This is a genomic window from Thalassospira australica (genome assembly GCF_000763295.1).
Lineage (GTDB): Bacteria > Pseudomonadota > Alphaproteobacteria > Rhodospirillales > Thalassospiraceae > Thalassospira > Thalassospira australica.
The window spans coordinates 115,343-173,013 of the sequence record NZ_JRJE01000009.1; the positions used below are offsets into that span (position 1 = coordinate 115,343).

Here is a 57,671-nt window from a genome sequence, read left to right on the forward strand (position 1 = left end):
TGTCCAGCTTCACGCGAAACATCGCATTGGGCAGAAGTTCAACGACAGTGCCCTGAAACTCGATAACGTCTTCTTTAGCCATGTGACTCCTAGCTTTCGTATTGCAATATCAAAATACCGGTGGGGCGCAAACTGCTCTGAACCGCGCAAAAGGTCAAGTCCTTTCACGTCAAGGGCGCGGCGTTCCAGCACTGCGCAAATGGTATGGCATCAATTTTCACCCTGTCAGCCCACCAAAACAGCCCAAAATCCACAGGGCCCGACCCGTCCTTTTCGAAAAGCTCAATACGCCCTATTGTTTGGCAAAATGGGACAAGCCCCTAGTACACCTGAAGAAAGATACCTTGATGCCCACCAAATCACCCCATATCCGCCTCGCCCGGAAACAGGATGCCAACGCACTCCATGCCATGGCTATGGAAATTGGAAAGGCCACCGGGTGCGCGGACAAGCTTGTAAGCACGCCCGATGATCTTGCACGCGACGGTTTCGGGGACGCACCAGCTTTTGAAGCCATGATCGCAACCCAAGACGAAACACCCGTTGCAATGTGCATCTTCTTTCCCAGTTATTCGACCTTTCGCGGACGTGCCGGGCTTTATATTCAGGACCTTTATGTCGCCCCGTCCCATCGCGGGGGCGGATTTGCCCGACACCTTGTTTCAGTGGTCGCCCGACATGCTCAGCAAACCGGGAAAGCTTATATCCGACTGTCGGTAGATGCTGAAAACATGGTGGGTCAGCGGTTCTATGAAAAACTTGGCATGCGCCACGCTGACGATGAAAAGATTTATGTTCTGGATGGTGATGCGTTCGACAATCTTGCCAAAACCAGCGATCCATAGCAGGACACGCCTACAGGCTTGGCCCACCTTCCGCAGGGAAGCGCGCCAGAATGCGTTTTTTGATCTGATCGCGCACCTGCCGATAGGCCTCAAGGCGGGTTTCACGCGAACCTTCGACAATGGTTGCATCAAAAGTATTCCAGAACTCCACATCACAGGCCATAGTGCGGGTCATTTCGACCGCACGGTGCTGGGCTTCTGGTGACATGGTGATAATCAGATCAAAGAACCCGTCTTCAAGCTGATCAAAGGTTTTGGAATTGTATGAGGAAATATCAAGACCGATTTCCTCCATCACGGCAACGGCGAAACCATCAAGGTCACCAGCACGCACCCCGCAACTTTCAACATAGATGCGGGCCCCGTGATAGTGACGCATCAGGGCAGCAGCCATCACCGAACGCACGGCATTATAGCTGCAGGCAAAAAGAACCGAGCCGGGAAGTTCTTCTGCCACTGTGCCTTAACCCCGGATGTGAAGGACACAAATCAGCGTAAACAGGCGACGCGCGGTATTTTCATCAATCGTCACCTTGTCGGTCAGAAGTTCACGTAACTGTTCTGACCCTTCATTGTGAAGACCGCGCCGGGCCATATCGATGGTTTCGATCTGTGCTGCACTCGCCTTTTTGATGGCGTCGTAATAGCTTTCACAGATCATGAAATAGTCTTTGACGATTCGACGAAACGGAGACAACGGTACAGGAATGGTTGTCAGGTTTTCGGTATCGTCGTCACCACGCACATCCATGTAAATGCGGTTGTCTTCAATCCGCATATGCACAGAATACGGGCCTTCAAAACCACCAGCAGGTTCGAAATGGTTTTCTTCCAGCAGGTCATAGATTGCCACCGCCTGCTCGTGTTCGACCTCAGGACGGCGCCGCACCTTGTACTTTTCGTCAAGATAGATACCGGCAATACATTGGTTTTCTGCCATGGCTCTCTCCCTGCGGCCCCCTTACACGCTGCGCTGCAATAGCTTACATCTGGTTTGACCGGATCGCTACCGAAAGTCCATGCGCCTGCAAACCTTCGCTTTCCGCAAGGGCGATGGCCGCTGGTCCGATCTTTGCCAGACTTTCGGGTGTGCACTTGATCAGCGAAGACCGCTTGACGAAGTCCAACACCCCAAGACCCGACGAAAACCGTGCCGAACGGGCGGTCGGCAATACGTGGTTCGGCCCGGCAACATAATCGCCAATGGCTTCTGGTGTGTACCTTCCCAGGAAAATCGCGCCGGCGTGATGAATGTCTTCAGCCAGTGCGTCCGGGTCGTCCACCGCCAATTCAAGATGTTCCGGTGCGATCCGATCCACAAGGGCCGGAGCCTGCGACAGATTTTCGACCAAAACAATTGCACCAAAGTCGCGCCAGCTTGCACTGGCAATCTCGGCACGCGGCAGTGTTTCAAGATGGGTATCGATCGCGTCCTGCACCTTATCGGCAAATACAGCATCATCAGTGATCAGGATCGATTGTGCGACCGGGTCATGTTCGGCCTGCGACAAAAGATCGGCCGCAACCCAACTGGGATCGTTGGTGCCATCTGCGACGACCAGAATTTCCGATGGGCCCGCAATCATATCAATGCCGACTTGCCCGAAAACGCGGCGCTTTGCCGCCGCGACAAAGGCATTGCCCGGACCGACGATCTTATCAACCGGCTTGATGGTTTCCGTGCCATAGGCAAGGGCTGCAATCGCCTGCGCCCCGCCAATACGATAAATCTCGTCAACCCCGGCAATCCGGGCCGCGGCCAGAACCAGCGGGTTCATTTTGTTGTCAGGGGTCGGCACCACCATGACAAGACGCTCCACACCGGCGACCTTGGCCGGGATCGCGTTCATCAGAACCGATGACGGATAGGATGCAAGCCCGCCGGGCACATAAAGCCCAGCAGCCGATACCGCGCGCCAACGCCAGCCAAGCTCGACACCGCTTTCATCGGTATAACGTTCATCGGCAGGCATCTGTTTTTCGTGATAGGCGCGAATACGATCTGCCGCAAGTTCCAGTGACTTCAACAAATCCGGCGCAATATCCTCAAGCGCAGCATCAACTTCAGTGGCGGTGACGGCCATTGTGGATGCCTCGATGTTCAGGCGGTCAAACCGGTTGGTGTAATCACACACCGCTGCATCGCCGCGCGCGCGGACATCAGCAATGATGTTTGCGACAGCCGCATCAACATCAGCATCTGATTCACGTTTCATGCCCAGAAGTTTGACAAAGTCTTCCTCAAAGCCAGCGTCAGTATTGGAAAGCTTAAGCGGCATTGAGCACCTCGGAAAAACGGTCGATCCAGGGCTGAATATCAGTTGGGCGGGTTTTAAGCGCCGCACGATTGACAATCAGGCGCGAGGTGACATCAGCAACATGTTCAATTTCACGCAGACCATTGGCCTTAAGGGTATTGCCTGTCGACACCAGGTCAACGATACGCCGGCACAGGCCAAGGGTCGGTGCCAGTTCCATCGCCCCGTTCAGTTTGATGCATTCCGCCTGCACACCGCGTTTGGCAAAATGCGTTCGGGTAATGTTGGGGTATTTGGTTGCAACCCGAACATGTGACCAGCGCGACGGATCATCACCATCAATCATTTCTTCGGGTTCGGCCACGGCAATTCGGCAATGCCCGATATCAAGATCAAGCGGTGCATAGATGTCAGGGTAGTCAAACTCCATCAGGACATCATTGCCACAAACGCCAATATGAGCAGCACCAAAGGCGACAAAGGTTGCAACATCAAAGCTGCGCACACGAATGATATCAATATGCGGATGGTTGGTGGCAAACCGAAGGGCACGGGATTTCGGATCATCAAAGGCCGCTTCCGGCTCGATCCCGGCGGATCGGACCAGGGGCATCACCTCGTCAAGAATGCGCCCCTTCGGCAGGGCCAGCACCAGCTTTTCGTCACTCATAAATCAGTCGCCTTACGCGTTTTTCAGTTGTCCGGGAGGCCGTTCACTCAGGCCGGAACCCGAACACGTTCGATTTTAGCCCCGCAGGAGCTAAGTTTTTCTTCAAGCCGTTCATAGCCACGGTCAAGATGATAGACACGGTTAATAACCGTCTCGCCCTCGGCTGCCAAGCCCGCAAGCACCATCGAAACCGATGCCCGCAGATCTGTTGCCATAACTTCCGCACCCGAAAGTTTTGCGCTTCCGCGCACGATGGCAGAACGACCGTGGACATTTACATCAGCCCCCATGCGGCTCAGTTCAGGGACATGCATGAAACGGTTTTCAAAGATCGTTTCCGTGATCATGGACGCACCATTGGCGACCGACATCAGCGCCATGAATTGCGCCTGCATATCGGTCGGGAAACCCGGATAAGGTTCGGTCATCACATCAACGCCCTTAAGCGTTGCACGATTACCGCGCACAATCATACCGTTCTCGGTTTCTTCGACTTCAACGCCCGCAGCACGCATCGCATCAACCAGACTGTCGATTAGCTCAACGCGCGTGCCCGTTAATTCAATGTCTCCCCCGGTAATCGCAGCAGCAATGGCATAGGTACCCGTTTCAATTCGATCAGGAACAACAGAGTATTCCGCACCATGCAAGCGGGGTTTCCCCGTAACTTTCAGGGTATCAGTGCCAATACCTTCGATCTCGGCCCCCATGGCAACAAGGCAATGGGCAAGGTCGGATACTTCGGGTTCACGTGCGGCATTCCCAATCGTCACCACACCATCAGCAAGGGATGCGGCCATCAGTGCATTTTCCGTCGCACCGACCGAAACCTGTGGGAACAGGACATGCCCACCTTTAAGACCTTCTGGCGCACGGGCTTCAATGTAACCTTCGGTCAGATGGATTTCAGCGCCCATGGCTTCGAGTGCCTTGAGGTGCAGGTCCACCGGACGGTTCCCGATCGCGCAGCCCCCAGGCAAGGACACACGTGCAACGCCACAGCGCGCAACAATCGGGCCCAACACCAGAACCGATGCGCGCATCTTGCGCACCAGATCATAGGGGGCGGTCGTCGATGTGATTTCCTTGGCTGTCATTTCAAGAACGCGGCCAGTATGCCCACCATTGGGCGCATGCCCGTTCAGATGCAACGCCACACCATGCTGAGCCAAAAGATTGGCCATCGATGTGATATCTGCCAGATGCGGCAAATTCGAAAGGGTCAGCGTTTCATCTGTCAACAAAGCTGCAGCCATCAAAGGCAAAGCCGCATTTTTGGCGCCACCAATTGCAATTTTTCCCTGCAACCGGCGACCACCGGAAATCTTGATCTTGTCCATTCAGTCCTCTTTATGCTGCGCGCGTTGGCACAGCGAACGCGTGTCTTGGTGTTTCACCACCAGATTTGTGCCATCCCTTTATCACAGGCGCGGCAATGTGACACCTTTTTGGCCCATATATTTCCCTGCACGATCCGCATAGGAGGTATCGCATTCACTTTCCGCCTTGAGGAAGATGAACTGACAGGCGCCTTCGTTGGCGTAGATGCGTGCCGGAAGTGGGGTTGTGTTTGAAAATTCCAGCGTCACGTGCCCTTCCCATTCCGGCTCCAGCGGCGTGACATTGACGATAATACCGCAACGGGCATAGGTCGATTTACCAAGGCAGATCACCAGCGTGTCGCGCGGGATGCGGAAATATTCCACCGTGCGGGCCAGGGCAAAACTATTGGGTGGGATCACACAAACATCGGTTTTGCGATTGACGAACCCGTCATCAGAAAATTCCTTGGGATCGACGATGGCCGAGTCCACATTGGTGAAAATCTTGAACTCATCGGCAACGCGGGCATCATAGCCATAGGAACTGACACCATAGGAAATCACATCATCACGCTTGAAACCGTCAACGAACGGCTCAATCATGGCTTTTTCCTGCGCCATCTGGCGTATCCAGTGATCTGGTCTTACCGACATTATGTCACCCTTGTTTTTGTAAAAATCCCAGCCGCGTTCAGCACCCTTGGTTTTACCCGCCTGAGCGCCCCGAGATCAAACAAAACGATGCCGATGCCTGACATTGACAGCCGCTGAGAACACGCATGGCAAATTAGGCCTCAGACTTTCCGTCCTTTTTCGCATCCGTCTGACCGGTTTTGCGTGAACGTTGCTGCTGCTTGCGCTTTGCCAGATTGGCGCGCAGCGCTTCTGCTTCGCGTTTCTGGCGTTCCTTATTTACGGCCGGGCGAACATCGGATTTTTTGGCTGTCATGATCCAACGGATGTTTTCTGGTTTGAATGCTTGGCCTGTTATAAAACAGCATGCGAAAAATTACAGCCGATCTTGGCGAAAACAGGGCAAAAAGCCATGATATGACAACAATCGAAAAACTTCGCATATTTCAGGCTTGACCGATTGCTGATCCGTGGCCTATAACCCGCCCGCACCGCAAGGGCTCATGCTGCTGTAGCTCAGGGGTAGAGCACTCCCTTGGTAAGGGAGAGGCCGGGAGTTCAAATCTCCCCAGCAGCACCATTGCCCACCGGTCAGCCTGTATAACGGGCTGCTGTAGCTCAGGGGTAGAGCACTCCCTTGGTAAGGGAGAGGCCGGGAGTTCAAATCTCCCCAGCAGCACCATCTTCCAATTTGTTCCCCTTTTACAGGCTCAAACGATTACTGCGCTACAGTAGGTAGTTGATGGTAAAGAACCGTATTCCGTAGAGTGCGCTAACCATTATCCCAATAACGGACAGCGGAATAAGGACCGTTGGGCAGCCAATCGCCCACGAGTAAATCTCCCGGCCGCCATTCAAAAGCACAAGGCCAAAGCCCTTACGTCGATCGAGTAGCTCAATAGCCATGGCACCGAACAGGGTTCCGACCAGCATTGCTGTGACAGCCAAACCTCCTGACATCCCCGGCGATCTCCCCTCAACAAAGAAAAAATACAAAAACACCAAGAAACCAGCGAGAACGGCATCTGAATGCGACTGTTCAAAGCTACCCCGCAGCTTCCCCAACAACCCAACCGTCGCAATGGCGATCAAAGAACTCACAATGATCGCTTCGAAGCCCCACAAATCGAGCAAGCCATGATAGCCCCATAGTGATGGCACCAACATTCCCAAAATCCATGCCAGAAGGGCTATAAAAAGAAGAAAAACAGCATTGTAGACCACTGAACAAACGTACGCGGTTAAGCTGTAAGAAAAATCGCCAGATCTTGTCGGGACGCTACCTTTATGCTGGAACTGGAGTGCAGCGGAAAAACTGGCGAACGCGAAAACAAAAAACAATGCTTCTGAAATTATCGCCCCCAAAAGAACCACCGGCAGCATTAGATAAACCAACGCATAACACGCCTTTTTGTGGTTTTCGCGTCGACTGAAGCCTTGGAACTCAAGTATCCGAGCTAGCAAAAGAGGAAGGGACAAGCCCCCCAGCAGGATGAACAAAAACCCAATATGCTCCAACTCGAGTCTGTCGCCTATGAGACCTATCAGAACTACCAAGAAAACGAATGATTGCTTTCTCCAATAGAGATTTTGGCTATTCACGGGGCGGAAAATCGTGTGCGACAAACTTGCCTTCATCGAGACCCATGCAAGGGCACGTCTTTTGAATTTGTACCCAAATTCGATTTGGTCTGCTCGCCACGCCAGCAAGCATATCGGGAACATGACAAAGAAGATTACAGGCAATGGAGACCACGCTCCTTCGCTGTTCAACCAATAAGCCGAGACATACAACGCCACATTCCAGTCATCTCCCCCAAGGAAAACTTCTGCACCGATGGGCGCAGCCAAACAAAGAGCAATGAGCAGGAGCATTCTTTTTGCGTAAAGTCTTCGCGCCAGCAGTGTGAAAACGCAGGTGAAAACGATTGAAAGCCATAACCACGAGGGGTCCACTTCATTCGCAGAAGAAGGAAAATCCTGCGTCAGTTGACACCAAAGCAATGCTGAAACAATTAAGCCAACAAAACCATATGTCGCATCTCGTCGGGTGGGCTGAGCTGAAAACGAATAAACCCAGAAGCCCAGGACCAACGAAAAGGCGAAACCGAAAACACTGACGGTTACCGAATGTGAGCGCCCCGGAAAAACATCCATCCAATTAATGTTGAATGCATGTAATACACCAAGACCCTCAATAACGGCACAGATGGTCCAAAAAATCGACAACCCGGCAAAGACACATGAAGTGAATTTGTGGACCGGCTTACCAAGCCATGACGATACATCGTCTGTATGTGAACTCTTTTTCGAACGCATCCCGGACACCTGCAATCTGAAGTTGACCAGATAATCGAAGACAAGCTGAGAACCTGCAACGAAAAAGTGGCCAGCCGGAAACTATGAGCTCACAAGTAGAGTTGGAAATCTCCGGGCAGATTATCCGTAGAAACTGCGATACCATTCAACGAAATTACCGATACCGGTTTCGATCGAGGTCGCCGGCTTGAAGCCAACAGCATCGGTCAGCGCATCGACATCGGCATAGGTTGCCGGAACATCGCCATCCTGCATCGGCAGCATGTTTTTCTCTGCCGTTTTGCCAAATGCCTTTTCGATCGTTTCGATCATGTACATCAATTCGACCGGATTGTTGTTACCGATGTTAAAGACCCGATACGGTGCCGAGCTTGTTGCAGGATCAGGCTTTGCCGAATTCCAATTCGGGTTCGGCTCTGCAACCGTTGAAATGCAGCGATAAACACCTTCGACAATGTCATCAATATAGGTGAAATCGCGACGCATCTTGCCTTCATTGAAGACGTTAATTGGTTTTCCTTCGAGGATCGCCTTGGTGAACAGGAACAATGCCATGTCCGGACGTCCCCATGGGCCATAAACCGTAAAGAACCGAAGGCCCGTGGTCGGCAGGCGATAGAGATGGCTATATGTATGTGCCATCAATTCGTTGGCCTTTTTCGACGCTGCATACAGACTGATCGGATGATCGACATTGTGATGCACCGAAAACGGCATCTCGGTATTCATACCATAAACCGAGCTGCTGGATGCATAGACCAAATGCTTCACGCCATTGTGGCGGCATCCCTCAAGGATGTTGGTAAAGCCCACAAGGTTGGCATCAATATATGCATGCGGATTCTCGATCGAGTAGCGAACCCCCGCCTGTGCGGCCAAATTGACGACATAGGTCGGTTTTTCAGTCGCGAACAGATCGGCAATTCCAGCGCGGTTTTCAAGGTCCATGCGAATGAACTTGTAACCGGGCTTGCCTTCCAGCCGTGCGAGGCGGGCTTCTTTCAGGTTGACGTCGTAATAATCATTGACGTTATCAAGTCCGACAACGGTAGCCCCCTGCTCCAGCAATTTCAGGCAGAGGTGGGAACCGATAAAGCCGGCAGCGCCGGTAACCAGGACCTTTTCATTGGCCGGAATGATGAAGTCGAGCATACGCGTCTAAATTCCTGATAGAAATGAACTGGCTTCCTTAGCGGCACCAGAGAAAATTCGGCCATTTTGATACCAGCAAGGTCCGCGTTGCGCAAGCGGTCAAGTACACCCCTGTATCATGGAATACGCGCTTAACGAGCACCACATCGGAATACAAGACTCAGACAGGTTTTTCTGGTAGTCTAATGACTATTATAAGTTTGTTTTCGAAGCCGGATCACGAAAAGACAAATGATTGCAGCAGGTCAAACCATCGCGAACCCCAAAGGGGGTGGTTTGGGCGTTATCCTGAATGTTCGGGAAATCGCCGAAACCGCCGACGGGCGCGTTTTGGCCGAATATGAAGCAATCGAGGTCCAACAACAGAACCAGAATGCGACCGCACATTCACCCTATGCTGTTGCTGGCGCAGATTCCGACGGTGTGCGCACCCGTATTGTTGACCCGCGCACCCTGACCGAGGCGCAAGCCGTTGCCGGTGGTGTCAGTCGGGCCGAATATCGCGAAGCACGCGAATCCAATACAGAGGAAAACAACAGTCAAGGCGGTCGCTCTGTCGGTCAGGATCTTGATCCGGCAGAAGAAGCTGTGGTCAATCGATTACGTGCCCGGGACTCAGCGGTACGGCAGGAAGAGGAAGCACACGCAGCCGCAGCTGGACCTTATGGCTCCGCACCGCAATATACCTATCAGATCGGTCCGGATGGCAATGCCTATGCTATTGGGGGACATGTCGATGTGAGCGTATCTGTATCCGGCAGTGCTGCTGACCGTGATCGCGCTCTGGCGACCCTTCAGAATGCGGCGCTGGCACCCAATGCGCCATCTGGCGCAGACATGGCAGCATTCCGTGAGGCAAGCTTGCAACGTGCAACTGCCAGTGACGCTGAAACCTCTCGTCTAACAGTAGAATCCGCAACAAATCAGACACAATCACGCGACGCAATACAGCAAAGCATTTCGATTACAGCGTGATTTAGTGCCACTTGGTTCCCCATTCACCCCTGACATACTATTCAACGTGCAACAAAATACCCACCCAATCATCTATATACCTATTCAAATGGATAGATTCCGCCGCCAAAAGCTATCCTGCCGTTTGACAGCAAGCCGGTTTTGTTGAATGCTGCGCTCGCGTCCGGGGGGGACGCTTAGATTGAAAATATCAGAATCGCCAAACCGTCTTGATTGCGCGGTTCGTTTTCCAAAGACACTGGTCCCAATCAATAGTGCGCTTTGGACAAAAACAGGTACGGCATAAAAATGAACATCCTGCTAGCAGATGATCACGACCTCGTTAGAGACGGGATCACTTCCTTCCTAAAACTCGCAGCGCCGGAAGTAGAAGTCGCGCAGGCGAAAGACTTCGCAGAAGCACTTGCCGTCGTCGACGGAGAAACCACCGTCGAACTGACAATTCTCGACCTGAACATGCCGGGTATGAACGGGCTGTCAGGGCTTACTGTCATGCGCCAAAAACACCCGGAGATCCCTGTTGTCATTCTTTCGGGTTCGGTTAAGCGTAGCGACGTTCTGAATGCACTTGAACATGGCGCTTCGGGGTATCTGCCCAAAACCTTGTCAGGAAAGTCTCTTATCAATGCCTTGCGCTTGATTCTGTCTGGCGAGAAATACATTCCGTCTGCGTTGCTTGAAGATGATGGCACTCAAATCCGCCCGGGCGAGATTGATCTTGACGGGTTGGCACCTGACAACCCGCTGCGTCAGCTCACCAATCGTGAGCGCGAAGTGCTTGGTCTTCTGACCAAAGGTCTCTCCAACAAGGAGATCGCAAAGCAGCTTACCGTGCGTGAAATTACCGTAAAGGTCCACCTGACGGGGATTTTCAAAAAACTGGGCGCGGCCAATAGAACGCAGGCCGTCAAAATTGCAATGCAATTGGGATGGGAAGCCTAAACGCTGCCATCCAAAAGAAATGTTCAAAAAAGCCTGGCAAACCGCCGGGCTTTTTTCTTGTCTGGGCAGGTTCTGCTCTCAGCTTTATCAAAATAAAGAATTGCCGCCGCGCTGAAACTAACCGCTAAAGACGTCTGAGAGTTCATCCAAAGTCGCAAGCAGCTCTTTTAGATTGAGAGGCTTAGACATCACCATAACCGGCGCATCAGCCCCGTCGTCATCCATATCCGGCCATTCGGCATCACCCGGATGCCCCGTCATCACAAGCACAGGCAAAGCCGGGTTCCGGTCACGCAGTTCCTTGACCAAGGTATTTCCGTCCATCTGTGGCATGCGGATGTCAGTAATCAAAATATCGGGTTGAACAATCCCGGCAATCGCCAAAGCGTCTTCACCATTGCTTGCCGCTGACACATTAAAACCCTGCGCCTCTAGATAGCCGGCAATAATTTCAGTTGCATCAAGTTCATCGTCAACGACCAAGACACGTACATTCTCCCGTGCAGGACGGCCGAAAGGAGCATCGGAAAGCCAGCCATCCTCCAACGCCCCATCGGACAGATCGTCTTCCTCGGTCACGACGAGGTCCGCCAGCGGCAACGTAATCTCAAAGCAGGCACCATCGCCTTCGTTACGGACATCAATTTTGCCGCCCATTGCCTCGATGATCCCAAAACTGACCGAAAGCCCAAGACCGGTCCCCTTTCCGACATCCTTGGTCGTGAAAAACGGATGGAATAAAAGATCAATCGCGGCTTCAGGCACTCCACCACCGTTATCATTTACCGCAAGCTTAAGCATCTTGCGGTCCTCATCGACCAATGCACTTACCCGTATAAGGCCACCAATGCTTCCCGCGTCGTCGCCAATTTCATTAATGGCGTCACGCGCATTGCTCAGCAAATTGACCAGAACCTGCTCAAGCTGCACCTGACGGCCATTCACAAAGCAAAGATGCCGGGGTGGAACAACGTCAATCACGATACCGGACAAGCGGCAATCATGCTCAATCATGTCAACGGCACGTTCGACAGCCTTCATCACAGCAAAAGGCCGGAAGTCATCGTCATCGGGGCGGCTATAGATTTGCAAATGTTTGATGATCTCGGACATGCGCTCAGTCTGGCTGCTGATAAGCGAGAGCCGTTCACGCTGAAAGGCGGGTTTGACCTCATCAAGGTCGTACTGCAATGCGCAGGTATCAGCCGACATCCGGATAACATTGAGCGGCTGGTTCATTTCATGAGCGACAGATGCAGCCATTTCACCCAGTGTTGCAAGCTTGGAGGTTTGAACCAGTTGACGTTCGACTTTGCGTTTTTCCGTGACATCTTCTGCCAGCATCAGCATGGCGGGGGCCCCCTCGTGGGTGAAGGCAATTGCTGATACTTCAAGCTCGACATTGTCCCCTGCGGGGCGCTGACATATCACCGTAAAATCTGAGCGCCCCGTATAGCCTTTTTGGTATCTGGATATGTACTCTTCGAGTGTTTCACGACTTGTCGGATGCACCATTTCCATAAAGGACCGACCAACCAGTTCACCGCAATCTTCAGCCCCCAGAATGGTCAATCCCTGCTGGTTCATGTAAACGATTTCTTCGCCGCTCAGGACAGAGATCAGTTCAGGAGCAAGTTCCACAAGCTTGCGATAGCGCTCTTCACTTTCCTTAAGTGCGCGTTCGGCACGAGATCGCTCTATCGCGTAGCGGATTGAGCGACGAATGGTCCGCCCATCGGGAAACTCTTTGGTCAGATAGTCTTCAGCACCATGTTGAAGGGCTTCAAAGGCAAGTTCTTCGTCCTTGTGCCCTGTCAAAACAACGACGGGTGCGGTGTTTAGACACCCGCGCACCCGACTGATGGTGTCGACACCGGATGAGTCCGGCAAGGTCAAATCAAGCAACACGACATCGAACACGCATTCAGGGCCATCACCATTCAAAATAGCCATCGCAGATGTCAGGTCACTGCAATGTTCGATATCAAACGGTTCACCTGTTTCTTCCAGCAGCGTTCGGACAAGAAATGCATCCCCGGGATTGTCTTCTACCAGAAGAATTCGAAACCGCTGCTGAGACATCGTTGTCATTTCCAATTGTCAGATGAACGCGTTTTCAAATTTGGCCAAGATCCTAAGCATTCTTGATTGAAACTCATTGTTTCTGCCTAGCTTTGCCAATCCTAGCAATCCTGAACGTCCACAAGCAAACGCCCCTGAACCTGCCCTTTCAGTATTTTCTGCCCCCAAGGCAGAATGTCGGAAAGCGCAACTTTGGTTGTCGCCGAAACAAGTTGTTCTTTTGGCAGTTCGCCAGCCAGACGTTTCCAAGCATCAACACGTGTTTCATACGGACACATCACTGAATCAATGCCAATCAGCCGAACGCCACGCAATAGAAACGGAATAACCGTGCCTGGCAAATCTGGTCCACCGGCAAGGCCACAGGCAGCAACAGTGCCACGGTATTTCATTTCTGAAAGCACATGGGCAAGCGTGCTGCTTCCAACACTATCAATTGCCCCCACCCAACGCTCTTTCAAAAGCGGTTTGCTTGTATCAGTCAGTTCGTTCCGATCAATGATCGTACTGGCCCCAAGGTCACGCAGATAGGCATGTGTTTCCGCACGCCCGGTCGATGCTGCCACCCGATAGCCAAGCGACGAGAGGATTGAAACCGCTACAGAACCAACCCCGCCGGCAGCCCCGGTAACAAGCACTTCACCATCCTGATCAGGTGATACACCCTGCGCTTCAAGCGCCATCACCGCCAACATCGAGGTAAAACCTGCCGTACCGATTGCCATAGCCTGTGACGCATCAAGACCATCAGGCAGTGGCACAAGCCAGTCTGCCTTAACGCGCGCAAGCTGGCCATAGCCCCCCCAATGCGCCTCGCCAACACGCCAGCCGGTCAAGACAACCTCATCGCCCGGCTTGTACCGGTCATCGCTTGATGAGACGACTTCACCGGAAAAATCAACCCCGGGCACATGCGGATAGGTGCGAACAAGGCGCCCTAAACCATTCAGGACCATTCCGTCCTTGTAGTTCAGAGTTGACCATTTAACCCGAACCAGAACGTCACCTTCTGGCAGGTCATCGGTGGTCAAATCCTTGAATTCTGCTGATACGCTTTTATCTTCTTGGTTCAGGACCAGTGCGCGGAATGTTTCGCTCATGGGTATTCTCCCGGTTGATACGGTTTGAATTTCCAGACTATGGCCCCATCAACGGCGCGTCAAATCCACCCATAACAAACAAATGGTTGAGGGGCAGGATACAGGCTAATCGCCAACTTGCGGAACGACTACTGGATTCAGTGAATTTTCTCCACCGCTCATCAAGGCAATAACGATGACGGCAACGATCAAAATACCAAGATACAAATATACTCGCTGTGTCTTTTTTTTGCTGGTCTCATCAGCTGGAACAATAACATCTTCTTGCACCTTCTTTGGCAAGCTTCGGTAAGAAAGCCAGCCAAGAAGAGGAACAATCACAAGATCATCCAGCCACCCGAACCCGACAATCACATCAGGGAGCAAGTCGACCGGGCTGATCAGATAAACCAACCCGGCAATAAGAATTAACTTTGACTTTAGCGCAACATCACCGCGCATCAAAGTCCGCAACAGGTTCGGCACGATCATCCAGGCAGATGTTTTTGGCAGTCCCATTGCATCTTCCCTCATAGCGATTGATTGACTTGGCGTCAGGGTGCCAATGCTTCGAAAACATCTTTTCCCGGCGCATGACCAAGAACATTGACCTGATGCCAAAGAGCAAAGAAAAGAAGATGCCAGCACGCCGCCCCTTCGCGTTTACCTGGCGTATTAAACAGTCTTTCCACTCGAACCGGGTCTGCGATCTCAAGCACACCTGCCTGCTGCGCAACCAGAGGCCCAAGTCGCTTGCCCTGCGCTGCAATCCACTCCGCAACCGGTACAGTAAATCCACGCTTTCTGGCAAAGGGCTGCGCCATTGGCAAACACCGCTCCAGCCAACTGCGCAACAGGAACTTTCCTACTCCTTTGCGGACCTTAAGACGATCCGGCAACTGAAAGGCAAATTCTGCGACCATCGGATCAAGGAAAGGTGTACGCCCTTCAAGACCATGCGCCATCAACATGCGATCAAGTTTTAGCAGCAGATCATTTGGCAACCAATCAGAACAATCCACAGCCTGTGCTACAGAAAGGCGAGAGCGTTTTCCACGGTTTTCACGGCTTTCGGACGCCGCAATGCCATCACGCCATCCTTCAAGAACGCCTGGCCGCAACACGTCAATCTTGTCAAATGTCCCTTTCGAGCGCATCACGCGCCCCCCCAGCAGCAACGGACGCATGACTGAGCGATATCGTCCATATCCACCGAACAATTCATCGCCCCCTTCACCAGAAAGCACGACCTTGAAGTCACGGGCAGCTTCCTGTGCAAGCTTGTAGGTCGGAAGGATAGCATAGTCTGCTGCCGGGTCATCCATCCGTGCTGCGACTTCAGGCAGCAGCGTCCAGAAATCCTGTTCAGAGAACATGACTTCGATGTGGTTTGCATCACATGCCTTGGCGACCTCGCGGGCAAGAGCACGTTCATCATGAACCGAAGAAGCTTCAAACGCCGCAGTATAGGCCGTTACCGGCCGCTCATTCAGGCGTTGCATCATCCCAAGCAGTGATGCGCTGTCGACCCCACCTGACAGGAACATTGCGTAATCCACATCAGATCGTTGATGAAGACGCACCGATTCCTCAAAAATGCGGTCCCACTCATTCAAAGCATTTTCAAGCCGGTTACCTGTCGCTCCGCGTTCGGACAGAACTTGTCGGCGGCGACGTTCAACAATTCGACCGTTCCTCAGAACAATGGTCTCGCCGGGCAGTAAACGTTTAATCCCGTCAAGGATCATGTCAGTACCGGTGGTAAACTGTACCTGTAACAATTCCGCCCGTGCATCTTCCCGCACATTGCGACCGACCAACCCGGCCGCAACAAGCGCCTGTGCCTCGGACGCAAAAGCGAAGTATTCCGGTGTTTCGACGTAATAAACCTGTTTGATACCAAATGGATCACGGCATAAGACAACCTGATTGTCGACAACATCGTGGATGGCGAACGCATACATGCCACGCAAGTGATCAAAACCGTCCACGCCGTCTCTTGCAAAAATGCGTAAAGCAGTCTCACTATCAGAACCGGTCGTAAATCCCGCCTTGCACAGGTTCTCCCGAAGTTCGAGGTAGTTGTAGATTTCGCCATTGGCGACCAAGGCACTTCCATTCTCGTGGAAAAGTGGTTGATCCCCGGTATCAAGATCTATGATGGCAAGCCGCGTTTGAACAAAGCCGACAGGTCCTTTTATATAACGCCCATCTCCATCCGGTCCTCGATGCCCCAACGCGTCGCGTAAACGATCTAACAACGCCACGTCAACGCCGGTTCCGTCACGTGCAATAATGCCAGCAATACCCGACATGAGCCCTCGTAATTTCGATTAGTGGCGGTTTCCCGAAAGCTTGGAATAAAGATTTTCAGTCTTTTCCAGCATTTTATCGTACACGAATTCCTGTGAAGCAAAGTCGAATGCGCTTTCGCACTGCTTGCGCCAACCTTCAATGTCGCAGGCCAACAGCCTTAGTTTTTCTGACATGGCGTCGGGATCAATGCTAAGGATCAAATCCTGATCAAGCACCTCGTTTGCCACAGGAACATCAGTCGAAACAACCGGGCATCGGCAGAGAAGCGCTTCGGCAACAACATAGGAAAACCCTTCTCGACGTGAAGAAACAACAACACCATCGACGGCTTTCATATAGCCTGCCACATTTTCGGACCGACCAAGCAGATTGACCTTTCCTTCCAAACCAAGTTCTTTGATCTGGTGTTCCAGACGATCCTTTTCTGGGCCATCACCGACGATAAGAAGGTCAGCATCAACCGCCCTCCACGCCGTCAGCAAAATATCGAAACCTTTGGCCTCAACCAATCGGCCAACTGCCAAAATGACCGGACGCCCCTTGCGCTTGATCGTTGTGGCATCGCCAGACCAAAATACCTCGTGCAAGCCATGGTATATGGTCGAACAATTTTCCCGATCAACATCTTTGGACAAAGCTTTACTCACACCAATGGCGTGATCCAGTTTGCGAAACGCCTGAACATTTCTTTTCTGATTGTGCAAGGTACCGACGGTTTTCACATTCGATGGCAAGGCCCACCGGATTTTGGCAACCATTTGCGCCGCTTTGCTTCCTTGTGCGTGCACAATGTCAAACTTACCACCCCGCAACGCCTGCAAAAGCTGAAAAAGCACGACAGGACTATTACGATTGCCATCCAAGCCTAGTTCGACGGCTTCAACATTGACAGGAACGCGCGGCACAAGAGTTCCAGTTGTCAAAAAGGTAACGTCGTGCCCGTTATTTACCAGCCCAGAGGAAAGATCATAGGCGTGCCGCTCCAACCCCCCGTTTCCGGTACTGGCAACGACTTGCGCTATCCTGAGCTGTTTATTGACGCTCATGAACCATCCTGACACCCGCACCGGAAAAGCTTATTCATCGTCGTAACGGGCTTTCAAATAGGAAACCATCGGGAACAATGCCGCAAGCAGAGCGATCAGGAAGCCCATACCGCCTTCCTTGTAGCCCTTGCGTGAGACAAAGCAGCGCCAGAAGCGCGAAATGATGCGTCGAAAATTATTGGCAAAACTTCCAATATTACCGCTTTCGCGCAAGTCGGCTGCACGTGCTGTTGTATAACTGTCAAAGCGTCGGATCATGTCCGAGATGTTTCTGTCGACAAAATGGATTAAAGCCCCGTCAAGTTTTGGCCCTTGTCGCCCGGTCATTTTAATGGCCGGGTGAACACGTTGATCACCCCAGACCTTGTGCCCTTTGCGAAACAGTCTCCAGACCGCCGATGTTCCAAACGATGCTCCCCAACCATACCTTACCAGTCGCTTACCCACGTAATTGTCGACCGGAATCAGAAATCGATCATAGGTATCGCCATCGATGGCAGCACGGATAGAATGCGCCAAATCTTCATTAACCTGTTCGTCGGCGTCCAGTTCGAAAATCCATTCGCCGGTCGCTTCTTCAATGGCCTTGTTTCGACGATGCCCCTCGATATCCCAACTGCCCGCAACTGTCTTCGCGCCGAACTCTTTTGCGATCTCTTCTGTTCGATCCGTGCATTTATCACACACAACGACAATCTCATCAGCGAAGGAAACCTTCTCCAGGCAAGTTGCCAAGCGATTTTCTTCGTTGTGGGCACAAAGCACGACCGATATGCATGGCTTGGCATCAGTCATCATATTTGTCCTGCATACGATAATCCGTAACCAAATTGGATGCCGCTTCGACAACCTTGGCAACCGATAGTGTTTCCATCAAATTCTCTTTGGAAAAACGGCTTTCGCGATTTTCCATAATCTTGTCAAAGGACCAATCTGTGCGCACAGCCCGCCCCCATGGGGAGTAAGGTCTGTAATGCTCATCGCGTGATGGTCCAAAAAGTCCAAGCGTCGGGCATCCAGACGCTGCTGCCATGTGCATAAGCCCGGAATCATTGCCAAGGTACAAATCGGCTTTTTCAAGACATGCCATTACGGTTAGAAGACTCTCGGTTCCAAAAATCTCGGAACGTCGTTCTTCGGGAATGGACTGGATTACCGGTGCGGCCATGTCACGTTCATTTGGTGCGCCAACCAACAATACGTGCGCTCCATCCATAACGCCCCCTGTTGCTGTCAACTCAGCAATCGCTTCGATAAACCGTTCAGGGTGCCAGGTTTTGCCAACCCAGTTTGACGTCGGACCAACAACCAGCAAAGGCTGTTCTGACCCCGGAAGTATTGCATTGGCACGCTCGCGGTCCTTTTGACCGAGCCATATTTTTGGGTAAGGCGGCGGCATAACGCCGATCAATTTGCCAAGTTGCTCAAGCCGGTGCAAGCTATCGTCGTTGCCTTTCTGAACCACCCGCTTCTGCCCCGGCAGCACATAGGCCGTTGCACTTCCGCGCAGGTCGACAATTATGTCCCACCAGTTTAGAACAACCGATTTCCAAAGCTTCCACCAGTGTCCGCCGTGTTTTTGCTTTGGCATCTTGATAATGCGTTCAAGGTTGGGAACACCTTCAAAGATAGGGGCGGCAACAGGGCCGCAGGCCACAGTCACGCGGATGCCGGGATAGGTTTCGACATAGTGGCGCAAGACCGCTGTTGAAAGAACAGCATCGCCCAAACGGTTTGAAGTAATGAACAGCAGGCGCACGGTTTAAAGTTTCTCCAACTCGCCGGCGACGTGTATCCATTCCCGGCGGTCATTGCGCGCCGCTTCGGACTGACTGGCAAAGAACGCCCGATCTGTCAGAAGCTGGCAGGTGATATTACCAAATGCCGCCTCGTCGGGAACGATATAGCCGGTTTTGCCGTCTTCAACGCGGTTCTTGGCAATCCCGCCGTATGACACAACCGGGGTTGCAGCACCAAGCGCATCAACCAACCATTGTCCAACATAATCTGTGCCATATTTCCCATGATGGAGGAACGCACGCGCGTTCGCCACAGTTTCGGCCATGTCTGCTTCGGGTTTGGGATGATGAACCCTGACACCCTTGTCAATTGCGGAGCGGACCATATCGACAATATCATCGGAAACCGCGTCATTTTCACCTGCCATCGCACTGAACAGGTCATAGGCATAAATTTCCAGGATCGCGTTGGGGGCCTTCGGCGCGACATAGGCCTCCCAAATACGGATGATCTGGGCAATTCCTGTCGACGTGTTAGCAACCGTCACGGCAAGCTCGTCGCGCGATTCAAACGCCCAGTGCATGTTTGATGCCATGGTAAAGGACGAGGTCGCACCGGGCTTAACCACAATCGGCTTTTTCGCAAGTTCGGCGTCAAACCCGTTGGCCTGACCATCATCGGTAAAGATGACCTGAACTTTCTTTTCCTGCAGCACCAAACGCACATCATCAGCGTTAAGCCGCGCCGGATCGCCATCAAACCAAAGAGCAATCGTTGCGCCCTCTGCTGGAACAGACGGGTGGCTAAGAAGTGCCGGGTCGCGCCAGACAATCACGGTATTGACCGCATCGCCACCAAACGGCGGCAACTCGGCATCAAGCTGTCGCCAGGCAACACCATGCATATCCTTGTCGATGCCGCCGTTTCGGCGCGCTTCGACCCTGTGACCACGGGCAACAAGGGCCTCTGCCAGCGCGATAAACGCACGTTGACATGTTCCCAACGGACGGGCTTCACGATCCTTCGGATCAAAGCCGATAGACTGATCAAGCATCAAGATTTTCATACGTTTGGTTCTATCCGTTCGTCAGCGTTTTATGAAGGGTTTTCTTGTAACTTACCCAGCCCTTATACCCGCAGACAGGTCTTGCGAAAATGCGACGATTGCCCCACATTCCGCTCAAACACATCCGATTGACCGGAGCCCGTAAAATATGAGCGAGACTTATTACACCCTTTTGGCGGACCGTGCCGTAATCCGCGTGAGCGGCCCTGACCGGGTTAGCTTTCTGCAAGGACTGGTGTCAAACAACATCGAAACCATCACCGCAAACACATCAGGCTACGGCGCTCTTCTGACGCCGCAAGGCAAATTCCTGTTTGATTTCTTTGTTTATCAACAAGATGAAGAAAGCCTGCTGATCGAATGCGAGCGCGGCGAGGACGGTGCACGTGCGGCCGAATTGTTCAAAAAACTGCGCATGTATAAGCTACGTGCCAAGGCAGAACTGACCGACGTTTCTGACAGTTACGATGTTGTCGCTGTCTTTGGTTCAGATGCGCTTGCCTCCCTGTCACTGGATGCAACACCCGGCGCAACCGCACAAATGGCAAATGGAATCAAGGCCGTTGATCCACGGCTTGCTGAAATGGGCGCACGTGTATTGCTTCCGAAAAATGCGCTTGCCGAAATGGCCGCCATCGGCGCGCAGGAAAGCGACGAGGAAACTTATCACCAATTGCGTGTGTCACTTGGCGTTCCCAATGGCAGCGAGGAACTTGAAGTCGAAAAATCCATCCTGCTTGAAAGCGGCTTTGAGGAACTTGGTGGTGTTGACTTCAAAAAGGGTTGCTATATGGGCCAGGAACTTACCGCCCGTACAAAATACCGCGGCCTTGTAAGGAAACGCCTGCTACCGATCCAGATTGATGGTCCAGCACCGGCTGTCGGTACCGCGATCATGAATGGAGACAAGGAAGCCGGGATAATTCGGTCCGTGCATGGCAACGGTGGCATTGCCTTGATCCGACTGGAACGGATTGGTGATGACGCAGACTTGCGGGCAGAAGGTGCGAAAATCACCGTAACGGTGCCACACTGGGTCCAACTGCCGGAAAACGCAGCCTGACCTGCCGCGCGAAACAAACCAGAACGTCGATCACGGGTCCCGTCTGACGGGGCCCGTTTTGCATTCCAACCTGTTTCATTGACCAAATAGTGCCTATGTTTAGGGTCAGGACCCTAAAAGACCGCAAAACAGGGAACAACAATGAAGACCCGCAACGCCGCCGTTTGTCTGATGATCGCAATACTTGGTTTGGGCGCAATGACTGTCGCGCCCTCCGTCGCTGCGGCGCAACAACGTGCCCCGGATCTAAGCGACGTCCCTGTATCTGATATGACGATTGCCGAGGCCGAAAAGGAACTTGCGACCATCACGCAGGCTTACAACCGCAAAGGCCATCAGGTCAAACAGATGGCACTTGGTACGTTGCTTCGGTTCTATTCGCAAAAAATTGTCCCATGCGGATCAATCGTTACCAGCGTGCGTGATTGCCTGGATCACCAGTGGCCCGACCTTAAGAACTATCCGGGGCATTTTCTGGGACCGGATGAAAACATGGCCCTTGAGCCAACCATCGCGCAGGCCCGCATGACAGAGGAAAACTACCTTGATGCGGTCGAACGGCTCAATATGTTGCTTCGGGCGGTTCGTTATGAAAGCACGCTTGCCGCTGAAGACCGGTATCGAGACCGACTTGGTGCCGTAATCAGCCATTTGACAGAACTGCGCGAGGCGGAATTTCATAACCGCCTTCTCTATGAGAAAATATTCAAGATCGGCGGCATTATTTTGTTGCTTCTGGGCCTGTCGGTGGGTGGCATGCTGGTGATGAAACACATTGCGCAGCGCAATGCGCCGTCATCATCGAGCAAAAAATAACGGCAACGGGATGCCCGTTGCCGTTAATTGTTTATGCTCAAACGTCGATATTACATGCGACGACTATTTACCAAGTGCTGCCTGTGCAGCGGCAAGACGGGCAATCGGCACCCGGTATGGCGAACAGGAAACGTAATCCAACCCTTGCGCCTCGCAGAAGGCAATTGACGCCGGATCACCGCCATGTTCACCACAGATACCCAGTTTGATATCGTCACGCGTTGCCCTGCCTCGTTCTGCAGCAATGGCCACCAGTTCGCCCACACCTTCCTGATCAAGTGATACAAACGGATCACCTGCAAAAATGTCCTTGGCGATATAGGTATCAAGGAAACGCGACGCATCGTCGCGCGACAGACCAAAAGTGGTCTGGGTCAGATCGTTGGTGCCAAAGCTGAAGAATTCGGCTTCTTCAGCGATTTCACCGGCCCGTAGCGCGGCGCGTGGCAATTCGATCATCGTACCAACCAGATACTTCAGCTTGGCACCTTTTTCATCTTCGACCTCTGCTGCCACCTTGATAATCGCGGCCTTCAGGATTTCAAGCTCCTTCTTGCCAACAATCAGCGGGATCATGATTTCCGGAATGACCGGATCTCCACCGTCTTTTGATACCTCTATCGCAGCTTCAAAGATGGCACGTGCCTGCATCTCGTAAATTTCCGGATAGCTTATCCCCAAACGACAACCACGATGGCCCAGCATCGGGTTGGCTTCAGCAAGATCAAGCAAGCGGCGCTTGACGATGGCTTCCGAAACGCCGGCGGCGTTTGCTACTTCGGCGACTTCAGCATCACCGTGCGGCAAGAATTCATGAAGCGGCGGATCAAGCAACCGGATGGTAACCGGAAGCCCTTTCATGATCCGGAACAGGTCGATAAAGTCCTGACGCTGATAAGGCAGCAGTTTGGCAAGCGCTGTACGACGGCCCTTCTCAGTCTCTGCCAGGATCATCTCGCGCATGGAAATGATGCGTTCCGGATCAAAGAACATATGCTCTGTTCGGCAAAGGCCAATGCCCTCTGCCCCGAAACCGCGTGCAGTTTCAGCTTCTTCCGGGGTTTCGGCATTCGTGCGGATTTTAAGTCGACGGAGCACATCCGCCCATTCCATGAGCTGCGAGAAATCACCGGAAAGATCAGGTTTCAGGGTCGCAACTTCGCCAAGCATCACTTCGCCGGTTGCCCCATCAAGAGTGATGACATCGCCCTCATTCAGGGTCACACCACCAGACATCATGGTCTTATTCGCATAATCGATCTTGATGGCACCGGCACCGCACACGCAAGGTGTTCCCATGCCACGGGCAACTACGGCCGCATGGCTGGTCATGCCCCCGCGCGATGTCAGAATACCCTGGGCGGCATGCATGCCCGCTATGTCTTCGGGGCTTGTTTCGATGCGTACTAGAACAACCTTGCGGCCCTTGCCTGCCCATTCTTCGGCGACCTCGGCGGAAAAGACAATCTGCCCGGATGCCGCACCGGGGGACGCCGGAAGGCCCATACCAACGACCTTGCGCGCCGCGTCGGGATCAAGGGTGGGATGGAGCAATTGATCGAGTTGTGCCGGGTCAACGCGCCTAATGGCATCTTCCTTGGAAATCACACCATCACGGCACATTTCAACCGCGATCCGCAAAGCTGCCTTTGCCGTGCGTTTTCCCGCACGGGTCTGAAGCATGTAAAGCTTGCCCGATTCAACGGTGAATTCCATGTCTTGCATGTCACGATAATGGGATTCAAGCTTTGCGCGGATATCGCAAAGTTCCTTGAAAACACCAGGCATGGCAGCTTCCATCGAAACAAGGTCCGAACCGGATTCCTGTTTTTCGATTTCAGTCAGCGGTGCGGGCGTACGAATGCCCGCAACAACGTCTTCGCCCTGCGCATTGATCAGATATTCGCCGTAGAAACGGTCCTCACCGGTAGATGGATTGCGCGAGAAGCAAACACCCGTCGCACAGTCATCTCCCATATTGCCAAAGACCATGGCTTGGACGTTAACCGCCGTGCCCCAGCTTGCCGGAATGTTATGCAAACGACGATAGGTATTGGCACGCGCATTCATCCAGCTGCCAAATACTGCCCCGATCGCCCCCCAAAGCTGCTCACGCGGATCCTGCGGGAAGGGTTCACCCAGTTCGGTTTTGACTTTCTTTTTAAAGGCCTCGACGACTTCGGCCCAGTCATCTGCCGCCATCTCGGTATCAAGGGTAACGCCCTTGTCTTCCTTGATGGTCTCAAGAATGTCTTCAAAGTGATAGTGATCAACACCAAGGACCACATCGCCATACATCTGAATGAAACGGCGGTAACTGTCATAGGCAAAGCGGCGGTCGCCCGATACGGATGCTAACGCTTCGACCGTTTCGTCATTCAGGCCAAGGTTCAAAACCGTATCCATCATGCCAGGCATGGAAGCCCGGGCACCGGAACGCACTGATACAAGAAGGGGATCTTTGGCATCGCCGAATGCGCGACCAACCAATTTTTCAACGGCTGCCAGCGCGCTTTCGACTTCAGAGTTCAAACCATCTGGGTAAGCACGGTCATTGTCGTAAAATGCCGTGCAGACTTCGGTTGTAATGGTAAAGCCAGGCGGGACCGGAAGTCCGAGATTGCTCATCTCGGCAAGGTTGGCCCCCTTCCCGCCCAGAAGTTCACGCATATCCGAACGGCCCTCGGCGCTACCGCCACCGAAACCGTAAACCCATTTGGTCATCTTGCCTTTTCCTCATCTGGTCACGGCCGTTTGGGCCGCTCCCCAGGATGGGGAAAAGCCCCGAAACCCTGACCTATTTACGACTCGATCTTCGAGAAGTCGGCAATATCATGCAACGCAGTTCGAATTTGCGCCAACAACTTCAAGCGGTTGGCACGTTCGTCAGCATTATCGCTATTGACCGTGACTTTTTCGAAGAATGCATCGACCGGTTCACGCAACCGCGCAAATTCGGTCATTGCCGCGGCATAATCCTCGTCACGCAGAAGTGGCAAGGCCTTGTGCCGGACATCGATGAGCGCCTCATAAAGCTTGCGTTCTTCTTCCTGGCTCAGAAGATCCGCGGAAACGTCCGCGTCAAAGGACGTGCCGTCCTTTTTCTCTTCGATGCGCAGGATATTTGACGCACGCTTGTATCCGGCCATCAGGTTGACGCCGCTTTCGCCAGAGACAAAATCGGAAAGCGCTTCAACACGGGCCAACAGGCGGACAAGATCGTCCTCGCCATCTAGCGCAAATACGGCCGACACCAGATCATGGCGCACGCCCTTCTCACGCAGATGGACTTTTAGGCGGTCAGCAAAGAAGGCCAAAAGGTCTTCAACTGCTTCGTCTCTACGAATATCTGCCGGGTACTGGGAAACTGCATAGGTAAAGACGCGTCGCAGTGGCAAACGCAAACCGTTTTCCAGAACCAGACGAATAACACCCAATGCCGCACGACGCAGCGCAAACGGGTCTTTTGAACCAGTCGGCTTTTCATCGATGGTAAAGAATCCGGCGAGGGTATCGAGTTTTTCAGCCAAGGCCAAAGCAACCGAAACCGGTGCGGTCGGACACATGTCCGACGGGCCGGCTGGTGCATAATGCTCGGCAATGGCATTGGCGACTTCGGGGGCTTCGCCGTCATTCTCGGCGTAGTATTTACCCATCAGCCCCTGAAGTTCGGTGAATTCGAACACCATCTGCGACACCAGATCGGCCTTGCCGATTTCTGCTGCGCGATCAGCAAGTTTGACATCACAGCCCGTGATATCGGCTGACACTTCACGCGCAAGGCCCCGCAGGCGCAAAACACGCTCGGCCAAGGAGCCGAGTTTGGCGTGGAAGACGATGTTATCAAGTTTCGGCAGACGCGATTGCAGCGTCACTTTCCGATCCTGATCCCAGAAGAACTTGGCATCATGCAGACGGGCACGCAAAACACGCTCGTTCCCGGCGATGATCTTGGCGTTATTGTCTGCGGTCACCATGTTCGAAATCGTGATGAAACGCGCGGCCAGTTTGCCGTTCTTGTCTTCGACCACGAAATATTTCTGATGTTCACGCATGGAAGTTTCAAGAACCTCACGCGGGATATCCATGAACTGGTCATCGACCTTGCCCATCACCGGCACCGGCCATTCGACCAGACCACAGACTTCTTCCAGAAGCCCGTTGTCTTCCAGAAGCTCGAAACCTTCGGCGTTGGCGAGTTTTTTGGCCCCATCCAGAATGACCTGTTTGCGTTCTTCACGGTCAAGCATGACCTTGGCTGCACGCAGTTTTTCCTTGTAGTCAGCAGCATTGGCAACGCTGAATTCTGCCGGTGCCAAGAAGCGATGACCACTGGTCGCATCACTTGCGGTGACCGGCCCATAGGTGACCGGGATAACCTTACCATCAAACAGGCACAGGATGCGGTCAAGTTGACGCACCCAGCGGATTTTCTGATCTGCCCACCGCATGGATTTCGGCCAAGGCAGTTTATTCATTGCCTCTTCGATAATGTCCTTGATGACATCAGAAGCCGGGCGGCCTTTTTGCTCAACAATAGCAAACAGGAATGTGCCTTTGGGCATTTCGCGTTTTTCGCACTGATCAAGCGTCACGCCATTGCTCGCAAGGAAGCCATTGATGGCCTTTTCCGGTGCGTCAGCACGCGGACCACGGCGTTCTTCACGCAGATCAGGCTGCTTTTCCGGAAGACCATCAACGATCACGGTTAGGCGACGCGGAGTCACCAGTGCCTCGACGTTATCAAATGCAAGATCAGCGGCCTTCAGGCCATCTGTCACCAGTTTCGATAGGTCCTGGGCTGCACGCGCCTGCATGCGGGCCGGGATTTCTTCGGAAAACAGTTCAAGCAGCAATTCGGCCATAACTTATGCCTCCTCTTTCAAATGGCCGCGCGAGCGCAGCCATGCTTCGCAGCAGGATTTCGACATGTCACGAACACGACCTATATAGGCCGCACGTTCGGTAACGGAAATCACACCGCGCGCATCAAGGAGGTTAAACAGATGGGAGGCTTTCATCGCCTGCTCATAGGCCGGCAATGCAAGACCACGTTCGATATTCACAGCACATTCAGCCTGGGCATCCTTGAAATGCTGGAACAACATATCGGTGTTGGCGACTTCAAAGTTATAGGTCGATTGTTCCACTTCGTTTTGCAGGAACACATCGCCATAGCTGACACCCTGACCATTGTAATCAAGGTCATAGACGTTTTCGACGCCCTGAATGTACATCGCCAAACGTTCAAGACCATAGGTGAGTTCGACCGGAACCGGGTTGCATTCAAAACCACCGACCTGCTGGAAATAGGTGAACTGGGTGACTTCCATACCATCAAGCCAGACTTCCCAGCCAAGGCCCCATGCGCCCAGTGTCGGGCTTTCCCAGTCATCCTCGACAAAGCGGATGTCATGGGCCATCGGGTCAATGCCTAGATGTTTAAGCGAGCCAAGATACAATTCCTGTGAATTGCTTGGCGACGGCTTCATGATCACCTGGAACTGGTAATAATGCTGCAGACGGTTCGGGTTTTCGCCATAACGACCATCGGTCGGGCGACGGGACGGCTGAACATAAGCTGCATTCCAGCTTTCCGGCCCCAACGCGCGCAAAGTCGTCGCGGTGTGGAAGGTACCGGCACCGACTTCCAAGTCATAAGGCTGAAGGATGACACACCCCTGTTCGGCCCAATAGCTTTGCAGTCGAAGAATGATTTCCTGGAATGAAGGGGGACGTTGCGACCCGTCGAGCGCCATGGCGCGAACTCTCTATTACTGTTGTACGTAAATTTAGTGCGGCAAGCTACCGCCCTGCCCCCTTGCGGTCAAGGAGGCAAAAGCCCTGAGACACGCCGAATTTGCAACCCTTGTATCAAGCGCTTCGATCTTATGCCGCATCGCAACAACATAGATCATCAATAACAGCGGAAATTCCAAGACAAAATCGCGCCTCTTGCCCCAAAGTCTTATGCCCGGGGTTAACCACACCGCGCCACGGCGTAATGATACTAAAATGGGACGCAGGGCCGATCAGCCGTCGCAGCGGTGCGCGTTGCCTTCTGCGTGGTAAACACTGCAACTCGGGCATTTTTCCATTTCCTGCGCCACCGGCTTGGCCTGGCTTTTCTTTTGGTGGCGGGTTTGCTTTGGTTGTTCGTTGCTGGAAACCTGTTTGCCTCGGTTAAACAGCTTGAAGCCCTGCCAGACGACAACGACGACCAACGCGGTAAAGATGATTTTCGAGAAACTCAGCATTTCAGGTCCCAAAGCACGAATTTTTCTGCGGCATGCGCCACAGCCAAGACGTCCTTATATTCAAGTTCCATCCAATTAGAAACCGGGTAATGCCAAGGGTTGGCGCAACAGATTATCTGTTTGCAGCAAATAGGCCCCGTCAGCGTCATGCAAAACGATGCCACGGCGCATGGCAAGCGGCGACGCGACACCTTTGCGGGCCGAGACAATCACGCGCAATGGGGCGTCTGCGTTAGCCTTGCTCCAAATCGGATAAACGGTCATATCACCGGCGCGTCCATGTAAAAGGCCAATGATCCGGTCAAGGTGATCGGCACGATGCACCAATGTAACACGGCCCTTCTGACGCACCATCTTTAGGCAAAAATTGATCCAGCCCCGAAGGTCCGCTGTGCCCTCCTGATGGGCCTTGGCCCGGCTTTCATTGCTTGGACGCGTTCCCCCGGCATAGTAGGGCGGATTTGAAATAACCTGATCAAAGCTTTCAGCAACCAAGGGCAGGTCAGGATCATTAATATCGCCATGGACCGGCATCACCCTGCCCGCGAAATCATTTTCCATCACATTGCGACAGAACAGCGCATAAAGATCATCTTGCAACTCGACACCGGTGATCTTTGCCGCCTCAAGCCGACGGGCAACACACAGGCCCGCCGATCCCACCGCTGCCCCGACGTCGAGTATTTTCTCGTCCCGTCGCGAATGGATGGAAACCGATGCTGCCAGCAATACCGCATCAACCGCCGCCCGATATCCATCAACGGGCTGCTTCAGTGTCACCGATCCGCCCAGCAGATAGTCATGACTGATCCGCTCTTCGGGAAAATCGGGCACATCAATGCTTGCGACTGCACTTGCCATCCATCGTTCCTGATTGCCGTTTCGGGCCAAAGACTGCTTGGCGAATTTCAGGCCCCATTATCAGATGCCAATGCATCCGATGCTTCTTGGGCTGCGTTATGCGCATCAAGCTCGCGTCTGGCAATATCAAGAATGTATTTTGCCCGACTTTCCTCTTCGCCATCCACCATCAAACGCCGTGGCAAGGCACCAATCGATCCTTCGATGATACTGGCATGAAAGTCAAAGATATGGCTTGATATCCCCTCATCGGCCAGTACCGATTGCGCCCAGCTTAGTTCGATTGGATCGTTGCTGCGAAAGAGTTCGATCATCTGTTATTCCCTTTGGCTGTGGCGTTGTTCGGCATTTGATTTCATACGCGGCGAAATCCGTCCCGTGACATTATCAGTATAATGTAGGGGCTTGCGGGGGTGATTTGCAAAACTCCATTGAGAAAATGGCAAATTACCTTCTGTTTCCAGCAGGTGTGAACCGCATTTGTCCACTTGACCACAACTGCTTGGCCTATCTATGTTGAGGCCGCCTGCTGTTATTTGCAATCTTCGCCCATGCAGGCAGCGAAGATGCCATTTGAGAAGTCGGAATACAGCGTGACCAATACCGCACCGCAGACCAAGACTGAGCCAAGCCTTGATTCACTGATCGACCTTGTCGACGCAGATATGAAACGCGTCAACCAGGTGATCATCGACAACATGCACAGCGAAGTCGCCCTGATTCCGCAATTGGCCACCCACCTTGTTGCGGCCGGCGGCAAACGCATGCGCCCGATGCTGACATTGGCATCCGCACAGCTTTGTGGATATGGCGACGGCCCGGATGCCGTTGATCTTGCAGCCTGTGTCGAATTCATCCACACCGCAACGCTTCTTCATGATGATGTCGTGGATGAAAGCCTGCTGCGGCGTGGCCAGGCATCGGCCAATGCGCTGTTTGGCAACGAAGCCAGTGTACTGGTGGGTGATTTTCTGTTTGCGCGCGCCTTTGTCGTGATGGTGAAAACCGGTTCGCTGCGTGTTCTTGATATTCTTGCGCAGGCATCCGCGGTAATTGCCGAAGGCGAAGTGCTTCAGCTTTCAACAGCCAACGACATGGGCACCTCGGAAGAATCCTATCTTGAAGTCATCACGGCGAAAACCGCTGCCCTGTTTGGGGCCGCATCCCAAATCGGTGCCGTGATTGCCAATCGTTCGCCCGAAGACGAAGAAGCGCTGCGCCTTTACGGCATCTATCTTGGCACGGCCTTCCAGTTGATTGACGACGTTCTGGATTACTCCGCCCATCAGGCAACACTTGGCAAAACTGTTGGTGATGATTTCCGCGACGGCAAGGTTACCCTTCCGGTGATCATTTCCTATGCCAAGGGTGATGCCGACGAAAAAGCCTTCTGGCGTCGCTGCATGGAAGATCAGGATTTCAAGGACGGCGATCTGGACCGTGCGCAGGAATTGATCCGCAAATACAACGCACTTGATGCGTCGATGGACCGTGCCCGTGAATTTGGTCAGATGGCAATCGAGACCCTGACGTGCTTTGAAGATGGTCCGATCAAGGATGCCATGATCGAAGCCGTCGAATTTTGCATTTCACGCCCGTACTAAGAACCTGACCAACTGATATTCTCTTTGTGCATGCCGGGGTCGCGGCAGTTGACACAAAAATATCTTGCGTCGCCTGCGATAAACCATTATCACCCGGCTTCGCAGAATGACGGAGCGTAGCTCAGCCTGGTAGAGCACTGTCTTCGGGAGGCAGGGGTCGGAGGTTCGAATCCTCTCGCTCCGACCATCATTCAAAGGCCCTGAAACAGTTCGCTGTTTCGGGGCCTTTTGCGTTTCAATCCGTTTTTCCTCACGGCCCGGCAGCAACACCCGGGATGATTTCCAAACCGACATTTTTTCGTCCAAAATGGCCGGTTTATGCTTGATCCGCACCAAAAGAAGAGCTAAACCTCCGCCCACTGACGGAGCGTAGCTCAGCCTGGTAGAGCACTGTCTTCGGGAGGCAGGGGTCGGAGGTTCGAATCCTCTCGCTCCGACCATCAGTCGGGCGGTCTTTCATTGAAAGATCGCCCGTTTTATTTTCCACGCTGATTTGCACTGTTTCCAAGCTTCACGCGCTAAAATTTGGCGAGCATCCTTGCGATGTTGCGCAAACGGGCCGCCACGGCCCCCTTTTCAACATCAAGCGCAGCCGTAACGCGCGACGTATACTCGGCGATATGCTGTGCGGTCGCATCACTTGCCCTAAGTAGCTCAAACTCCCCTTGCCAAGACCATGCCCGAACGAATTTGTGGCGACTTTGATGCCCTTTATCGATCAATTGCTGCCAGACGTGCTTCTGCGCCCTTGTCGCAAATGCCAAATCTGCCTTTATCATTGGCATAATCTGTAACAGATGAAGATGGCTGTTTGCATCGGCCATCAAAGCACCAAATAAGTCCGCTTCTGAAAGTGCGTGATTAAGGCCGTAAAAATCAATCACACCACCCTGCTCAAGATGGTGTTTTAAAAGCCATGTCGCAGCCTGTTGGGCTTCTGGCACCTGCAAGGCATCAACCAGTTGGTTTGCAAAATCGGTGCTTTGGGCCTGCGCCTGATAGATATCGAGCAACAACACGGTCGATTTGCCATCCCATGACGATATTGCATGTGCAAAGTCAGCTTCCAAAACACACCTCCTAAAAATCAGCGCACACAAACATCACGCAAATTACCCCGCCACGCGCGCCATCGAATCTCCACACAAAAAATGGGGTTGATTGCACTAAATGGCGCTAAAGGGCGAAGAACATGGCCCTTTTTACTTTAACAAATAGTCGAAGATTGGGCCCCCACCAAATGCGCATTTACGTGCGCAAATCCTGCTTTCATGCCGTATTGCAAGAGATTTTTTACGCACCCGCAAAGATATTTTCTTGCGTAAACGATGAAACAAACTTGCTCATACTTGCGAAATACGCTTATGCTTCGCCCTGCAACATAAGAAACGGGGAGAAAACCGCCCAATAATAAAAGCAAAAGGCGGTGGTCGGCCTCACGTGGTATTACCAATTTCGGACTTCTTAGGGAGGAAGACGAATGACTTTTTCTAAAGTGCTTAAATCAGCAACCTGTGCTGCCGTTCTTGCTGCGGCTGCATTTACCGCAGCGCCTTCTGATGCGGATGCTCAGGAACGTGTCCGTTGGAAAATGGGCTCCACCTATCCGGGCAGCCTGACTCAACTTGGTACGCTTGGTAAACGTGTCGATGACAAGATCGACGAGGTTTCCGGTGGCAACATCAACATCAAATTCTTCGAACCGGGTGCACTTGTACCAGCCCTTGAAGTATTCGATGCCGTTTCGACCGGCTCGATTGATGCGGCATTCTCCACCCCGGGGTACTGGGCTGGTAAAGTTCCGGCACTTCAACTGTTCGGTGCAGTTCCGTTCGGCCCGCAGGCTGGTGAATATCTGGCATGGGTCAAGTTTGGCGGCGGCCAGGAAATCTTTGACGAACTTTATGCCGAGCACGGCATCAAGTCACTGTTCTGTGGCCTGATCGCACCGGAAGCTTCGGGCTGGTTCTCCAAGGAAATCAACTCGCCAGAAGACCTCAATGGCCTGAAAATGCGCTTCTTCGGTCTTGGCGCAAAGGTCATGGAAAAGCTTGGCGTTTCGACCCAGCTTCTGTCGGCTGGTGACATTTACCCGGCGCTTGAACTTGGCACCATTGATGCCACCGAATTCTCCATGCCGGCGATTGACCTGAAACTCGGCTTCCATCAGGTCGCGAAATACTATTACTTCCCAGGCTGGCATCAGCAGTCGACCCTGTTCGATCTGATGATGAACAAGGAAAAGTGGGACGCCCTTACCGATACGCAGCGGGCCCAGATCGAGTCCGTTTGTAACGACAACCTTGCATACGGTTTCGCCGAAGGTGAAGCGATCCAGTTCAGCGCTCTGAAAGAACTTCAGGAAAAAGGCGTGAACATCAAGAAATGGTCGCCTGAGATGCTGGCAACCATGCGTGGTGCCTGGGAAGAAGTAGCCACCGAACTTTCGGCAGAAGATGCCAAGTTCAAAATGGCTTACGAAAGCCTCCAGAGCTTCCGTGCAGATTACAAGATCTGGAAAGATATCGGCTATCTCGACTAATCCAACAGGTCTGAACGACTGTTAATCCAGTCGACAAAAACAAATCTCGGCAAGGCCGGGTGCCAAGTGCCCCGGCCTTGACCGCGATAAGAAGACCCGGGAGACCTTCTATGGAAGCGCTACTGAAATTTAGTGACGGCATTGATACCATCGTAACCCGCGTGGGCAAGCTTGCATCCCTGCTTGCGGTTCCGTTGATGTTCGTCATCATTTACGACGTTATCCAACGTAAATTTGGTGGTCAGGGCTCCATCAAGCTTCAGGAGCTTGAATGGCATCTGCATACCGGCCTCTTTATGTTGTGTTTTGGGTTCGCCTATATTCGCGACTCACACGTTCGTATTGAACTTATTCGTGACAACCTGCGCCCCCGCACCCGTGCCATCATTGAGATGCTCGGTGGCATCATTTGTGTTTTGCCATTCTGTGCGTTGGTGCTGTACTTCGGTTTTGACTTTGTTGCGCGATCCTTTGCCAATAACGAGGTTTCAGCCGCAACCACTGGCCTGACCCATCGCTGGATCATCAAATCGACCATTCCCATCGGCTTTGGCCTTCTCGCCATGGCGGGGCTTTCGGTTTTCCTGAAATGCTTCGTCTTTGTCTTTGGCCCGACCAACCTGCACCAGCGTGCCGGGTACTATGTCGGCACTCACCACGCAGATCTTGGCGACGTTGCCAAGCTCGACGACTAAGCCGAACGGGGATCAATCCAAATGGGTAACTTCTATATCGAAGACTGGTTTCCGCTGTTCATGTTTGCCTCGCTCGGCATGCTTGTCTTCACGGGACTTCCAGTCGCCTTCGTCATTTCCGGCATCGGGATCGGCTTTGGCTTCCTCGGCCTGGCCTATGACATTTTTTCCTTTGTTGAATTTTTCAATATCGTTTCACGTATCTGGGGTGGCATCGCCGAAAACATGGTGATGGTTGCCGTGCCGATGTTCATCTATATGGGCACGATGCTTGAGAAAAGTGGTGTTGCAGAAGATCTTCTGGAATGCCTGAACATGCTGCTGCGCAAGGTTCCTGGCGGTCTTGCATTGTCCGTGACCCTGATGGGGACCATCATGGCAGCAACCACGGGCATCATCGGCGCATCGGTTGTAATGATGACGCTTCTGGCACTGCCGGTGATGTTGCGCCGTAATTATGATCCGTCACTTGCCACAGGGACAATTGCCGCATCCGGGACCTTGGGCATTTTGATTCCGCCGTCGATTATGCTGGTTCTGATGTCCGATCTTTTGTCGGTGTCGGTTGGCAACCTGTTCTTGGCCGCCATCATTCCCGGCCTCATTCTGGCCAGCCTTTATACCGTCTATATCTTTGTACGGTGTCAGCTAAATCCGTCACTTGCACCGCCGCTTCCGGAAGGTGAAGCGGTTCACGGCAAAGACCTCGCAATGATGGTGGTGCGCAGCTTCCTGCCGCCGGTCTTCCTCATTGTTCTGGTGCTGGGCTCGATCTTTGCAGGCTTTGCCACACCAACCGAGGCCGCAGGTGTTGGTGCCGTTGGCGCGACCTTCCTTGCATTGGTCAAGGGGCGCCTCAAATGGCCGGTTCTCAAGGATGTTTGCGAACGCTCCGCCCTTACCGGTGCGATGCTGTTCTTCCTGTTTGCTGGTGCGACGGTATTTTCCTATGTGTTCCGTTCGCTGGGCGGTGACGACCTAGTGATCGACCTTGTCGAAAGTGCCGGGCTGGGATCATGGGGCATTCTGCTTCTGTTGATGCTGATTGTCTTTATCCTTGGCTTCTTCTTTGACTGGGTTGAAATCACGCTGATCGTTCTGCCGATCTTTGCACCGGTCATTGCCCAACTTGATTTCGGTCATCACCTTGATATCGGTGGCCTTGAAGCAACCGAGGCACAGGTCCTGACCTGGTTTGCAGTCCTTGTTGCGGTGAACCTGCAAACAAGCTTCTTAACGCCACCCTTTGGCTTTGCGCTATTCTATCTCAAAGGCGTGGCACCGAAATCCATTTCGATCCAGCAGATCTACAAGGGCATCATTCCCTTCGTTCTCCTGCAGGTTGTTGGCTTGATCTTGGTGATGTATTTCCCGGAACTGGCACTTTGGATGCCCAACACAATCCTCGAATAGAACTGGGCACATAACACGTAAAAAAGGCGCTGTTTACACGACAGCGCCTTTTTTCTTGCCTAATCGAAGGCAAAAAATAAAACCGCCCGGATCAAGGATCGGGCGGCTGCTTTAACAAGTACCGTTCAGGGCATAGACCTAATGATGCATCGCCCGTTCGCCCGGCAACTGCAACATCCGGCCCATCAAATAGTCGACGTCATCGGAGTCAAATTCGACACCAAGGTCACCGTATTGGGTCAGAACCCGTTCGATCATCCGGCGTGAATAGCGTTCCTTGTCGTGCTCTTCCCCATCAAAGGAAGTTTCACGCGCAACTTCAATCGCCGCACGAACGCCCGGGAAGAAGTGCTCGGGCAAGCCGGCCTTGTTATAGATCGCTTCCAGACCAAATGGTCCGCTATCGTGAATAAGAATGCGAGTATTGATCAAGGATACCCCCGCACGGCGCGCTAGGGCTGCTTCAAAGAAGGAAACATCCCCCATGCAAAGCGCACGCAGGATCAACCCGCTTGTCAGTCGGTTGTTGCTATGAAGGTGCTCGACCAGAAGTTCAACATCGCGATCTTCAACCCCATCACCAAGCAGCCCGATGGTCGCGCTTTCCTGTGATTGGGTCATCACCGCATTAACGATGCCTTCGGGGATGTGCCCGCGGGAAATCAGCTGTGAGCGCATCCGTTCAGAAACCAGTGTCACCATGCGTTCGGCAATGGTGATCGGCAAATGATTGCGTTCGATCATCGGTTTCTGGATGCGTTCATTATCACCGAAATCATCAACAACTTTTTGCAGCGAGACTTCGCTGATCTCTGCCCCCTGGTTGGACATCAGATCGACCATCACGTCTTCATGGCCAATATCAACCAGTGTTGCAGAAACGACCTCGGACACATGGGCGCGCGATGCAATGGCACGCTGCTTTTCAACGCTGTCTGCGTTATCACCAATAATATCGACAAGATCGTCGTCATTCAGAACTTCGGAGAATTCCAGAACCGGCAGCGCAACCTCATCCACGTCACGCGCAAGTGTTGCGGCCACGTCGTGGGGAACCAAAGGTGTCTGGGCAAGGTTTTTGGCAAGTGCCTTGCGAACGCGAACTTCCGCGTCACGGATCATCAGGCGAAAGATGTCTTCAGCCAGAACACGTTCACTGTCTGTCAGGGTTTCTGTCGTGAACTCGCGACTGATCTTTTCTGCGGTATCAGAACGATTTTGGCCCGACGGGTCCTGAACCAGCTTGCTCAGATCTTCTTTGGTGATACGTGGCAATAGATATCTCCTGGCACGCTACTGATATGGCTGCCAAATAACTGACCAAGACTATACTTTTGCCAGCGTATCGACAAACATATTTTCCTTAGTTGGGGCACAAGGTCCTGATTTTCAACCGCCCGGTGGTTTTACAAGCAATACGAAAGTCTGCAAAGCCCCGTTTATGCCCTTAACGAATTGATTTTTAATATCCGAACAACCAAGTTCCGCGAACAGCGTATAAATTACCATCAACGACATCGCCATATACAAACAAGCGCCAAAACCAGTTGCAAGAATTGACTAAACGCAAATCATCCATCCCGACACTATGATAAATCTGATCATCCGATGTCAGAATTTGATGGGTCGGCGTAACGCCCAACACCAGAACGCTTGATGCGTAATTCCTCTGCATACCCCGCATGCGTCAGGAAACGGCATCATCCCGACCAACGACAAGATCGAACAAGAGAGAGGCCCCATAATGACGTTTTCACGCAAATTGGTTCTTGCTGCCAGTACCCTCGTCATCCTGTCTGCGACACCGGCACTGGCAGGTGATGCTGCAAAAGGCGAAAAGCTTTTCAAGCGGTGTGCGGCCTGTCACAGCCTGGATGCAGGCGTAAACAAGGTCGGACCGAGCCTTGCCAATTCCGTTGGTCGCGAATGCGGTACAGTTGATGGTTACAAATACGGGCGCGGTTATCAGGCTGCATGTGAAAATGGATTTATTGCAGATGAAGCATTCCTGACCGACTACCTCAAGGACCCGTCAGCGAAACTCAGTGAGATCGCCGGTTCCAAGCAGCGCTCCAAAATGACCTTCAAGCTGCGCAAGGATTCCGACATCGCCGACATCATCGCCTTCCTGCAGACCCAATAGGTCCGCAGAAATCCCATATACACGAAATGGCCGGGGCAAACTGCCGCCGGCCATTTTTGTCGTTTTCAACAGTTGAAATCCGGTGTCATTCACCCATGCAACTAAGCAGCCGCGCGTCGGCGCACCAGTTCTTCGCCAATTGCACGCACCTGTTCTGGGGCCGCGACGTCGATCGTTGATGTGACTTCAAGTTCACGGTCTTCATAAACGTCACGATCCGGATGTTTGGTCGACCAGTCAGCAACAGCAACATCGCGTTCGCGGATCAGTTTTTCAATCTGTGGACGGAATAGGACCATCATTCCGGACACCCAGCGATTAACCGGCCAGGATGGCTGAGCGTGATCGATCACAAAACCATCCAACATGCGCAAAACATCTTCCGCATCATACCAAACCTCGCCAGTGACCCAGCGGTTGGTCGTAAACAAACGCTGACAGAACCCGAACTCATCCATCGAAAAGGCAATCAGATGTGAAAGTGCATCATTCGGCCCTTCGGGATATTCAAACCCGTCGATCTGTTTGGGCGCACAATTTTGCGGCATCCCGCGCGGGCGCATGAATGTATGGAAATGGCCATGTTCATCCCATTGGCGACGTTCTTCCTTGGGATGGGCATGGTAATAGAATTGGGCATGTGACTGGCGATCATAAACATCGCCTTCCGGGTAATGGGTCCATTCGTAAAACGTACCCGAAACCTTGATCAGTTCTCCGACGATATTGTCGCCTGTGGCTGTCAGTACGCGATGGCATTCCATCACATCGCGCCCCGCTGCCAGCATCTTTTCCAATTGGGGTGTCGGGATCGCCGTCAAATCAAGTGTATTCTCAGTCATACCTGCACCAACATCTTTGAACTCCGCTCCAGCTCTGTACAACAGAATAGAACGGCCTATTGCCGATCACGCCAATGAACCCCGTTCAAGAGTTAGTGATTTCAGCCCGGTTTGCAACATTCTTCATCCGGTTCCAAGGACAGAGCCCCTCAAAACAGCCCGCTGCCAATCGAAATAGATGGTCTTGATAACCAAGGACCTGCTCGCGCAGCGAGCTAGCGCGCCCGCATCACGCGGAACCCGATCAAAATATGCTTCAGGAACTCCGGGCGGCCATGACGTGCGGCAGGTCGACAAACACCACAGCCACGATCGTCCCACGACCCGCCCTTGACGATACGATAGCCTGCCTGAGAGGACGAAGACGTCCATTCAAACACCTGCCCTACCCCGTCATAAAGTCCATATGGCCCCGCCTCAAACCGGCCAACCGGTGTGGTATCAAACGGTCCGCTGTCAGCACTGTTCAGGCGATCCGGGTCAAAGATGTTTCCCCAAGGATAAAACGTACCGTCCGGACCACGCGTGGCCTTTTCCCAGGACAGCTCATCGGGCAGTTGCCAATTGTCGCCGGTCTTTTCACTTAGCCATTGGGCATAGGCATTGGCATCCTGCCATGACACCAGAACAACCGGATGGTCACCGCGCCCGCGTGGTGGCTTTTGGTTTCGCCACAGGTACGGCTCGATTGTTTCATAGCTGTATATCAGCCCCTGACGATCCCATTCCTCGTTGCTTATGCTTGGGGCAGGATGATCTGTCTCAGTAATGAATGCTGCATATTGCGCATTCGTGATGGGCGTCTTGGCGATATCGAAGTCCAAAAGATGCACACGCCATTTTTCGGCTTCAATATCATACCAGCGATTTCGGCGACTAATATCATGACCATAGACCTGTTCATCGATCTGATAGGCATATTGCCGTTCAACAGAATCGGATCCCTGCCAAAACCAGCCGGACGGAATGTCAACCATCTCGGGAATCTCGCTGCCCGCAGCCTGTGCATGGGGAATTCCCGGTAATGTCACAAGACATGCAAAAGCAATGGCTTTCCAATTGCCCGCGATGCTAACCCCGACTTTCATAAACCATTCCATCCTGATGAGAGATTGATCTCACGCTTTATTCAGGCAGTCCGACATGACCGGACACTTTGAATTCCTGCCTCCAAGATGCGAAAGTTTTCCCCCATTTTCAATCGGTTTGACACATGTTTCTATATTTTTGTGACATGCATAATGCAAAACACCCCTGTTCACGACATTGGAATAAAACGGGTTTTGCACACGCCGGAGTCACAGAACAGTGAAACCATGTGACGCCGCCTGAACGTCGAATTGGATCATAGTGCCTTCTCCAACGGGCGTTACCCCGCCCGGCTATAAACGACCGGACCTTCAGAGAGGTAAAAATGACCAAACGATCAACGACGTTCGCACATAAAGCATTGATTCCCGCCCTTGCTGTCGGCACCAGCCTTGCGATCGCAACCCCAATGGCAATGGCTGCCCCGCTTCCGACGCCGACTGCCGAAGTCGCCGCATGTTCGCCCTGCAACCCTTGCGCCGCAAATCCATGTGCCGCAAACCCTTGTGCGGCCAATCCGTGTGCGGCGAAAAAAGTCGTCAATCCCTGCAACCCTTGCAGCCCATGTGCCGCAAACCCGTGTGCGGCGAACAATCCCTGCGCAGCCAATCCTTGCGCGGCCAACCCGTGTGCGGCGAACTAACGATCACGACCGCTGCAATAGCAACGGGGGCGATGCTTTTGCATCGCCCCCGTTTTAATGTCTCAAATGTTTCGAAAACAGTCGCGAGCTAGTCTCGGACGACCATCACTGAACAGTCAGCATGGCGCACGACACGCGCAGCATTCGGACCAAGCAGATAATCCTTGAGTTCCGGACGATGCGCGCCGATCACGATCAGATCGCAATTGGTTTTCTTGGCCATCTTCAGGATCACCTCATAAACCGTGCCTTGCCCCACAATGTGCTGCACCTTGATATCCGAGGGAATATGCTTGGATACAAATTCGTGCAAACGTTCGTTATAGGCATCAAGAACCTTGGTTTCGTAGCCCTTCGGAAAGAATTGGCCGACCATCGACATCCCAACCGTGGGAACCACGGTTAAGACATGCAGCCGCGCCCCGAAGCTTTGTGCCTGCTTGATCGCAACCGGGACTGCCTTCTTCCAGGAAGACTCATGATCAAGATCGACTGTAACCAGAATATCCTTATACATGTTCAATCTCCCCATCAGGCCGTTACAGTTGCGTCGTCATGACGCTTGCGGCGGCGTTGAAGTACAATGATCCCGCCCAGCAACAGGAAGGCCGGAATATAGAACACTTCCTTGGCCGGACGGTCAGCTTCAACCTTGACCGCCGTGATTTCAAAATCGAAATCAAGACCAGCTTTCTCGGCCGGGCCGGCAAAGACCAGATCATCAATGTAAATACGGCCATCCTCATCACGAATGCCAATACCCGCATTATACAGGCGATCCTCACCCGACCCTGCAGGACCAAGAGGCAGCATCACGGATTTGGAAACTTCATCGCCTTCGATGCTGATGCCTTCAACATCCAGCAGAATGCTGGAATTCGCAGGCATATTGGCTGCATCCTCGACAATGGTTGTTGCCGGTAGGTTTTCATAAGGCGGCGCGATCATATCAAGCCAGAATCCCGGCCGGAACAAAGTGAACGCAATCAACAGCAATGCGGCGCTTTCCCAAAGCTTGGAACGGGCAAAGAAATACCCCTGCGTTGCTGCGGCAAAGACCAGCATCGCAATTGTCGAAACCACCACGACAACCACCACATCCAACGGATGATCCAATCCAATCATCAGAAGCTGTGTATTGAACAGGAACAGGAACGGCAGAACTGCGGTACGCATCGAATAGAAGAAGGCAACCACACCTGTTTTCATCGGATCGGCCCCCGAAACTGCCGCAGCAGCAAAGGATGCCAGTCCGACCGGCGGTGTCACATCGGCCATGATGCCGAAGTAAAACACAAACAGGTGAACCGCGATCAACGGCACAATCAGGCCGTTTGCCGCACCAAGTTCAACAATCACCGGTGCCATCAGGCTTGAAACCACGATATAATTTGCCGTGGTCGGAAGCCCCATGCCCAGGATCAGGCTGATGATCGCGGTAAAGATCAGGATCAGCATCAGATTGCCGCCCGAAATCAACTCGACGAATTCGACCATCACCTGACCGATACCGGTCAGCGAAACCGTCCCGACGATGATACCCGCGGCAGCAGTAGCAACACCGATACCGATCATGTTACGGGCACCGGTGGCAAAACCGTCAATCACATCGATCACGCCAAGCTTCAGGTCATTTGCCACATTGTGGCTTTTACGGAAGATGCCCTTGGCAGCATGCTGGGTCAGCATGATGAAGATCATCAAGACAGTTGCCCAGAAGGCCGAAAGCCCCGGTGATTTCAACTCGATCATCAGGAACCAGACCAGAACCACGACCGGCAGCAGATAATGCAAACCGGCTTTGGCTGTTTGACCCAAAGGCGGCAATTCGACGACCGGCTGATTGGGATCATCCATTTCAAGGTCCGGATATTTCGCCGCGTAATACAAACCGGCAAGGTAAATCACCGCACATTCAAGCGCGACAATCCAACCGACCGCATCACCAAAGAATTGTTTCTGGAAGACGATGGCGTAATAAACCACGCCCGACAGAACAACCAGCGACAACACAAACAGCAACGAACGGATCAGGGTCTGCCCCAAGGTCGAGGTAACCCGTTTAGGCAGGCCTTTCATGTTCGCCTTAAGGGCTTCAAGGTGAACAATGTAAATCAGCGCAATATAGGAAATCGTCGCTGGCAGGAAGGCGTGCTTGATAACTTCAGGATACGGAATACCAACGTATTCCACCATCAGGAAGGCAGCAGCCCCCATGACCGGCGGCATGATTTGCCCGTTAACCGAAGATGCGACTTCCACCGCACCGGCCTTTTCACCAGGGAAACCGACACGCTTCATCAATGGGATTGTAAATGTACCGGTGGTGACCACGTTTGCGATAGATGAACCGGAAATAAGCCCGGTCATCGCTGATGACAAAACGGCCGCCTTTGCCGGACCACCGCGCATGTGACCAAGGGCTGCAAAAGCAACTTTGATAAAGTAGTTGCCTGCCCCGGCTTTATCGAGGAGCGATCCAAACAGAACGAACAGGAAGACAAAGCTGGTTGAAACGCCAAGCGCGATACCAAACACGCCTTCTGTCGTGATCCATTGGTGCGACATCGCCTTTGAGAAGCTGGCACCGCTCCATTGCAGAACGTCAGGAACCCAGGCTGCATTACCAAAAAAGACGTAACACAAGAAGATCATCGCAACGATCATTAAGGGCGGACCAAGCGCACGGCGGGTCGCCTCAAGAAGCATCACAAGACCGACACCCGCGGCAACCAGATCGGCCGTAATCGGCAGGCCCGGACGGTCAGACAAGTCACGATAGAAGATGTAAATATAGGCCGCACAAAAGGCGCCGATTGCCGCAAACACCCAGTCCAGAATCGGAATGTAGCTTCGCGGCGAATTCTTGAAGGCCGGATAGGCCATGAATGCGAGGAAAAGAGCAAACGCCAGATGAATCGACCGGGCTTCGGTCGAATTCAGCACGCCAAAATTAAAGATAAATGGCAATGGCGAGGCCAGCCAAAGCTGGAACAGTGACCATGAAACCGCAAGCCACAATAATAGTTTTGCTGTCAAACCGCTTGGTTGACGCGCCCCTGTATCATTTTCCGCAATCAGATCCTGTAAACCCTGATCGACGGACGCATTTCCCGAATTTTTATCGTCAGTCATCACAAACTCCCGGTCAGTACGAAAGTCATTTGAACTGGTAGCCCAGAAACAAAAAACCTCCGTCGACACACACCCGGTCGCCCACGGAGCACTCAAATACCTGTTTAAAGGTATTATCGTTATTCAATTTTTTTGTGTACCCGTTGGGCGCAAGAAGAAAACGGAGGGCAATTTTGCCCTCCGCTTGCAAGCTGAATTACATCAGGCCTGCTTCTTTGTAGTACTGAGCAGCACCGTCATGAAGCGGAGCCGACAGACCGTCCTTGATCATTTCTTCTTTCTTCAGGACGCCAAATGCCGGATGCAGCTTTTTGAAGTCATCGAAGTTTTCGAAGACAGCTTTGACAACATTGTAAACGATGTCCGCATCGGTATTGGTCGAAGACACAAAGGTCGCGCCAACACCAAAGGTGGTGACATCATCAGGGTTGCCACGATACATGCCACCCGGGATGGTTGCCGCACGGTAATACGGGTTGTCAGCAATCAGGCCGTCAATCGCCGGACCAGCAACTTCCACCAGAACCGAATCACAGGCAGTGGTTGCTTCCTGGATCGAACCGGACGGGTGACCAACGGTGTAGATCATAGCGTCGATCTTGTTGTCACACAGTGCCTGGGACTGCTCAGCCGGCTTCAGTTCGGAAGCAAGCGAGAAGTCATCAAGGGTCCAGCCTTTGGCAGCAAGAACGATGTCCATCGTGCCGCGCTGCCCCGAACCCGGGTTACCGATGTTCACGCGTTTGCCTTTGAGGTCGTCAAAGGTTTTGATGCCGGCATCTGCACGGGCAACAACAGTGAACGGCTCCGGGTGAACGGAGAATACAGCGCGCAGGTCTTCAAATTTGCCCTGGTCTTCGAACTTCGAAGTACCGTTATAGGCATGGTACTGCCAGTCAGACTGGGCAACACCCATGTCCAGTTCGCCAGTACGAATGGTGTTAATGTTGTAGACCGAACCACCAGTGGATTCGACCGAGCAACGAATGCCGTGCTCTTTACGGTCCTTGTTTACCAGACGGCAGATTGCACCACCCGTCGGATAATAAACGCCCGTAACGCCACCGGTACCGATGGTGATGAAACGGTTTTCCTGTGCCGAAGCCTGACCGGCAAACAGCGAGGCGCCTGCAATTGCAGCCACTGCACCCGCTACAGCAATTAGTTTTTTCATTAGGATTAGCTCCCTTTACACCCTAGTTATTAGGCACCCCCTGATCATTTGCGAACAGAGGGGTTAACTGGAAACATCAGAAAATTCAGATGTTTCAACGAGCGGGATTATACTGATCGGTATCCCGAAATAAAAGCGTATAACCCCGAAACCTCCTGATAATATTCAGTATTTTGCATATTTTTTGGTTGATTCTGACAACATCCTACCACATGGGTTGCATGATCTTCCTGGCTTGTTCACCCGTGGCGATTTTTCGCCCCATCAAGAACGCTCCATCATGGGTCTGAGTAATGAGCTCAGCATTATGCGAAGCGGGCGATCCGTCAACCCTAAGGTGATTATTCTCAAATCCGATCCGCGCATGACCGCCCAACCCGGCCCCGGTCAGAATGCAGGCATTTTCAAACGCACCGAAGGCGCACAACATCCATTCCGAGATATAAATACTCTTGCCAAGAAAGGGCAGCAGGTCGGCGGGTCGGGAAATCTGACCGGCAGTGTAGCGCCCTAGAACGAACAGGACCGGGAACTTTTCTCCGGGCAGAACGCCGATTTCAACCAAGTGATTGAAACGATCAACGTCGTCAGGCGAATACAAAATGAACTGCGGCAAGATCGCCGCTTCGCGCATGAAGGCAAAGAATGATTTCAAGGCATTGAGGTCTACGTCGAGTGGCGCCATTTCGCGGATGGCAATTGAAACAGCGTCCGGCACCAGATCACGGATCATGGTCATCTGGTCTTCGACACTAAACATGCCGACTGCTTCTGAAGTTACCTGCAACAGCATATCCGGCCCGACGGCGGCTTCGACCTCGCTTAGCATTTCGCGATAGCGCCCGACATCAAGACTGTGCCTCTGATCATCGTCGCGCACATGCAGATGCATCATGCTGGCACCGGCCGCTTTGCATTTTGCTGCAGTCTCGGCCACTTCACGGGGCGTAATCGGAATATTTGGCTGTTCTGTTTTGGTTTTGCGTGCACCATTTGGGGCCGATGCAATCAGAAACGGGGGGTGTTCAAGCGTCATTGCGCAATCCCTTCGGCCTCAAAGACATCATCCAGTGCATTGGCAAACAGATCAACGATCTTGGCAATATCGTCGTCCGTCACGATAAAGGCGGGTGCAAACAGAACATGATCGCCGCGCACACCGTCAATCGTGCCGCCCATCGGATAAGCCATCAAACCACGGGCAAAAGCCGCCTTTTTGATTTTCGCGTTGATTTTAAGAGCCGGGTCAAACGGCTCTTTGGTTTCGCGGTTCGCCACCAGCTCCACCCCCCGGAAAAGTCCACGCCCGCGAATATCACCCACAAACGGGTGCTGCCCCAGCCTTGCCTGTAGCCCATCAACAAGGTTTTCCCCTTGTTTGACCACATTGGCCAAAAGGTTGCGGTCCCTGATCGCACGCTGGGTCGCGAGTGCAGCTGCACAGGCTGTCGCATGTCCCTGATAGGTATGGCCGTGCTGGAAAAAGCCCGATCCATTTGCAATGGCGTCATTGACTTTTTTCGATACCAAGACTGCACCAATCGGCTGATACCCCGCCCCAAGCCCCTTGGCGATGGTTTGCAAGTCGCCCGAAATGCCTTCCTGCTCAATCGCATGCAAAGTCCCGGTTCGCCCCATGCCACACATGACCTCATCAAGGATCAGCAGCACACCATATTGATCACATATCTCGCGAATGCGTTTGAAGTATCCCGGCACCGGGGCAAGGGCACCTGCCGTTGCACCGACTACCGGCTCGGCAACAAAGGCGGCAACATTGCCTGCGCCGAGTTCAAGAATGGCAGCTTCCAGTTCATTGGCCACGCGCAGGCCGTATTCTTCGGCAGTTTCATCGCTTCGTTGATCGCGATAGGGATAGACAGGGGAAATGTGGCTTGCCGTAATCAGCAGTGGTTCAAACTGTTTGCGCCGCCACATATTCCCGCCAACCGACAGGGCACCAAGCGTATTGCCGTGATAGGACTGACGGCGGGCAATGACGTATTTACGGTCCGGTTCGCCGATTTCCAGAAAATACTGACGCGCCATCTTAAGGGCAGCTTCGATCGCCTCCGACCCGCCGGACACAAAATAGACCTTATCAATGCCATCTGGTGCGGTTGCGACCAGTTCGTCTGCCAGTTCTTCCATCGCATCGGACGAGAAAAAGCCAGAATGCGCATAGGCAACTTGATCAATCTGGGCATGCATCGCCGCCCGGACATCCGGATCAGAATGCCCCAAACAGGACACCGCTGCACCACCACAGGCATCAAGGTAACTTTTGCCATTCTGGTCAAAGATATAGATGCCCTCGCCCTTAATCGCCCGCGGGGGGATAGCAGTACTGGTACGGTGCAGGACGTGCGTACCTGCATTTGGGACAGTCGCTGTGCTTGACGCCTTGGTCATGGTCAGGAATTCCGTGTGGGGCTTTTTTCTTCGAGATATGTATCGAAGCGTGCCAGTTGTTCTTCTGCAGCGGCAATCCGCTGCAGCGTCTTTTCGCCGCCACGTGCGACCAGCAGGGCAACGAGTGCCTGCATAACAGACAAGGCGGCCGTAAAGCTTTGGAAAAAGGATTGCGATGTGTCGCGAACCACCAGTTTCGCCATGGCATCAAGCGCAATCGGTGACACATCAGAATCACTGATGGCGATAACCGGGCAATTCTGACTGCGCGCGAAATCAACCGCGCGAACGGTATCACGGATATAGGGTCTGGCCCCAAGTGCGATCAGAACGTCACGTCGGCCAATGCCACGCAACTCATCGCCAAATGCGCCAGAATGACCATCGACCAAAACACCATTGTCGCAAAACAGACGATAGGCATAGGCAAATTGATAAGCCGCCGGATAAGCAGCCCCTCGCCCGACGATGAAGACGTGCCGCGCATTTTCAACCGCCTTGCAGGCAGAGATCATCTGGGCAACAACTTCGGGGCTGAAAGCAGCGCTGATATTGTCAATCTCTGTGCGGGCGATGCTTTCAAGGAGATGCTCATCCCGGTTTGCATCGTTTTCAGTTCGCTGGGTTTCACGCGCACGCTGGGCGTAACTTGCTGGCTGATCAAGCAACCGGTTCTGATAATGCCCTCGAAATTCCTGCCAGGTATCGACACCAATAGCAGTCATAAGGCGCGTTATCGTGCTTGGCGGCACACCTGCCGCCCGGGCCACAGCACGCATCGAGCGCAAGGCCACGTCACTTGGATGATCGAGAATATAACGCGCGGCCTTTTGCATCTGCGGACTAAGCTTGGCGTAGTCCGTGATCAGTTTTTCACGAAGATCAGAATGCACACCCATCAAGCCGCCACCGTTATCCAGAAGTGATTATCAATTACGACACAGATCAAGGAAGATCGCAACATACGTTTTAAATTTAAAACAAGTGAAACATTTGTTTCAGTCTTTTGTTTCATATCTAAGGGTCAGGCTTGGGCCATGGCCGCTAAAAATCATGGACTTATTAGAAAAAACTGCAAAAATAAGCAGGTTCGAATATGAAGCTCTAACGTTTCATGTCAGAGACAAAAATGTGCCTCTTGGTGGAATGCCCGGCACCGAATCGGTGGATGGCGAATGGAAACAAAGATCATTGATTCCCTGAAGCAAGCGCAGGCGGGGATTGCGCTTTTTGATGCTGACGAACAGATTGTCTTTGCCAATCCCGCTTGGGAACAATTGATCTCTGGTGTCTCTGAAGAAGACCTGATCTTCAATGAAACAGAACTCCCCGATGGCGGCATGATTTCGGTTTGCTTTGTCAAACCACAGACACCGCAGGCAAAGCAGCACGATCTTGGTGATTCTGCGAACACCCCCAAGACCGGTACCGTGATCATTGCTGATGACAGCGAAAGCAACCGCATGGTCGCCCGGCGCATTCTTCAGGCCGAAGGGTATGGCATTGTCGAGGCAAGCAACGGCCAAACCGTTCTGAATATGCTTAAACGCGGTGTGACTGCTGATCTGATCCTGATGGATGTTGAGATGCCCGATATGGACGGGCTGCATACCACGCGCCGTATCCGCCATATGAATGGCCCGGTTTCGCGCACCCCGATTATTGCCCTTTCAGCGCATCAGTCGCGGGACTGGAACATCATCGCCCGACAATCGGGCGTGGATGACTTCATCAACAAACCGATCCAGCGGCAAAAACTGATTGATACGATGGAAGAACTGATCACCCGACGGCCGGGTGTATCAGATGGCGCCCCTGACACCCCCACGGCCCCGAAACGCAGAAAAAGTGCGCGAATCGGGCGACCACACCGACCAGAATCCCTGACAGGCCCTGTTCTTGATGTTCGCATTCTTGAACAACTTTACACCGATGCCGGAGATGAGGGGGCAGGATGTGGCATTGAAATTTTTATCAATGAAACGGAAACCCGCCTGGTCAAAATCGACAAGGCCCTGTCCGAAGATGATCTGACAACGGTCCGCAATGAAGTCCATGCGCTTAAAAGCACATCGGGTACCTTTGGTCTGCGCCAACTCTCGGAACTGTGTGAAACCACACAAACCGTATTTGAAGACAACAATCCTGATGAAAATCGCCTGCTGTCTCTGTCCCGTCAGGTTGTCCAGTTGGCCCCCACTGCGCTGACGGCACTCAACCTGTATCGGCGATCACGCGATATCGGCAGTGCCCCTCACGCTTGACCGTCCATTGCGGCTAAAAACCCCATCGTCACATTCCTTATCCAGTCCCAGCCATACTTGCCAGACCATCAACGCCCAGACTGTCAAAGCCATATCCAGATCATGGCCGGAAACAGCACGCCGCCAATAACCGGCCTTAACGTTACGTGACGCTGGGATGTCCTTAAAAACGACATCAAGGATGCGATCCTCATCGCCCCACAGATAATTGGCTACTCCTGACACCCAGTCTGCCACTGGCGGATTAAACCCGATTTTGCGGTTGTGCGCATGACCGGGCGGAAGATATGGCGCGATGGCGTTGCGCCATATTGTTTTTGCTCCGTTCTTCAGGTGCGCATGAGGTGAAATCAACGCCGCTTCTCGCACAACTTCATGTGCCAACAGCGGCAATCGATATTCGACACCAAAAGCCATGCCACAGCGATCCGACATCAAAAGCTGATTGCCGGGCAAGATCACATCGCGATCAAATGCCATCATAGCCCCTTGCAAACCAATGCTGTCGTCGCTGCCATATGCGGTCAGAGATAATTTGTTTGTAAGTTCCGGAATGGCACACCGGTTGTTCCAGTATGCGAATGCATGGTCCACCTCCCCGCATCCACCAGACAGGAACCTTTTCATCCCCCGGTGGTTTGTGTGCGGTACCCACTCGGCTAAGCATTGCCTGAGCGGTGCCGGGACATATCGCCAATAGTTTTCAAACAGCTGCCCAGCCCGATAGCGTGGATAACCGCCAAACAACTCATCCCCGCCATCTCCCGACAAACATACCCTGACATGCGCACTCACCGCTTTGGCAAGCCGCCGCATCAAAACAATCGACGGATTGGCAAAGGGGGCACCGACACTGCGCAAGGAATGGCAAAGTTCATCGTGAATTTCTGCAGGTGTTCGCGGCGCTGGAACAACATGCAGCTTCTGCCCAAAATGATCGCACAGCTTTTGTGCTGCATCTGTTTCATCAATGGCAGGATCATCAAACCCCATCACAAATGCTGCCGGAAGTTGATCCCCCCGTTCGCGGGCCAGATCACATGCCAAGGCAAAAACACCGGCACTATCCACCCCGCCAGAGACCAAACATCCAACCCCGCAATCCGCATCCATTGCATCTGCAACCGATTGCCGAACAGCTTGCAACAACGCATTGGCCGATGCCTTTTGTTCCTGCCCATCTTGCCGCACTTTTGCAGGATGGCGGATTTGGTCACCGGTGATTTTACCGCCTTGCCAACATAACACCTTACCTGGCGTCATAAGCGTCACCCCCTCAACGCCAGTTTGGGGGGCAGGGACAAACAGATGCGCCAGGTAATCTGCCTTGATGGCATCATCGCGTTTAAGCGTTTGAATTTCAGATAGCGCAGCCATCTCGGAGGCAAAGGCAATATGCCCGTTTGGTCGCGACATGACATAAAGTGGTTTGATGCCAAGAGGATCACGGGCAAGCCACAAACAGGATTCTTCATCATCCCAAAAAGCCAACGCATATTGCCCGGACAAATCCTTCAGTACTTTGGCAACATCCCCACCACGGCGCACCACACACGCAAGCAAGTGCAAGACAAGCTCCGCATCACTGTCGGTCGTAACCGTCAGGCCATTTTGCCGCGCCTTGGCAATTTGGTGCCGGTGTCCGGCGATATAGCCATTAAAGACCAACACAAAACGCCCATCCGTTGTCGCCAAAGGTTGGTTTGCGCTTTCACTGGGGTCTGTTGTCGCAAGACGTGCGCAGCCAAGGGTGACCCCATCATCAGGGGCTGCCCAAACACCTGTCCCGTCAGGCCCGCGATGGACAAGCTGATGCAACATTGGGGCGACAGCAATTTGATCATCTGGTTCTGTTGCGCCCGCAATGCCACACATGATTTTCAGCCACCATCTTAGATGTCATTTGGTTTTGAGGACGCTGTGTCATGATCAGCAACCACCAAACGTGCCTGGAGGTCGCGCAAGACATAAAGGCGCAGCGCACTCGACAGGTTGCCGTCACGTTCCGAATCAATTTCGACAACCAGTTCGGCCAACGTCATCTCGCGTCGCTCTGCGATGGCAAGCAGTTCTTCCCAAAACGCATCTTCAAGCGAGAAACTGGTACGGTGGCCGGCGATTGTAACGGATCTTTTACGAACGGCATCTTCCATTGGTGTTAAGGGTCCAAACTCATTTACTTGATCGACCCGGTCTCCCGGTTTTGTGCGGATATGCAGAACAAAATCTGCAGGATGCCCACAATCTTTCAAGATTTTGCGACGACATAGGCCTGCAAATCCGGTGGATCCACGGGACAATTGATATGAGAAAAAGCCTCTGTGTCAAACCCCTTGACGGGGGCCCATCAAGGCCTGCGGGCCTTTCCTTGCCTTTTCTCTCATATCAGTTGCCGGATCGGTTATGTGAATGAGCTTGGACACTAAGCCTTTAACTTCAGCGCAAAAACGACCATGATTTCAAAAGCTTTCCGTCATGATAGGGCATCTATATGAAATTCATACATCTTTCCGACCTTCATATTCTCGCCAGAAACGATGTTTCACGCTATCCCGATGCGACGGCAACGTTGCGCAAGGTGATTGACGAAGTGAACACCTATCACGCGGATGCTGAAATCTGCATCATCACCGGCGACATCACCCATCATGGCAAAGCTGATCAGTATGAACAGGCGGTCGATATTCTGTCTGACCTTGTCATTCCTTATCTGATCATTCCAGGCAATCATGATGTGCGTGAAGCGTTTCGCGATGCCTTTCCAACCACCGAAACCGACGCCAATGGCTTTGTCAATTTCGGGCAAACATTTGATGGCGTGCGCTTTGTCATGATGGACAGCATCGTGCCCGGCCATCATCACGGAACATTATGCGAGAAACGCCTTGATTGGCTGCGCGATGAATTGACCTCGTATAAGGAAACACCGACATTCCTGTTTATGCACCATCCGCCGTTTGAAATGGGCTTACCGTTCATGGATACCATCCGGCTTGATGTCGAAGACGAACTGGGCGAGATCATCTCTGCCAACCCACAGATCAAGCACCTGTTCTTTGGTCATCTGCATCGACCGGCAACGGGCACATGGCTTGGCGTACCATTTGTTCTGGGCAATAGCACCCAGTCCGGAGAGCCGCTTGATTTCCGTCACGAAAAGGAACAAGAGCTTGAAGACCCCAACCCGCTTGGACCAGGCTATGGCATTGCCTTTTGCGATACCAAGGGTGGGCTTCGGTATCACTTCAACTTCGTGAAGTTTGATATGTAAACGGGTCAGACCGTTTGCGCGGCATAATCCCATTCATCACGGACCAAGGCATCTTCTTCCTGCCGGGAATAACGCACCTGAAGCACTGAAAATGCCGCGTCATCAAGCAATTGCGACAACGCCCAGACAGCAGTTCCCCGAACAACCGGGCTTTTGTCGCCAAGCAGCACCTCGATGCGTGTCGCAAGGTGTGGTGCCCCACTATTACCGGCCGCGATCAGCACATTGCGCAGGAACTTTGCCCGCCCGATCCGCTTGATCGGTGATCCGGTAAAGAAAGCCCGGAATTCCGCATCATCCAGTTCGAGGAAATCGGCCAACCTTGGCGCTGTCAATTCAGCACGCGGGATAAAGGCCAGTTCCTCAGTGCGGCTGGCGAACTTGTTCCACGGACAGACCGATAAACAATCGTCACAGCCATAAATGCGATTGCCCATGGGTTTACGAAATTCGTGGGGAATAAGCCCGTCATGTTCGATTGTCAGGTAACTGATGCATTTGCGTGCATCAAGTTTATAGGGTTCGGGAAACGCATCCGTCGGACAAGCCGACAGACATTTCGAGCACGACCCGCAATGGTCTATTTCCGGGGCTGCCTCGGTCAGCTTCAGGGTCGTAAAAACCTCGCCCAGAAACAGCCAACTGCCAAATTCACGGGACACAAGGTTGGTGTGTTTTCCCTGCCAACCAACACCAGATGCCTGCCCCAACGGTTTTTCCAGTACCGGGGCGGTATCGACAAACACCTTTACCTGTTCTGCCCCGCCAGATTGTTCAACAATCCATCGGGCCAACTGTTTCAGACGCTTCTTGATCAGGTCGTGATAATCCCTGTTTTTGGCATAGACCGAGATCATTGCCCTGTCGGGATGATCAAGTAACGCCATCGGGTTTTCTGCCGGGCCATAATTGCTGCCCAGAACAATCACCGACTTGACATCAGGCCACAGCATTTCGGGATCACGGCGGCGCGGCAGACGTTCGGGATCATTCATCCACGCCATTGATCCGTATTCACCACCGGCAACAAATTCATCAAGCCGTTTTTGGTTGCGCGGATCAATTTTCGGGCGCGCCACACCACAGACATCAAAGCCGATTTCACGGGCTTTGGCCTGAAGCATCTCAAACGTGATTGCATCTGGCGTTTTGGCTGTCATGGCACTGATCAGGCTTGTTTGCGTTTTCTGCCGTTCTCTCTGGTGCCTTATATAGTTTTCCGTCCAAAACGCAAAAGGCCGCAGCATGATGCTGCGGCCTTCGCACTAAAAATGTTTGCAACCTGACTACCAGTTGTAGGTCAGATTGGCGACGACACGTCGACCATCCCCTGCGAAGCAATACGAACGCGACGTTACACAGTTCGATACGTATTCCTTGTCAAACAGGTTGGTCGCATTGACACCCAGCGCGACGTTTTCGTTCACACGATAGCGCATGCCCAGATCAACCAACGTAAACCCGTCGACTTCGTAGTCGTTTGAGTTCGTTGCGAAATACGCCCCCGTGTACCGGACACCCGACCCGATGGAGAGCCCGTCAAGTGCACCACGGGTAAAGTCATAATTCAGCCAAGCAGACGCCGTGTGTTTAGGCGAACTCAGCAATTCATTGCCCGTATTACCGTCATTGTCTTTGGTGATCTGCGTATCGGTGAATGCATATGCAACGGATGCATTCCAATGATCAAGAAACGAAAACTTGCCCGACAACTCAACACCAAGCGATTTCGCCTCACCTGTCTGAACCTTTGCGCTGCCGCCATCATCGGGGTCATCGGTCGTCACGTTTTCCTTGATGATATGATATGCAGACGCGGTAAACAGTGCATCCATCCCATGGGGCTTGTATTTGACCCCCACTTCATATTGCGTGTCCTCTTCGGGTTCAAACGGATTGCCATCTGCATCCGATCCCGATACCGGAGAGAAGCCCTCGGAATAGCTGACATAAGGTGCAAGCCCGTTGTCAAAGACGTAGCTCAGACCAGTGCGGCCGGTGAATGCATCGTCGTTCTGCTCAAGCGTGCTGCCGTCTGCATATTCAGTTTTACTATCAACCTTGGAAAAACGCCCCCCCAGGTTAACAACCCAGTGATCACCGATATTCAATTGATCTTGCGCATACAGGGCATACTGGTACGTACGCTGTTCGTAGTTTTCAGACGAGCTATAAGTCGGGTTATAGGTTGACGGTGTGTTGACCGGATTATTGACGTTCAACGAAGTTGCACCGGTATCGTAACCGTATTTGTAGTCATTGATTTCATATTCACCATCAACGCCCAAAAGCAGGGTGTGGTCGACGTCACCGGTCGAGAACAAAGCTTCAAACTGGTTATCAACGACAAAACCGCCGATCTCGTTATCCCCTTCACTGATGTAACGAGACATTGTTGATCCGGTCAAACCGGTCGGGAACAAGCCGATTTCGTAACTGTCGATATAGGTATAGCGCGCGTTCTGGCGGAACGACCAAGTATCATTGATACGGTGCTCAAACTCACTCCCGAAGGAAACCTGATCACGGGTAAATTCTTCCAGATCAGGGTCACCAGTCAGGAAGTCATAGAAATTGCCATTGAGATCGACATAGCGATAGGTCACCCACCGGTCTTCATGCATGTATTCTGCAAGAAGTGTCAGTTTCGTATCATCATTGATCTGCGCTGTCAGGGACGGGGCAAAATACACGCGATCATTGTCCGGGTCTTCGCCATTGGCAAATGAATATTCACTGGTTGCATTCTTTACGACACCAACAGCGCGGAACAGCAAACTGTCATCCGCATTTGCAGAACCACCGATGTCAAATGCGCCTTGGAAATGCTCCCACTCGCCTGCTTCAACACGAATTTCCTGCTTTTGCTCAGCTGTCGGGCGCTTGGAAATACGGTCGACCAGGCCGCCCGCTTCGCTTTGACCATAAAGGCTGGAGCTTGGACCTTTCACAACGTCCACACGTTCAAGCCCGTATGGCTCTGTCGCATATACCGCAAATCCCGAAGATGTCGTGCGAAGGCCATCACGGAAATCACCGTTATCATAATTGGTGAAACCACGCATGGTCACACGGTCGTGCCCACGTGGGTCTGTACCGTAAATATCACCCAGAACGCCTGGCGTGTAACGCAGGGCATCTGTCACAGTCTGCACACCACGGTCGTCCATTTCATCACGGGTAACGACACTTACTGTTTGTGATGTTTCCAGAACCGATGATGCGGTTTTCGTACCCGCCGTAGAGTATGACGCAACATAACCATCCACAGGTCCGGTTGCTGCATCACGTATGCTTCTTGCTTCAACCCGGATGGGGTCAAGTACGTCTTCACCATCGACAGACAGCTTTTCAATCGTGACAGTGCCGCCGTCGGTATAGCGCCATGTAAAGCCCGAACCGCTGAGCAAGGTGGTCAGCGCGGCATCAACGGCCATTTCCCCCTGCAATGCCGGCGCATCAAGGTCACTCAGGCCTTGTGACGGGAAGAACAGCTTGAGGTCGGCCTGGTCAGCCAGAGTTGTCAGGGCACGGTCAAGACTCTGTGCCGGAATGTCGAGTATCACGACGCTCGATTGGGCCACCTCGGTTTGGTTTTTTGCCTGTTCGGCAAGGCTGGCGGCTTCTACCTGCCAAGGGCTTAACAGCGCAGACCCGGAGATCAATGTGGTTGCAACAAGTCGGCGCATCCAAAGGCTGCGCAATTCCCCGTGATAACGATCAAACGGCTGTTTGCTTACCGTTTTCATCATCGTATTTACTGAATTCATCATAAGGCCTTCTGGTTAATTTCCCCTGCTGCAAATGATATTAAGAAACACAATCATTCGCTTTTGACCTTAAGACGATCTCAATGAACGAGACTTGCACCCGTTTTTTCATTTTTTTTGGATTTTGTGGCTAACCCGCTGGAATGCCGTATTTTACGAACTAGTAGATCACCGTCAACAACGGCAGCTTAACGACGCCGGCACCGGTTGTTTGTTCAATTGATTGCAACAAATCATCAAGTGCAGCCGTTTCAAAAACACCGGTGACTTTCATATCGCGCAGCACATCCCGGGCGATAACAATCCGTCCTGACGTGTGGCGTTGTGCTTCATCAATGACATCCCCCAGCGGGCGACTGTTAAAGATCAGTTTGCCGCGCTGCCAACTGCCATAGCCGCCAAGGTCGGCATCAACATTCAGTTCGGGCGCCTGCCCGTTCTGATAGATCGCTTGTTCGCCCGCAGACAATCGAAGGGCAGAACCATCCCCGTTCCGCACCTCAACAATGCCTTCCTGGACTGTGACCTTTGCGCAGTCATCCTTGATGCGTACGCCATACATTGTGCCAACCGCCATTGCCTGCCCATCAAGCGCTGAGACGATGAAGGGATGGTCTACATCCTTGGCAACGTCAAAAATCACTTCGCCGGAGGTCATGGTTACCTCGCGAACATCACCGGAAAAATCGATCGAAAATGCCGATGCGGTATTCATATGCGCCACCGATCCGTCTGGCAGGTGGACGGTCTGATACTGTCCGGTCTCTGTGGTGAAATCTGCGTTCCAACGCGCCCACATACCGCTTTCCCGCACTCCGCCGATGATCATCATTAACAGCACGGCACAGGCGACCAATCCAGATACCATCGGCCGTCGCCGGACCAATCCCCCCCAAAAGCTTGTGGGTTGGCGCGTTCGGCGCGGAGAAACTGCACTGGTGGTGCGGCTTGGTTTTGCCGCCGAGTTCAGCCAATCGCGTTGCCGGGCGGTTGCCGTTTCACCAACAGCACCAAGCAGGGCTTCAGCATCACGGGCTGCACGCTCATGCGCATCACTTTGTGCCCGCCAGACAACAAATTCCCGATGTGCGACCAAATCAGCATCACCAGAATGCAGGTACACAAGATGATCAATGGCCTGATCGCTAAGCGCGGTCAGTTCATCGTCATAGCCATGCAATACTTGCGGCTTATGTGCTGTCGCACCCGACGTCACAATTCCTGTTCCCGAT

51 protein-coding genes and 4 tRNA genes (1 of these 55 cut by a window edge) are annotated in these 57,671 nt (G+C 52.8%); 16 read left to right on the forward strand and 39 right to left on the reverse strand.

Features of this window, described 5'->3' with window-relative positions; all coding sequences use genetic code 11:
* Positions 1-82, reverse strand: partial view of a translation initiation factor IF-1 gene (gene infA, locus JF44_RS0108075; protein WP_007092059.1) — the start only. It extends 137 nt beyond the left edge of the window; the window shows 82 of its 219 coding nt (coding positions 1-82); its start codon is at positions 80-82; the stop codon falls past the left edge of the window.
* A 265-nt stretch (positions 83-347) separates the two neighbouring features.
* Here infA and JF44_RS0108080 point away from each other — a divergent pair, with 265 nt between their 5' ends.
* Entirely contained in the window at positions 348-845 is a 498-nt protein-coding gene (locus JF44_RS0108080) for a GNAT family N-acetyltransferase (RefSeq protein ID WP_033068599.1), read from the forward strand.
* Positions 846-855: 10 nt separating this feature from the next.
* Here JF44_RS0108080 and JF44_RS0108085 read toward each other — a convergent pair whose 3' ends face one another.
* The 7 genes from JF44_RS0108085 to JF44_RS20560 all read right to left on the reverse strand — a co-directional run bounded on the left by JF44_RS0108085 (position 856) and on the right by JF44_RS20560 (position 6,044).
* Positions 856-1,302 (reverse strand): arsenate reductase ArsC, encoded by a 447-nt coding sequence (locus tag JF44_RS0108085; RefSeq protein WP_033068465.1) that lies wholly within the window; start codon positions 1,300-1,302, stop codon positions 856-858.
* Positions 1,303-1,308: 6 nt separating this feature from the next.
* Positions 1,309-1,785, reverse strand: coding sequence for a UPF0262 family protein (locus tag JF44_RS0108090; protein ID WP_033068466.1), 477 nt, complete (start codon positions 1,783-1,785; stop codon positions 1,309-1,311).
* Positions 1,786-1,828: 43 nt separating this feature from the next.
* Positions 1,829-3,124 carry a histidinol dehydrogenase gene (gene hisD, locus JF44_RS0108095; RefSeq protein ID WP_033068467.1) on the reverse strand — a complete coding sequence of 432 codons (1,296 nt, stop codon included), beginning with the start codon at positions 3,122-3,124 and terminating at the stop codon, positions 1,829-1,831.
* Positions 3,114-3,773 carry an ATP phosphoribosyltransferase gene (gene hisG / locus JF44_RS0108100; protein WP_033068468.1) on the reverse strand — a complete coding sequence of 220 codons (660 nt, stop codon included), beginning with the start codon at positions 3,771-3,773 and terminating at the stop codon, positions 3,114-3,116. Before hisG ends, hisD begins: the two co-directional genes overlap by 11 nt.
* 47 nt (positions 3,774-3,820) lie before the next feature.
* Complete coding sequence (gene murA / locus JF44_RS0108105) at positions 3,821-5,113, reverse strand: UDP-N-acetylglucosamine 1-carboxyvinyltransferase (protein ID WP_033068469.1); 1,293 nt, start codon at positions 5,111-5,113, stop codon at positions 3,821-3,823.
* Between the two features lie 81 nt (positions 5,114-5,194).
* Positions 5,195-5,749 (reverse strand): dCTP deaminase, encoded by a 555-nt coding sequence (gene dcd / locus JF44_RS0108110; RefSeq protein WP_033068470.1) that lies wholly within the window; start codon positions 5,747-5,749, stop codon positions 5,195-5,197.
* Between the two features lie 133 nt (positions 5,750-5,882).
* A complete protein-coding gene (locus JF44_RS20560; RefSeq protein WP_202901491.1) occupies positions 5,883-6,044 on the reverse strand; it encodes a hypothetical protein in 162 nt (53 codons plus the stop codon).
* 189 nt (positions 6,045-6,233) lie between these two features.
* On the opposite strand from JF44_RS20560, the gene JF44_RS0108115 reads away from it, so the two are divergent.
* Together JF44_RS0108115 and JF44_RS0108120 are read left to right on the forward strand one after the other, a co-directional pair.
* A tRNA-Thr gene (locus JF44_RS0108115) sits at positions 6,234-6,308 on the forward strand.
* A 27-nt stretch (positions 6,309-6,335) separates the two neighbouring features.
* Positions 6,336-6,410 (forward strand) — tRNA-Thr (locus JF44_RS0108120).
* A gap of 44 nt (positions 6,411-6,454) precedes the next feature.
* Here the strand turns inward: JF44_RS0108120 and JF44_RS0108125 are convergent.
* Positions 6,455-8,047 carry a hypothetical protein gene (locus tag JF44_RS0108125; protein ID WP_156111630.1) on the reverse strand — a complete coding sequence of 531 codons (1,593 nt, stop codon included), beginning with the start codon at positions 8,045-8,047 and terminating at the stop codon, positions 6,455-6,457.
* Between the two features lie 120 nt (positions 8,048-8,167).
* Entirely contained in the window at positions 8,168-9,199 is a 1,032-nt protein-coding gene (locus JF44_RS0108130) for an NAD-dependent epimerase (protein WP_033068472.1), read from the reverse strand.
* A 231-nt stretch (positions 9,200-9,430) separates the two neighbouring features.
* Here JF44_RS0108130 and JF44_RS0108135 point away from each other — a divergent pair, with 231 nt between their 5' ends.
* Positions 9,431-10,174: a putative metalloprotease CJM1_0395 family protein gene (locus JF44_RS0108135; protein ID WP_033068473.1), complete on the forward strand. Its 744-nt coding sequence runs from the start codon at positions 9,431-9,433 to the stop codon at positions 10,172-10,174.
* 288 nt (positions 10,175-10,462) lie between these two features.
* Positions 10,463-11,116, forward strand: coding sequence for a response regulator (locus JF44_RS0108140; protein WP_033068474.1), 654 nt, complete (start codon positions 10,463-10,465; stop codon positions 11,114-11,116).
* A 117-nt stretch (positions 11,117-11,233) separates the two neighbouring features.
* Here JF44_RS0108140 and JF44_RS0108145 read toward each other — a convergent pair whose 3' ends face one another.
* From JF44_RS0108145 to JF44_RS0108180, 8 genes are all read right to left on the reverse strand, one after another.
* On the reverse strand, positions 11,234-13,198 hold the full coding sequence (locus JF44_RS0108145) for a hybrid sensor histidine kinase/response regulator (protein ID WP_033068600.1): 1,965 nt from the start codon (positions 13,196-13,198) through the stop codon (positions 11,234-11,236).
* A gap of 101 nt (positions 13,199-13,299) precedes the next feature.
* A complete protein-coding gene (gene acuI, locus JF44_RS0108150; protein ID WP_033068475.1) occupies positions 13,300-14,298 on the reverse strand; it encodes an acrylyl-CoA reductase (NADPH) in 999 nt (332 codons plus the stop codon).
* Between the two features lie 105 nt (positions 14,299-14,403).
* Positions 14,404-14,796: a YkvA family protein gene (locus tag JF44_RS0108155; RefSeq protein WP_238318400.1), complete on the reverse strand. Its 393-nt coding sequence runs from the start codon at positions 14,794-14,796 to the stop codon at positions 14,404-14,406.
* 35 nt (positions 14,797-14,831) lie between these two features.
* Positions 14,832-16,592, reverse strand: coding sequence for an asparagine synthase (glutamine-hydrolyzing) (asnB, locus tag JF44_RS0108160; protein ID WP_033068476.1), 1,761 nt, complete (start codon positions 16,590-16,592; stop codon positions 14,832-14,834).
* Between the two features lie 18 nt (positions 16,593-16,610).
* Positions 16,611-17,639 (reverse strand): glycosyltransferase, encoded by a 1,029-nt coding sequence (locus JF44_RS0108165; protein WP_081944370.1) that lies wholly within the window; start codon positions 17,637-17,639, stop codon positions 16,611-16,613.
* Between the two features lie 30 nt (positions 17,640-17,669).
* A complete protein-coding gene (locus tag JF44_RS0108170) occupies positions 17,670-18,434 on the reverse strand; it encodes a glycosyltransferase family 2 protein (protein WP_033068603.1) in 765 nt (254 codons plus the stop codon).
* Entirely contained in the window at positions 18,427-19,398 is a 972-nt protein-coding gene (locus JF44_RS0108175) for a glycosyltransferase family 9 protein (RefSeq protein ID WP_033068477.1), read from the reverse strand. The genes JF44_RS0108170 and JF44_RS0108175 overlap by 8 nt, the downstream gene beginning before the upstream one ends.
* Before the next feature lie 3 nt (positions 19,399-19,401).
* Positions 19,402-20,445 (reverse strand): glycosyltransferase, encoded by a 1,044-nt coding sequence (locus JF44_RS0108180; protein ID WP_033068478.1) that lies wholly within the window; start codon positions 20,443-20,445, stop codon positions 19,402-19,404.
* 148 nt (positions 20,446-20,593) lie between these two features.
* Here JF44_RS0108180 and ygfZ point away from each other — a divergent pair, with 148 nt between their 5' ends.
* Together ygfZ and JF44_RS0108190 are read left to right on the forward strand one after the other, a co-directional pair.
* A complete protein-coding gene (ygfZ, locus tag JF44_RS0108185; protein ID WP_033068479.1) occupies positions 20,594-21,508 on the forward strand; it encodes a CAF17-like 4Fe-4S cluster assembly/insertion protein YgfZ in 915 nt (304 codons plus the stop codon).
* A 141-nt stretch (positions 21,509-21,649) separates the two neighbouring features.
* Positions 21,650-22,324 (forward strand): hypothetical protein, encoded by a 675-nt coding sequence (locus JF44_RS0108190; RefSeq protein WP_033068480.1) that lies wholly within the window; start codon positions 21,650-21,652, stop codon positions 22,322-22,324.
* A gap of 63 nt (positions 22,325-22,387) precedes the next feature.
* On the opposite strand, the gene ppdK is transcribed toward JF44_RS0108190, so the two are convergent.
* The 6 genes from ppdK to JF44_RS0108220 all read right to left on the reverse strand — a co-directional run bounded on the left by ppdK (position 22,388) and on the right by JF44_RS0108220 (position 29,756).
* Positions 22,388-25,048: a pyruvate, phosphate dikinase gene (ppdK, locus tag JF44_RS0108195; protein ID WP_033068481.1), complete on the reverse strand. Its 2,661-nt coding sequence runs from the start codon at positions 25,046-25,048 to the stop codon at positions 22,388-22,390.
* Positions 25,049-25,125: 77 nt separating this feature from the next.
* Positions 25,126-27,189, reverse strand: coding sequence for a glycine--tRNA ligase subunit beta (gene glyS / locus JF44_RS0108200; RefSeq protein ID WP_033068482.1), 2,064 nt, complete (start codon positions 27,187-27,189; stop codon positions 25,126-25,128).
* 3 nt (positions 27,190-27,192) lie between these two features.
* A complete protein-coding gene (locus JF44_RS0108205) occupies positions 27,193-28,083 on the reverse strand; it encodes a glycine--tRNA ligase subunit alpha (protein ID WP_033068483.1) in 891 nt (296 codons plus the stop codon).
* Positions 28,084-28,356: 273 nt separating this feature from the next.
* On the reverse strand, positions 28,357-28,581 hold the full coding sequence (locus JF44_RS0108210; RefSeq protein WP_033068484.1) for a hypothetical protein: 225 nt from the start codon (positions 28,579-28,581) through the stop codon (positions 28,357-28,359).
* Between the two features lie 75 nt (positions 28,582-28,656).
* Positions 28,657-29,442 (reverse strand): tRNA1(Val) (adenine(37)-N6)-methyltransferase, encoded by a 786-nt coding sequence (locus JF44_RS0108215; RefSeq protein ID WP_052065598.1) that lies wholly within the window; start codon positions 29,440-29,442, stop codon positions 28,657-28,659.
* Between the two features lie 47 nt (positions 29,443-29,489).
* Entirely contained in the window at positions 29,490-29,756 is a 267-nt protein-coding gene (locus JF44_RS0108220; RefSeq protein ID WP_033068485.1) for a putative signal transducing protein, read from the reverse strand.
* A gap of 252 nt (positions 29,757-30,008) precedes the next feature.
* Here JF44_RS0108220 and JF44_RS0108225 point away from each other — a divergent pair, with 252 nt between their 5' ends.
* The 3 genes from JF44_RS0108225 to JF44_RS0108235 all read left to right on the forward strand — a co-directional run bounded on the left by JF44_RS0108225 (position 30,009) and on the right by JF44_RS0108235 (position 31,486).
* Positions 30,009-31,046: a polyprenyl synthetase family protein gene (locus JF44_RS0108225; RefSeq protein WP_033068605.1), complete on the forward strand. Its 1,038-nt coding sequence runs from the start codon at positions 30,009-30,011 to the stop codon at positions 31,044-31,046.
* Between the two features lie 110 nt (positions 31,047-31,156).
* Positions 31,157-31,233: transfer RNA gene (locus tag JF44_RS0108230), tRNA-Pro, on the forward strand.
* 176 nt (positions 31,234-31,409) lie between these two features.
* Positions 31,410-31,486: transfer RNA gene (locus JF44_RS0108235), tRNA-Pro, on the forward strand.
* 78 nt (positions 31,487-31,564) lie between these two features.
* On the opposite strand, the gene JF44_RS0108240 is transcribed toward JF44_RS0108235, so the two are convergent.
* A complete protein-coding gene (locus JF44_RS0108240) occupies positions 31,565-32,116 on the reverse strand; it encodes a hypothetical protein (protein WP_033068486.1) in 552 nt (183 codons plus the stop codon).
* A 410-nt stretch (positions 32,117-32,526) separates the two neighbouring features.
* Between JF44_RS0108240 and JF44_RS0108245 the strand changes: the two genes are divergently transcribed.
* The 3 genes from JF44_RS0108245 to JF44_RS0108255 all read left to right on the forward strand — a co-directional run bounded on the left by JF44_RS0108245 (position 32,527) and on the right by JF44_RS0108255 (position 35,696).
* Positions 32,527-33,588, forward strand: coding sequence for a TRAP transporter substrate-binding protein (locus tag JF44_RS0108245; protein WP_052065599.1), 1,062 nt, complete (start codon positions 32,527-32,529; stop codon positions 33,586-33,588).
* Between the two features lie 110 nt (positions 33,589-33,698).
* Positions 33,699-34,283, forward strand: coding sequence for a TRAP transporter small permease subunit (locus tag JF44_RS0108250; RefSeq protein ID WP_033068487.1), 585 nt, complete (start codon positions 33,699-33,701; stop codon positions 34,281-34,283).
* Positions 34,284-34,304: 21 nt separating this feature from the next.
* Positions 34,305-35,696, forward strand: a complete 1,392-nt coding sequence (locus JF44_RS0108255) for a TRAP transporter large permease (protein WP_033068488.1) — start codon at positions 34,305-34,307, stop codon at positions 35,694-35,696.
* Positions 35,697-35,834: 138 nt separating this feature from the next.
* Here the strand turns inward: JF44_RS0108255 and spbR are convergent, their stop codons facing one another.
* On the reverse strand, positions 35,835-36,971 hold the full coding sequence (spbR, locus tag JF44_RS0108260; RefSeq protein WP_033068489.1) for a SpbR family protein: 1,137 nt from the start codon (positions 36,969-36,971) through the stop codon (positions 35,835-35,837).
* A gap of 469 nt (positions 36,972-37,440) precedes the next feature.
* On the opposite strand from spbR, the gene JF44_RS0108265 reads away from it, so the two are divergent.
* On the forward strand, positions 37,441-37,839 hold the full coding sequence (locus JF44_RS0108265) for a c-type cytochrome (RefSeq protein WP_033068490.1): 399 nt from the start codon (positions 37,441-37,443) through the stop codon (positions 37,837-37,839).
* Between the two features lie 101 nt (positions 37,840-37,940).
* Here JF44_RS0108265 and JF44_RS0108270 read toward each other — a convergent pair whose 3' ends face one another.
* The 8 genes from JF44_RS0108270 to JF44_RS0108310 form a co-directional block, all read right to left on the reverse strand.
* On the reverse strand, positions 37,941-38,681 hold the full coding sequence (locus JF44_RS0108270; protein ID WP_033068491.1) for a DUF6969 family protein: 741 nt from the start codon (positions 38,679-38,681) through the stop codon (positions 37,941-37,943).
* Positions 38,682-38,896: 215 nt separating this feature from the next.
* Positions 38,897-39,769, reverse strand: coding sequence for a formylglycine-generating enzyme family protein (locus tag JF44_RS0108275; RefSeq protein WP_033068607.1), 873 nt, complete (start codon positions 39,767-39,769; stop codon positions 38,897-38,899).
* A 732-nt stretch (positions 39,770-40,501) separates the two neighbouring features.
* Complete coding sequence (locus tag JF44_RS0108285) at positions 40,502-40,930, reverse strand: universal stress protein (protein WP_033068493.1); 429 nt, start codon at positions 40,928-40,930, stop codon at positions 40,502-40,504.
* A gap of 14 nt (positions 40,931-40,944) precedes the next feature.
* Positions 40,945-43,548, reverse strand: coding sequence for a TRAP transporter permease (locus tag JF44_RS0108290; protein ID WP_033068494.1), 2,604 nt, complete (start codon positions 43,546-43,548; stop codon positions 40,945-40,947).
* A gap of 196 nt (positions 43,549-43,744) precedes the next feature.
* Complete coding sequence (locus JF44_RS0108295) at positions 43,745-44,722, reverse strand: TAXI family TRAP transporter solute-binding subunit (protein WP_033068495.1); 978 nt, start codon at positions 44,720-44,722, stop codon at positions 43,745-43,747.
* 205 nt (positions 44,723-44,927) lie between these two features.
* Positions 44,928-45,758: a beta-keto acid cleavage family enzyme gene (locus JF44_RS0108300; RefSeq protein ID WP_033068496.1), complete on the reverse strand. Its 831-nt coding sequence runs from the start codon at positions 45,756-45,758 to the stop codon at positions 44,928-44,930.
* Positions 45,755-47,134 (reverse strand): aspartate aminotransferase family protein, encoded by a 1,380-nt coding sequence (locus tag JF44_RS0108305; protein WP_052065601.1) that lies wholly within the window; start codon positions 47,132-47,134, stop codon positions 45,755-45,757. Before JF44_RS0108305 ends, JF44_RS0108300 begins: the two co-directional genes overlap by 4 nt.
* 2 nt (positions 47,135-47,136) lie before the next feature.
* A complete protein-coding gene (locus tag JF44_RS0108310) occupies positions 47,137-48,033 on the reverse strand; it encodes a MurR/RpiR family transcriptional regulator (RefSeq protein WP_033068497.1) in 897 nt (298 codons plus the stop codon).
* A gap of 276 nt (positions 48,034-48,309) precedes the next feature.
* On the opposite strand from JF44_RS0108310, the gene JF44_RS0108315 reads away from it, so the two are divergent.
* Positions 48,310-49,398 (forward strand): response regulator, encoded by a 1,089-nt coding sequence (locus tag JF44_RS0108315; RefSeq protein ID WP_033068498.1) that lies wholly within the window; start codon positions 48,310-48,312, stop codon positions 49,396-49,398.
* Here JF44_RS0108315 and asnB (JF44_RS19905) read toward each other — a convergent pair.
* Positions 49,366-51,273: an asparagine synthase (glutamine-hydrolyzing) gene (gene asnB / locus JF44_RS19905; protein WP_052065603.1), complete on the reverse strand. Its 1,908-nt coding sequence runs from the start codon at positions 51,271-51,273 to the stop codon at positions 49,366-49,368. The genes JF44_RS0108315 and asnB (JF44_RS19905) overlap by 33 nt on opposite strands.
* Positions 51,274-51,290: 17 nt before the next feature.
* On the reverse strand, positions 51,291-51,551 hold the full coding sequence (locus JF44_RS0108325) for a ribbon-helix-helix domain-containing protein (protein ID WP_033068499.1): 261 nt from the start codon (positions 51,549-51,551) through the stop codon (positions 51,291-51,293).
* Between the two features lie 338 nt (positions 51,552-51,889).
* Between JF44_RS0108325 and JF44_RS0108330 the strand changes: the two genes are divergently transcribed.
* Positions 51,890-52,669, forward strand: coding sequence for a phosphodiesterase (locus tag JF44_RS0108330; protein ID WP_033068500.1), 780 nt, complete (start codon positions 51,890-51,892; stop codon positions 52,667-52,669).
* Between the two features lie 5 nt (positions 52,670-52,674).
* Here JF44_RS0108330 and queG read toward each other — a convergent pair whose 3' ends face one another.
* The 3 genes from queG to JF44_RS0108345 all read right to left on the reverse strand — a co-directional run bounded on the left by queG (position 52,675) and on the right by JF44_RS0108345 (position 57,655).
* The gene (gene queG, locus JF44_RS0108335; RefSeq protein WP_052065631.1) at positions 52,675-53,829 is read right to left on the reverse strand and encodes a tRNA epoxyqueuosine(34) reductase QueG; all 1,155 of its coding nucleotides are present in this window, start codon (positions 53,827-53,829) and stop codon (positions 52,675-52,677) included.
* A 126-nt stretch (positions 53,830-53,955) separates the two neighbouring features.
* Positions 53,956-56,439, reverse strand: coding sequence for a TonB-dependent siderophore receptor (locus JF44_RS0108340; RefSeq protein ID WP_033068611.1), 2,484 nt, complete (start codon positions 56,437-56,439; stop codon positions 53,956-53,958).
* 160 nt (positions 56,440-56,599) lie between these two features.
* Positions 56,600-57,655: a FecR family protein gene (locus JF44_RS0108345; protein WP_081944371.1), complete on the reverse strand. Its 1,056-nt coding sequence runs from the start codon at positions 57,653-57,655 to the stop codon at positions 56,600-56,602.
* Between the last annotated feature and the right edge of the window lie 16 nt (positions 57,656-57,671).

Coding starts and splice junctions, on each gene's coding strand:
- JF44_RS0108080 (WP_033068599.1), top strand. CDS start 348: ATGCCCACCAAATCACCCCATATCCGCCTCGCCCGGAAACAGGATGCC.
- JF44_RS0108090 (WP_033068466.1), bottom strand. CDS start 1,785: ATGGCAGAAAACCAATGTATTGCCGGTATCTATCTTGACGAAAAGTAC.
- hisD (WP_033068467.1), bottom strand. CDS start 3,124: ATGCCGCTTAAGCTTTCCAATACTGACGCTGGCTTTGAGGAAGACTTT.
- hisG (WP_033068468.1), bottom strand. CDS start 3,773: ATGAGTGACGAAAAGCTGGTGCTGGCCCTGCCGAAGGGGCGCATTCTT.
- murA (WP_033068469.1), bottom strand. CDS start 5,113: ATGGACAAGATCAAGATTTCCGGTGGTCGCCGGTTGCAGGGAAAAATT.
- dcd (WP_033068470.1), bottom strand. CDS start 5,749: ATGTCGGTAAGACCAGATCACTGGATACGCCAGATGGCGCAGGAAAAA.
- JF44_RS20560 (WP_202901491.1), bottom strand. CDS start 6,044: ATGACAGCCAAAAAATCCGATGTTCGCCCGGCCGTAAATAAGGAACGC.
- JF44_RS0108125 (WP_156111630.1), bottom strand. CDS start 8,047: ATGCGTTCGAAAAAGAGTTCACATACAGACGATGTATCGTCATGGCTT.
- JF44_RS0108130 (WP_033068472.1), bottom strand. CDS start 9,199: ATGCTCGACTTCATCATTCCGGCCAATGAAAAGGTCCTGGTTACCGGC.
- JF44_RS0108135 (WP_033068473.1), top strand. CDS start 9,431: ATGATTGCAGCAGGTCAAACCATCGCGAACCCCAAAGGGGGTGGTTTG.
- JF44_RS0108140 (WP_033068474.1), top strand. CDS start 10,463: ATGAACATCCTGCTAGCAGATGATCACGACCTCGTTAGAGACGGGATC.
- JF44_RS0108145 (WP_033068600.1), bottom strand. CDS start 13,198: ATGTCTCAGCAGCGGTTTCGAATTCTTCTGGTAGAAGACAATCCCGGG.
- acuI (WP_033068475.1), bottom strand. CDS start 14,298: ATGAGCGAAACATTCCGCGCACTGGTCCTGAACCAAGAAGATAAAAGC.
- JF44_RS0108155 (WP_238318400.1), bottom strand. CDS start 14,796: ATGGGACTGCCAAAAACATCTGCCTGGATGATCGTGCCGAACCTGTTG.
- asnB (WP_033068476.1), bottom strand. CDS start 16,592: ATGTCGGGTATTGCTGGCATTATTGCACGTGACGGAACCGGCGTTGAC.
- JF44_RS0108165 (WP_081944370.1), bottom strand. CDS start 17,639: ATGAGCGTCAATAAACAGCTCAGGATAGCGCAAGTCGTTGCCAGTACC.
- JF44_RS0108170 (WP_033068603.1), bottom strand. CDS start 18,434: ATGACTGATGCCAAGCCATGCATATCGGTCGTGCTTTGTGCCCACAAC.
- JF44_RS0108180 (WP_033068478.1), bottom strand. CDS start 20,445: ATGAAAATCTTGATGCTTGATCAGTCTATCGGCTTTGATCCGAAGGAT.
- ygfZ (WP_033068479.1), top strand. CDS start 20,594: ATGAGCGAGACTTATTACACCCTTTTGGCGGACCGTGCCGTAATCCGC.
- JF44_RS0108190 (WP_033068480.1), top strand. CDS start 21,650: ATGAAGACCCGCAACGCCGCCGTTTGTCTGATGATCGCAATACTTGGT.
- ppdK (WP_033068481.1), bottom strand. CDS start 25,048: ATGACCAAATGGGTTTACGGTTTCGGTGGCGGTAGCGCCGAGGGCCGT.
- glyS (WP_033068482.1), bottom strand. CDS start 27,189: ATGGCCGAATTGCTGCTTGAACTGTTTTCCGAAGAAATCCCGGCCCGC.
- JF44_RS0108205 (WP_033068483.1), bottom strand. CDS start 28,083: ATGGCGCTCGACGGGTCGCAACGTCCCCCTTCATTCCAGGAAATCATT.
- JF44_RS0108210 (WP_033068484.1), bottom strand. CDS start 28,581: ATGCTGAGTTTCTCGAAAATCATCTTTACCGCGTTGGTCGTCGTTGTC.
- JF44_RS0108215 (WP_052065598.1), bottom strand. CDS start 29,442: ATGGCAAGTGCAGTCGCAAGCATTGATGTGCCCGATTTTCCCGAAGAG.
- JF44_RS0108220 (WP_033068485.1), bottom strand. CDS start 29,756: ATGATCGAACTCTTTCGCAGCAACGATCCAATCGAACTAAGCTGGGCG.
- JF44_RS0108225 (WP_033068605.1), top strand. CDS start 30,009: ATGCCATTTGAGAAGTCGGAATACAGCGTGACCAATACCGCACCGCAG.
- JF44_RS0108245 (WP_052065599.1), top strand. CDS start 32,527: ATGACTTTTTCTAAAGTGCTTAAATCAGCAACCTGTGCTGCCGTTCTT.
- JF44_RS0108250 (WP_033068487.1), top strand. CDS start 33,699: ATGGAAGCGCTACTGAAATTTAGTGACGGCATTGATACCATCGTAACC.
- JF44_RS0108255 (WP_033068488.1), top strand. CDS start 34,305: ATGGGTAACTTCTATATCGAAGACTGGTTTCCGCTGTTCATGTTTGCC.
- JF44_RS0108265 (WP_033068490.1), top strand. CDS start 37,441: ATGACGTTTTCACGCAAATTGGTTCTTGCTGCCAGTACCCTCGTCATC.
- JF44_RS0108270 (WP_033068491.1), bottom strand. CDS start 38,681: ATGACTGAGAATACACTTGATTTGACGGCGATCCCGACACCCCAATTG.
- JF44_RS0108275 (WP_033068607.1), bottom strand. CDS start 39,769: ATGAAAGTCGGGGTTAGCATCGCGGGCAATTGGAAAGCCATTGCTTTT.
- JF44_RS0108285 (WP_033068493.1), bottom strand. CDS start 40,930: ATGTATAAGGATATTCTGGTTACAGTCGATCTTGATCATGAGTCTTCC.
- JF44_RS0108290 (WP_033068494.1), bottom strand. CDS start 43,548: ATGACTGACGATAAAAATTCGGGAAATGCGTCCGTCGATCAGGGTTTA.
- JF44_RS0108295 (WP_033068495.1), bottom strand. CDS start 44,722: ATGAAAAAACTAATTGCTGTAGCGGGTGCAGTGGCTGCAATTGCAGGC.
- JF44_RS0108300 (WP_033068496.1), bottom strand. CDS start 45,758: ATGACGCTTGAACACCCCCCGTTTCTGATTGCATCGGCCCCAAATGGT.
- JF44_RS0108305 (WP_052065601.1), bottom strand. CDS start 47,134: ATGACCAAGGCGTCAAGCACAGCGACTGTCCCAAATGCAGGTACGCAC.
- JF44_RS0108310 (WP_033068497.1), bottom strand. CDS start 48,033: ATGGGTGTGCATTCTGATCTTCGTGAAAAACTGATCACGGACTACGCC.
- JF44_RS0108315 (WP_033068498.1), top strand. CDS start 48,310: ATGGAAACAAAGATCATTGATTCCCTGAAGCAAGCGCAGGCGGGGATT.
- asnB (WP_052065603.1), bottom strand. CDS start 51,273: ATGTGTGGCATTGCGGGCGCAACAGAACCAGATGATCAAATTGCTGTC.
- JF44_RS0108325 (WP_033068499.1), bottom strand. CDS start 51,551: ATGGAAGATGCCGTTCGTAAAAGATCCGTTACAATCGCCGGCCACCGT.
- JF44_RS0108330 (WP_033068500.1), top strand. CDS start 51,890: ATGAAATTCATACATCTTTCCGACCTTCATATTCTCGCCAGAAACGAT.
- queG (WP_052065631.1), bottom strand. CDS start 53,829: ATGACAGCCAAAACGCCAGATGCAATCACGTTTGAGATGCTTCAGGCC.
- JF44_RS0108340 (WP_033068611.1), bottom strand. CDS start 56,439: ATGAATTCAGTAAATACGATGATGAAAACGGTAAGCAAACAGCCGTTT.